Annotated in this window: 58 protein-coding genes and 5 tRNA genes (2 of these 63 cut by a window edge); 35 read left to right on the forward strand and 28 right to left on the reverse strand. The window is 33.5% G+C overall.

Going from position 1 to position 57,671, the window contains the following annotated elements; all coding sequences use genetic code 11:
- Positions 1-361 carry the final stretch of a creatininase family protein gene (locus BM296_RS18880; RefSeq protein ID WP_091905699.1) on the forward strand. It extends 404 nt beyond the left edge of the window, so only the last 361 of its 765 coding nucleotides appear in the window; its start codon lies beyond the left edge, outside the window; it ends in the stop codon at positions 359-361.
- Between the two features lie 20 nt (positions 362-381).
- Here the strand turns inward: BM296_RS18880 and BM296_RS18885 are convergent, their stop codons facing one another.
- Positions 382-840: a hypothetical protein gene (locus BM296_RS18885; protein WP_091905702.1), complete on the reverse strand. Its 459-nt coding sequence runs from the start codon at positions 838-840 to the stop codon at positions 382-384.
- Between the two features lie 17 nt (positions 841-857).
- Complete coding sequence (locus tag BM296_RS18890) at positions 858-1,991, reverse strand: transporter (protein WP_091905788.1); 1,134 nt, start codon at positions 1,989-1,991, stop codon at positions 858-860.
- Positions 1,992-2,234: 243 nt separating this feature from the next.
- Here BM296_RS18890 and BM296_RS18895 point away from each other — a divergent pair, with 243 nt between their 5' ends.
- Entirely contained in the window at positions 2,235-3,506 is a 1,272-nt protein-coding gene (locus BM296_RS18895; protein ID WP_091905705.1) for a sensor histidine kinase, read from the forward strand.
- Positions 3,499-4,194 (forward strand): response regulator transcription factor, encoded by a 696-nt coding sequence (locus tag BM296_RS18900; RefSeq protein WP_091905707.1) that lies wholly within the window; start codon positions 3,499-3,501, stop codon positions 4,192-4,194. The genes BM296_RS18895 and BM296_RS18900 overlap by 8 nt, the downstream gene beginning before the upstream one ends.
- Positions 4,195-4,208: 14 nt before the next feature.
- On the opposite strand, the gene BM296_RS18905 is transcribed toward BM296_RS18900, so the two are convergent.
- From BM296_RS18905 to rsfS, 6 genes are read right to left on the reverse strand one after another with little or no spacing between them, the layout of a single operon-like run.
- Positions 4,209-4,466 carry an acyl-CoA-binding protein gene (locus BM296_RS18905; protein ID WP_027067899.1) on the reverse strand — a complete coding sequence of 86 codons (258 nt, stop codon included), beginning with the start codon at positions 4,464-4,466 and terminating at the stop codon, positions 4,209-4,211.
- A complete protein-coding gene (locus tag BM296_RS18910) occupies positions 4,441-5,124 on the reverse strand; it encodes a phosphatidylserine decarboxylase family protein (RefSeq protein ID WP_027067898.1) in 684 nt (227 codons plus the stop codon). The genes BM296_RS18905 and BM296_RS18910 overlap by 26 nt, the downstream gene beginning before the upstream one ends.
- On the reverse strand, positions 5,114-5,917 hold the full coding sequence (locus tag BM296_RS18915) for a phosphatidate cytidylyltransferase (protein WP_027067897.1): 804 nt from the start codon (positions 5,915-5,917) through the stop codon (positions 5,114-5,116). Before BM296_RS18915 ends, BM296_RS18910 begins: the two co-directional genes overlap by 11 nt.
- A gap of 1 nt (position 5,918) precedes the next feature.
- Positions 5,919-6,530, reverse strand: coding sequence for an LUD domain-containing protein (locus BM296_RS18920; RefSeq protein WP_027067896.1), 612 nt, complete (start codon positions 6,528-6,530; stop codon positions 5,919-5,921).
- A gap of 41 nt (positions 6,531-6,571) precedes the next feature.
- Complete coding sequence (gene ftsH / locus BM296_RS18925; protein ID WP_027067895.1) at positions 6,572-8,578, reverse strand: ATP-dependent zinc metalloprotease FtsH; 2,007 nt, start codon at positions 8,576-8,578, stop codon at positions 6,572-6,574.
- 12 nt (positions 8,579-8,590) lie between these two features.
- Complete coding sequence (gene rsfS / locus BM296_RS18930; protein ID WP_027067894.1) at positions 8,591-8,965, reverse strand: ribosome silencing factor; 375 nt, start codon at positions 8,963-8,965, stop codon at positions 8,591-8,593.
- Positions 8,966-9,058: 93 nt separating this feature from the next.
- On the opposite strand from rsfS, the gene BM296_RS18935 reads away from it, so the two are divergent.
- On the forward strand, positions 9,059-9,790 hold the full coding sequence (locus BM296_RS18935) for a biotin--[acetyl-CoA-carboxylase] ligase (RefSeq protein ID WP_091905710.1): 732 nt from the start codon (positions 9,059-9,061) through the stop codon (positions 9,788-9,790).
- On the opposite strand, the gene BM296_RS18940 is transcribed toward BM296_RS18935, so the two are convergent.
- Both BM296_RS18940 and pyrE read right to left on the reverse strand, forming a co-directional pair.
- The gene (locus BM296_RS18940; protein ID WP_027067892.1) at positions 9,787-10,179 is read right to left on the reverse strand and encodes a hypothetical protein; all 393 of its coding nucleotides are present in this window, start codon (positions 10,177-10,179) and stop codon (positions 9,787-9,789) included. The two genes, BM296_RS18935 and BM296_RS18940, sit on opposite strands and share 4 nt — an antisense overlap.
- A 2-nt stretch (positions 10,180-10,181) precedes the next feature.
- Positions 10,182-10,826, reverse strand: coding sequence for an orotate phosphoribosyltransferase (gene pyrE, locus BM296_RS18945; protein WP_027067891.1), 645 nt, complete (start codon positions 10,824-10,826; stop codon positions 10,182-10,184).
- Between the two features lie 7 nt (positions 10,827-10,833).
- Between pyrE and BM296_RS18950 the strand changes: the two genes are divergently transcribed.
- The gene (locus BM296_RS18950; protein WP_027067890.1) at positions 10,834-11,424 is read left to right on the forward strand and encodes an NUDIX hydrolase; all 591 of its coding nucleotides are present in this window, start codon (positions 10,834-10,836) and stop codon (positions 11,422-11,424) included.
- 2 nt (positions 11,425-11,426) lie between these two features.
- On the opposite strand, the gene BM296_RS18955 is transcribed toward BM296_RS18950, so the two are convergent.
- The 6 genes from BM296_RS18955 to BM296_RS18980 form a co-directional block, all read right to left on the reverse strand.
- Positions 11,427-13,169, reverse strand: a complete 1,743-nt coding sequence (locus BM296_RS18955) for a M14 family metallopeptidase (protein ID WP_091905713.1) — start codon at positions 13,167-13,169, stop codon at positions 11,427-11,429.
- A 65-nt stretch (positions 13,170-13,234) separates the two neighbouring features.
- Complete coding sequence (locus BM296_RS18960) at positions 13,235-13,639, reverse strand: response regulator (RefSeq protein ID WP_027067888.1); 405 nt, start codon at positions 13,637-13,639, stop codon at positions 13,235-13,237.
- Positions 13,626-15,479, reverse strand: a complete 1,854-nt coding sequence (locus BM296_RS18965) for a PAS domain-containing sensor histidine kinase (RefSeq protein WP_091905716.1) — start codon at positions 15,477-15,479, stop codon at positions 13,626-13,628. The genes BM296_RS18960 and BM296_RS18965 overlap by 14 nt, the downstream gene beginning before the upstream one ends.
- 114 nt (positions 15,480-15,593) lie before the next feature.
- Positions 15,594-17,435, reverse strand: coding sequence for a PAS domain-containing sensor histidine kinase (locus BM296_RS18970; RefSeq protein ID WP_177214984.1), 1,842 nt, complete (start codon positions 17,433-17,435; stop codon positions 15,594-15,596).
- Between the two features lie 123 nt (positions 17,436-17,558).
- On the reverse strand, positions 17,559-18,011 hold the full coding sequence (gene coaD / locus BM296_RS18975) for a pantetheine-phosphate adenylyltransferase (protein WP_027067885.1): 453 nt from the start codon (positions 18,009-18,011) through the stop codon (positions 17,559-17,561).
- Positions 18,012-18,042: 31 nt separating this feature from the next.
- Entirely contained in the window at positions 18,043-19,017 is a 975-nt protein-coding gene (locus BM296_RS18980) for a D-alanine--D-alanine ligase (protein ID WP_091905721.1), read from the reverse strand.
- Positions 19,018-19,189: 172 nt separating this feature from the next.
- Between BM296_RS18980 and BM296_RS18985 the strand changes: the two genes are divergently transcribed.
- From BM296_RS18985 to BM296_RS19000, 4 genes are all read left to right on the forward strand, one after another.
- Positions 19,190-19,780, forward strand: a complete 591-nt coding sequence (locus BM296_RS18985; protein WP_091905724.1) for a PASTA domain-containing protein — start codon at positions 19,190-19,192, stop codon at positions 19,778-19,780.
- A complete protein-coding gene (locus tag BM296_RS18990; protein WP_027067882.1) occupies positions 19,781-20,809 on the forward strand; it encodes an RluA family pseudouridine synthase in 1,029 nt (342 codons plus the stop codon). It begins immediately after the preceding gene.
- Between the two features lie 90 nt (positions 20,810-20,899).
- Entirely contained in the window at positions 20,900-21,661 is a 762-nt protein-coding gene (gene yaaA, locus BM296_RS18995) for a peroxide stress protein YaaA (protein WP_091905727.1), read from the forward strand.
- A 47-nt stretch (positions 21,662-21,708) separates the two neighbouring features.
- Positions 21,709-22,071, forward strand: coding sequence for a hypothetical protein (locus tag BM296_RS19000; protein ID WP_027067880.1), 363 nt, complete (start codon positions 21,709-21,711; stop codon positions 22,069-22,071).
- Between the two features lie 5 nt (positions 22,072-22,076).
- Here BM296_RS19000 and BM296_RS19005 read toward each other — a convergent pair whose 3' ends face one another.
- Positions 22,077-22,205 carry a 30S ribosomal protein THX gene (locus BM296_RS19005; RefSeq protein WP_081819477.1) on the reverse strand — a complete coding sequence of 43 codons (129 nt, stop codon included), beginning with the start codon at positions 22,203-22,205 and terminating at the stop codon, positions 22,077-22,079.
- A gap of 83 nt (positions 22,206-22,288) precedes the next feature.
- On the opposite strand from BM296_RS19005, the gene BM296_RS19010 reads away from it, so the two are divergent.
- Positions 22,289-22,957, forward strand: coding sequence for a uracil-DNA glycosylase family protein (locus tag BM296_RS19010; RefSeq protein WP_091905730.1), 669 nt, complete (start codon positions 22,289-22,291; stop codon positions 22,955-22,957).
- 284 nt (positions 22,958-23,241) lie between these two features.
- A complete protein-coding gene (locus tag BM296_RS19015; RefSeq protein WP_091905733.1) occupies positions 23,242-25,788 on the forward strand; it encodes a phosphoenolpyruvate carboxylase in 2,547 nt (848 codons plus the stop codon).
- A gap of 139 nt (positions 25,789-25,927) precedes the next feature.
- Here the strand turns inward: BM296_RS19015 and BM296_RS19020 are convergent, their stop codons facing one another.
- The 11 genes from BM296_RS19020 to BM296_RS19075 form a co-directional block, all read right to left on the reverse strand.
- Positions 25,928-27,436, reverse strand: a complete 1,509-nt coding sequence (locus tag BM296_RS19020; protein ID WP_317041598.1) for a M20/M25/M40 family metallo-hydrolase — start codon at positions 27,434-27,436, stop codon at positions 25,928-25,930.
- Between the two features lie 351 nt (positions 27,437-27,787).
- Complete coding sequence (gene trpA, locus BM296_RS19030) at positions 27,788-28,552, reverse strand: tryptophan synthase subunit alpha (protein ID WP_091905744.1); 765 nt, start codon at positions 28,550-28,552, stop codon at positions 27,788-27,790.
- A gap of 7 nt (positions 28,553-28,559) precedes the next feature.
- Positions 28,560-29,744 (reverse strand): tryptophan synthase subunit beta, encoded by a 1,185-nt coding sequence (gene trpB / locus BM296_RS19035; RefSeq protein WP_091905746.1) that lies wholly within the window; start codon positions 29,742-29,744, stop codon positions 28,560-28,562.
- Positions 29,741-30,346: a phosphoribosylanthranilate isomerase gene (locus tag BM296_RS19040; protein ID WP_455565249.1), complete on the reverse strand. Its 606-nt coding sequence runs from the start codon at positions 30,344-30,346 to the stop codon at positions 29,741-29,743. Before BM296_RS19040 ends, trpB begins: the two co-directional genes overlap by 4 nt.
- Before the next feature lie 20 nt (positions 30,347-30,366).
- Complete coding sequence (gene trpC, locus BM296_RS19045; RefSeq protein WP_091905750.1) at positions 30,367-31,152, reverse strand: indole-3-glycerol phosphate synthase TrpC; 786 nt, start codon at positions 31,150-31,152, stop codon at positions 30,367-30,369.
- A gap of 51 nt (positions 31,153-31,203) precedes the next feature.
- Positions 31,204-32,199: an anthranilate phosphoribosyltransferase gene (trpD, locus tag BM296_RS19050; protein ID WP_091905752.1), complete on the reverse strand. Its 996-nt coding sequence runs from the start codon at positions 32,197-32,199 to the stop codon at positions 31,204-31,206.
- A gap of 52 nt (positions 32,200-32,251) precedes the next feature.
- A complete protein-coding gene (locus tag BM296_RS19055) occupies positions 32,252-32,815 on the reverse strand; it encodes an anthranilate synthase component II (RefSeq protein WP_091905754.1) in 564 nt (187 codons plus the stop codon).
- A 1-nt stretch (position 32,816) separates the two neighbouring features.
- Positions 32,817-34,214 carry an anthranilate synthase component I family protein gene (locus BM296_RS19060; RefSeq protein ID WP_091905756.1) on the reverse strand — a complete coding sequence of 466 codons (1,398 nt, stop codon included), beginning with the start codon at positions 34,212-34,214 and terminating at the stop codon, positions 32,817-32,819.
- A 252-nt stretch (positions 34,215-34,466) separates the two neighbouring features.
- Positions 34,467-35,048 (reverse strand): YceI family protein, encoded by a 582-nt coding sequence (locus BM296_RS19065; protein ID WP_091905758.1) that lies wholly within the window; start codon positions 35,046-35,048, stop codon positions 34,467-34,469.
- Positions 35,049-35,079: 31 nt separating this feature from the next.
- Complete coding sequence (locus BM296_RS19070) at positions 35,080-35,712, reverse strand: NAD(P)H-dependent oxidoreductase (protein ID WP_091905760.1); 633 nt, start codon at positions 35,710-35,712, stop codon at positions 35,080-35,082.
- Between the two features lie 11 nt (positions 35,713-35,723).
- Positions 35,724-36,170 (reverse strand): MarR family winged helix-turn-helix transcriptional regulator, encoded by a 447-nt coding sequence (locus BM296_RS19075; RefSeq protein ID WP_091905763.1) that lies wholly within the window; start codon positions 36,168-36,170, stop codon positions 35,724-35,726.
- 139 nt (positions 36,171-36,309) lie between these two features.
- Here BM296_RS19075 and BM296_RS19080 point away from each other — a divergent pair, with 139 nt between their 5' ends.
- The 24 genes from BM296_RS19080 to rpoC form a co-directional block, all read left to right on the forward strand.
- Complete coding sequence (locus tag BM296_RS19080; protein WP_091905766.1) at positions 36,310-36,618, forward strand: rhodanese-like domain-containing protein; 309 nt, start codon at positions 36,310-36,312, stop codon at positions 36,616-36,618.
- 57 nt (positions 36,619-36,675) lie between these two features.
- Positions 36,676-37,953 carry a DUF2851 family protein gene (locus tag BM296_RS19085; protein ID WP_091905768.1) on the forward strand — a complete coding sequence of 426 codons (1,278 nt, stop codon included), beginning with the start codon at positions 36,676-36,678 and terminating at the stop codon, positions 37,951-37,953.
- A gap of 11 nt (positions 37,954-37,964) precedes the next feature.
- A complete protein-coding gene (locus BM296_RS19090; protein WP_027067864.1) occupies positions 37,965-38,192 on the forward strand; it encodes a PspC domain-containing protein in 228 nt (75 codons plus the stop codon).
- A gap of 3 nt (positions 38,193-38,195) precedes the next feature.
- Positions 38,196-39,203, forward strand: a complete 1,008-nt coding sequence (locus tag BM296_RS19095; protein ID WP_091905771.1) for a potassium channel family protein — start codon at positions 38,196-38,198, stop codon at positions 39,201-39,203.
- Between the two features lie 88 nt (positions 39,204-39,291).
- Complete coding sequence (locus BM296_RS19100) at positions 39,292-40,902, forward strand: alanine/glycine:cation symporter family protein (protein WP_027067862.1); 1,611 nt, start codon at positions 39,292-39,294, stop codon at positions 40,900-40,902.
- 12 nt (positions 40,903-40,914) lie between these two features.
- Positions 40,915-41,793: a ComEA family DNA-binding protein gene (locus BM296_RS19105; protein ID WP_091905774.1), complete on the forward strand. Its 879-nt coding sequence runs from the start codon at positions 40,915-40,917 to the stop codon at positions 41,791-41,793.
- Between the two features lie 10 nt (positions 41,794-41,803).
- Positions 41,804-42,973 carry an acyl-CoA dehydrogenase family protein gene (locus tag BM296_RS19110; RefSeq protein ID WP_091905777.1) on the forward strand — a complete coding sequence of 390 codons (1,170 nt, stop codon included), beginning with the start codon at positions 41,804-41,806 and terminating at the stop codon, positions 42,971-42,973.
- 100 nt (positions 42,974-43,073) lie between these two features.
- The gene (rpsU, locus tag BM296_RS19115) at positions 43,074-43,268 is read left to right on the forward strand and encodes a 30S ribosomal protein S21 (protein ID WP_027067859.1); all 195 of its coding nucleotides are present in this window, start codon (positions 43,074-43,076) and stop codon (positions 43,266-43,268) included.
- Positions 43,269-43,357: 89 nt separating this feature from the next.
- Positions 43,358-44,248 carry a tyrosine-type recombinase/integrase gene (locus BM296_RS19120; protein ID WP_091905779.1) on the forward strand — a complete coding sequence of 297 codons (891 nt, stop codon included), beginning with the start codon at positions 43,358-43,360 and terminating at the stop codon, positions 44,246-44,248.
- Between the two features lie 46 nt (positions 44,249-44,294).
- Positions 44,295-44,597, forward strand: a complete 303-nt coding sequence (hpf, locus tag BM296_RS19125) for a ribosome hibernation-promoting factor, HPF/YfiA family (protein ID WP_027067857.1) — start codon at positions 44,295-44,297, stop codon at positions 44,595-44,597.
- 103 nt (positions 44,598-44,700) lie between these two features.
- Positions 44,701-44,774 (forward strand) — tRNA-Thr (locus BM296_RS19130).
- Positions 44,775-44,801: 27 nt separating this feature from the next.
- Positions 44,802-44,883: transfer RNA gene (locus BM296_RS19135), tRNA-Tyr, on the forward strand.
- 47 nt (positions 44,884-44,930) lie between these two features.
- Positions 44,931-45,003 (forward strand) — tRNA-Gly (locus BM296_RS19140).
- 70 nt (positions 45,004-45,073) lie between these two features.
- Positions 45,074-45,145, forward strand: a tRNA-Thr gene (locus BM296_RS19145).
- 55 nt (positions 45,146-45,200) lie between these two features.
- Positions 45,201-46,388, forward strand: coding sequence for an elongation factor Tu (tuf, locus tag BM296_RS19150; protein ID WP_027067856.1), 1,188 nt, complete (start codon positions 45,201-45,203; stop codon positions 46,386-46,388).
- Positions 46,389-46,486: 98 nt separating this feature from the next.
- Positions 46,487-46,562, forward strand: a tRNA-Trp gene (locus BM296_RS19155).
- A gap of 55 nt (positions 46,563-46,617) precedes the next feature.
- A complete protein-coding gene (gene secE, locus BM296_RS19160) occupies positions 46,618-46,806 on the forward strand; it encodes a preprotein translocase subunit SecE (RefSeq protein ID WP_081819476.1) in 189 nt (62 codons plus the stop codon).
- Between the two features lie 8 nt (positions 46,807-46,814).
- Positions 46,815-47,366 (forward strand): transcription termination/antitermination protein NusG, encoded by a 552-nt coding sequence (nusG, locus tag BM296_RS19165; protein WP_027067855.1) that lies wholly within the window; start codon positions 46,815-46,817, stop codon positions 47,364-47,366.
- Between the two features lie 78 nt (positions 47,367-47,444).
- Positions 47,445-47,882, forward strand: a complete 438-nt coding sequence (gene rplK / locus BM296_RS19170; protein ID WP_027067854.1) for a 50S ribosomal protein L11 — start codon at positions 47,445-47,447, stop codon at positions 47,880-47,882.
- Positions 47,883-47,900: 18 nt separating this feature from the next.
- Positions 47,901-48,590, forward strand: coding sequence for a 50S ribosomal protein L1 (gene rplA / locus BM296_RS19175; RefSeq protein ID WP_027067853.1), 690 nt, complete (start codon positions 47,901-47,903; stop codon positions 48,588-48,590).
- Positions 48,591-48,615: 25 nt separating this feature from the next.
- Entirely contained in the window at positions 48,616-49,131 is a 516-nt protein-coding gene (gene rplJ, locus BM296_RS19180; RefSeq protein WP_027067852.1) for a 50S ribosomal protein L10, read from the forward strand.
- 51 nt (positions 49,132-49,182) lie between these two features.
- Entirely contained in the window at positions 49,183-49,557 is a 375-nt protein-coding gene (gene rplL, locus BM296_RS19185) for a 50S ribosomal protein L7/L12 (protein WP_027067851.1), read from the forward strand.
- Between the two features lie 132 nt (positions 49,558-49,689).
- Positions 49,690-53,499 carry a DNA-directed RNA polymerase subunit beta gene (gene rpoB, locus BM296_RS19190; protein WP_027067850.1) on the forward strand — a complete coding sequence of 1,270 codons (3,810 nt, stop codon included), beginning with the start codon at positions 49,690-49,692 and terminating at the stop codon, positions 53,497-53,499.
- A gap of 62 nt (positions 53,500-53,561) precedes the next feature.
- A protein-coding gene (gene rpoC / locus BM296_RS19195) for a DNA-directed RNA polymerase subunit beta' (protein WP_027067849.1) crosses the window boundary here: on the forward strand, positions 53,562-57,671 show its 5' portion. Its footprint extends 189 nt past the window's final position; 4,110 of the gene's 4,299 nt are visible here — the first part of the coding sequence; it begins with the start codon at positions 53,562-53,564; its stop codon lies beyond the right edge, outside the window.

Raw genomic sequence — 57,671 nt, forward strand, 5'->3', positions numbered from 1 at the left:
AATGTTTATTAGCTTTTGTTTTTTTCCTCCAATGTTCGATAAGTCAAAATACTTTAAGGAAAAAGGCGATCATGCAGACGAAATGGAAACAAGTTTAATGCTTTATTTGAGACCAGATTTAGTTTTACCAAAAGAAAAATGGGGTATTGGTAGTGCTAAGAAGTTTAAGATAAAAGCTTACAATGAAGATTGGGCTTGGGCAGAAAGACAGTGGTCTAAAGTAAGTAGTGATACAGGTATTGGTAATCCTGAATTTGCTACAATAAAAAAAGGCGAACGCTTTTTTAATGATGTTTGTAAGAAATTAGATGAGCTCTTCTGTTCTTTATGTGATGCAGATATTACGGAGTTGTATGAATGAACTTGTTTAAAGCTTCATTTTTAATGGGTTTTAATAATTGGTTGGTTACAAACCTTTTTCTCATCCACTTTAAACTCTTTTGTCAATGATAAAAGTGCTCCTAAAATAATTATATTTTTAAAGATGTATTGACTTAATAAAGTGATTGTAAAATCATTTTTACCAAAAAGAAGTTCCGGTAAAATAAATACCGGGGTAAATGTCATTACTATATGTGCAATGCTAGAATAGATTATATATTTATTTCTAAGGTTTACTAAGAATGCTATTCCTATGAAAGTTTCAAAACTCGCCAAGAGTAATAATCCCATTTGATCAGGAACTAAGTTGAATGTTAGATTAGCTATAGTTTCCTGTACAAGGTCTTCTGCTGGGCTAGTATTGGGAAAAAATTTTAGTAGACCAAAAAAAAGATAGACCATACCAATGGTCCATAGTAGAATTCTGTTATTGAACTGTAGGTTTTGTTTGAAAGTCATAACGTTGCTTTAAAGGGTTATTTCTTGAATTCATCAAGTAATTCTTGGTCAATTTTTACGTTATTATTGTACACTCTATATGTAACTCCAAAATTTATCACGTAATCGGCAAAAGCTGCATCTCCATGTCTTGGAGAACCGGTAGATTGTTCTGTCTGTAGATCGGTAATGCTTTGTGGACGGTCTCTTCGAACAGCAAAAGGAACATTTAAGTTAAAGGAGAAATTACCTTGGTTCAATGCTAGTCCGGGGTCAATTGATAATACATTGCCGGGTCGCCTAAAACCATCATTGCCGCCAATTAAATCTTTTACCGGTACGCAGTCATAACGCGCGCCCAAAGAACTTGAAAGCGTAGGGGTTAGTGTAAAACTTAATCCTGTCCTTATGGAATATTGATCAGGTACCGCCATTATAGCTTCATTTTCAAGAATAGGATTTAAAGTTTCCCTAAAGGTTCTGATACCATTGGTTTCCCTAGGATTAACAAGATAGAAACCGCTGGCATAACCAAAAATACCATTGGATAATTTTTGGTATAATTGCGCATCCAAGGTAAAACCTAGACCCCCATCACCAAGCTGTATGGATTGGTCAACCGGTCTGGTCTGCGGTTCACCACTTGGACCTACATTATAAAAAATATCAGAAGCATTATAATTTCCGGTAGGTAGTTTTAAGCCTAGACCAATTGCAATATTTCCTTCAGGATGTTTTTCAAAGTCCAATAGCCAAAGTCCTACACCTAAACGAATGTCGCCAAGTCCCCTTGAAAATGTCGTATTTCTTTCATTGCGTCCATGCTCATATAAAGATGATCTTGAATTAAAGACGTTAGGTATGGTAATACTGGTGTATAATTTTTTGTTGATGCCATAAGTTAAAAAGAAATCCGTGCTATGGGAGTAATTGACCACCTCGGTATTATTCGTTACACGATCAGGTTCTTCCTCCGTACCCCTAAAATGCCTAAAGGATTTAAAGTATCTGTAATTTAATCCCAATTGAAAGTCCCCTTTGCCTATAATGTTGTTTTCAAGGCTGTTACCTACACAAGAGGAAAAGTGGCGAATGGCAACACAGCCTTGTGCCTTAACATTTAATACAGTTATTAAAAAAATAACCAATAATGGTAGTTGTTTGTGGTTCATAACATTGTAGGTTTGGTCGGTTGATAGAAAATGGTCAACTCCAGAAATTAAGAAGATGACCATAATATGATTTGAAATAACTTAAGTGACTTAAGTTTAATTAATTAACTCACGACCAATTTAATACTATGACCTAAATTTGAGGTTAATAGATGTCCAAAAAAGATTAATGAAAAGTTAATGCACTTAATGAAAGCTTAAGTTTGTTTAATATTAAGAACTAATTGAGTTTCTTTAAGGATTATGTGGAAGAAGAGAAACCTGTATGTAGCCCTTTTGTTTATTTCCTTGTTTGGATTGGCCATTATACAATACCAATATTTAAAGATTGGTCTTAACCTGGCAAAACTCCAGTTCAATACTAATCTAGGAAAGGTAAGTAGTGATGTTTCCTTAGGATTACAATCCAAAAACCAGCTCACCTTTTTATTGGGCAGTGCTCTTAAAAAGGATACTGCATATTTTACGATGAGCGTAGATAGTATACAGGATGCCTCAAGTTTTTTCTTAAATGATTATATCACTGAAAAATTGGTTAATAATGGGATTGATTCAGATTTTAGTTATACCCTTCACACAAAGGATTCTGCATTTTATCTTCAATCGCCCAAACAATTTAAAGTAAAGGATAATGTGGAGTCTTACCCTATTGAGCTTACCGGATATTTATCTCAACTTCTTGGAAAAAGACTAGTGCTAGAATTGCATTTTAGGAACTTGAACGGGTATTTTTTATCCAAGTTAAATGGTTTTACCTTACCGAGTATCCTGTTCATTTTGGGTATTTGTATTGCAATAGTCTGGGTGTTGCGAACATTTTATTGGCAACGGCGTGTAATTACCACAACCAATGAATTTATTAATAATTTAACCCATGAATTAAAAACACCTGTATTCTCAATTGGTTTGGCTACTAAAATTTTGGATGAAACCGCCTTGTCAAATCAAATACCAATTTTAGGAATGATAAGGCAGCAGGTAAAAAGACTATCTGTACATATTGACAAAGTTTTGGAGCTAGGTAGTTTAGAGTCCGAAAGGAATGTATTAAAGTTTGAAAAAGTTGATTTTAGACCATATTTGCTCAATTTGTGCAAAGAATTTGCCACATTGGTGACTATTGAGAAGGCAACCTTTACTTATAATATACAAGAAGGGGAATTTATATTAAGAACCGAAGTTTTTCATTTAGAAAATACTATTAACAATATCTTGGACAATGCAAAGAAATATGCGGATAACCCGGTCATTCAACTCAATGCTTTTAAAAAGGATAATTGGTTGGTCATTGAGATAGGGGATAACGGTCAAGGAATATCCTTAAATGATCAGAAAAAGATATTTTTAAAGTATTATAGAGTTACGGGTAAAGAGCGTACTATGGTAAAAGGTTACGGACTTGGATTAAGTTACGTAAAGAATATTGTGGGAAAACATAAAGGAAAAGTTGAAGTGAAAAGTGAGGTTGGCAAGGGAACGCAAATATCTCTTTTAATACCCCTGTGTAATGAATAATGATAAACATAATATACTCTTAGTGGAGGACAGTACGGATCTTGGGTATTTATTATCGGAATACCTTAGGATGAAAAATTTCAAAATAAGTTGGTTTGCCGATGGGGAAAGTGCACTTAAAAATTTGGAAACCGTAAAATATGATTTGGCAATATTGGATATTACAATGCCAGGTATGGATGGCTTTGCCCTTGCCGAACAAATTAAAGAGCGTTTTCCAGAGCTTCCTTTTTTGTTTTTGACAGCACGTTCCCTTAAAGTAGACGTGTTAAAAGGTTTTTATATAGGTGCAGTAGATTATTTGAAAAAACCTATTGATGAAGAAGAACTGGTCATTAGAATAGAAAATTTATTGTCCAGAATGGTCGTAAGAACCACAGCTGGGGAAAAAGCTACCATTTTTAAAATTGGTAGGTATACATTTAATGTAATTAATCAAGAATTGATGTTCGAAAATGAAGCACTTCACCTGACCACCAAAGAAAGTGAGCTGTTACATTATTTGGTGGTGAGAAAGAATAAATTGTGTAGTCATAAGGATATTTTGATAAAATTATGGGGTGCAAACGACTACTTTAACAAGAAAAGCTTGAACGTATTTATTACACGTTTACGGAAGTATTTGGAGATGGATGATAATTTGAGTATAGATAATATTCATGGTCAAGGTTTTATATTGCGGCAATAAGCCAAAATATTGGCTTATTTTAATTCTTTATTAGCCAATTCAATATAGGCACGCATAGCCTTTTTTTTGCTCATATTCTTAGCTTGAAATAGCGCGTTTGCCTTAAAGGCATTAATTAGAGGGGTTTTACTGCCTGGGTTATCAAAATTTGAATTCGCTATTTTATAATAAGCGTACAATTTTAAAAGTATATCTGCAGGAATTGGCTCGGTATAATTATTTACCAAAGTAACAGTTTCCTCAAATTCAATATGTAAGTTCGTCTTTTTCATTTGGGTCAACAAAAGTAGCTATGCATGTTTCGGCACCTTTTACCTTTTGGTTCAGTTTTACATTAATTTGACAATCTAAAGGTAAGAACAAGTCTACTCTAGAACCAAATTTTATAAAACCTGCATCATCACCCTGTTGTACACTTTCTCCTTTTTCAGCATAATTTACAATACGCCTTGCTAAAGCACCAGCAATCTGTCTGTAAAGTATTTCACCAAATTTAGGAGTTTTTATAACTACCGTAGTTCTTTCATTTTCTTCACTAGACTTTGGGTGCCAAGCAACTAAGTATTTACCCGGATGGTATTTTGAGAAAGTAATGCTACCACTAGCAGGATATCTAGTAACGTGTACATTTACAGGTGACATGAATATGGAAACTTGTTTTCTCTTGTCTTTAAAATATTCTTTTTCAAAAACTTCTTCTATTACGACTACTTTACCGTCAACGGGAGCCAAAATTTCATTAAAAGTTTTTAGCGCTACTCTCTTAGGGTTTCTAAAAAATTGTAGAATAATTATTAAAACAATTAAGCCCAATAATTGAACAACTAATTTTAGCCACGCTATATCAATGAAAAAATGAGCTAGAAGAACACTAGCGCCAATAATTACAAAAGAAAACAATATTATTTTTTGTCCCTCCCTATGAAACATAACTGAAAATATTTAAAGTTAAATAAGCAAACGGTGCTGCAAATACTAAACTATCTAAACGGTCTAACATACCACCATGTCCTGGTAATATGGCGCCACTATCTTTAACACCTGCCGCTCTTTTTAATTTTGATTCTATTAAATCGCCTAAACTTCCTGCAACTACAATAACTGTTGCAAGTATCATCCATTGTATTGGACTAATCAAGGCTTCAAAGGTAGCCATTAAATACGCAGCTGCCAGTGCAAATATAAAACCTCCTAAGGTTCCTTCAATTGTTTTTTTAGGAGAAACAGAAGGAAATAATTTAGTGCGTCCAATGCTTTTGCCTACTAAATATGCAAATGAATCATTTACCCAAATTAGAATAAAGATTCCCATAATTAATAATTTTGCGAAAGCATCATTTTTATAAGGAATCATAGTAAGGAAAATACATCCTCCACCAATATAAAATAGACCTACAATAAATTTTTGTGCGGTATTAAATTTTATTGGTTTCTTGCTAAAGAGATTAACAAGGAGGTAGATGTCGACAACTATGGTTATCAACATTAATATATTTATTAGTTGTTGATCTTTTACTAAATAAATGAAAGCCCACCATATGGCTAAATATGCAGCGAAAATGTGATATCCTTTTAAATGTACAAGCTTTTTATATTCATATAGACAAGCAAGTCCAAAAGTCATGAATAAGAAATCGAACGCATCAGAACTTAAGAATACTGCGGACAATAATAAAATTATGTAGACAGCCCCTGTTAATGACCTTCGTAAAATTTCTTTCATACTATAAATCTTCCAGAAGTAAAAGATAAAGATTTTTAGTACTACTACCATACGTTAGAAAATCATCTGAATTTTCTGCGGTAGCTTTAAAGTGTTTTAAGGTAGTTATGTTGGCCGGTATTTTTTGGCCATATTTTTTCTTGATGGTCTTCAAACCCTCGCCTATTGATTCTACCAGTTGACTAGTTGTAGCGAATACAACAACATTGCTTGGTAGTTCATTTACTTTTTTCTCGTGCAATTGATTAGAACAAACTAGGATACTTCCGTTTTGCGCAATTAAATGCTCACAAGTAGTAAAGAATACTTCGCTCTGTCTGGCATTATTGGTAAAAGTAATTGGTTCTTTAGAAAATTTTTGGGCTAGCCTTTCATTTAAGACAAAGAAAGGCTCACTCTCCCAATTATTTTCGGTAACAATATTTTCTATTGCCCTTGAAACTTCTACATCAGAATCACAGTAAATAAATTTACCTCCATTTTGTTTAAAATGAATTGTAAATTTTTCATCAACGGGAATATTTAAATCTGGCATATGATCGCCTCGCGTTTCCGCAGTTTCTTTCGAAACCTTCTTTTTGCCACCACCAAATAAAATATCTAAAAACCCCATTTACGTTGTTGAAATAATTGCTAATCTAATGTACTGTAATTTTAGTTATTCTCTGTAATTTCTTCTTCTTCCGATTTTGAATCTGAATCTTTTAACTTTTCAAGATTTTTCTTGTTTTCTAAGGCTAGGATATCTTTTTCAAAATTTCTTACACCAAATATTTTTTCTAAATCTTCTTTAAAGATAACTTCTTTCTCTAACAATCGTTCGGCCAATGTCGTTAATTTGTCCTTGTTATCTGTAAGAACTTTGATAGCTCTTTGGTATTGCTCTTCTATAATCTTAGATATTTCAGCATCTATTTTGCGAGCGGTATCTTCACTATATGGTTTAGAAAAACCATAAGAATCTTGCCCAGCAGAATCATAATAGGTGATATTTCCTATTTCATCATTAAGACCATAGATGGTTACCATTGCACGAGCTTGTTTAGTTACTTTTTCTAAATCACTTAATGCACCTGTAGATATTTTATTGAAAATAACTTTCTCAGCAGCTCTACCACCCATTGTTGCACACATTTCGTCCAACATTTGTTCTGGCCTAACAATTAAACGCTCTTCTGGTAAATACCATGCAGCACCTAAAGACTGTCCTCTCGGTACTATAGTTACCTTAACTAATGGAGCAGCATGTTCTAACATCCAACTAGTAGTTGCATGACCAGCTTCATGATAAGCTATAGTTTCTTTCTCACCAGGAGTTATAATTTTGTTTTTCTTTTCAAGACCACCAACTATTCTATCAACAGCATCTAAGAAATCTTGTTTAGAAACAGCTTTTTTCTCTTTTCTAGCTGCTATTAAGGCCGCTTCATTACAAACATTGGCAATGTCTGCACCAGAGAAACCGGGCGTTTGTCTTGCCAAAAATTCAAGGTCTAATGCCTCAGATGTTTTAATAGGTCTTAGGTGAACTTCAAAAATTTCTTTACGTTCACGTATGTCTGGTAAATCAACATATATCTGTCTATCAAATCTACCTGCACGCATTAAAGCTTTATCCAATACATCTGCACGGTTAGTTGCTGCTAATACTATAACATTGGTATTAGTTCCAAAACCATCCATCTCAGTTAATAACTGGTTCAATGTATTTTCACGCTCATCGTTAGAACCTGTAAAGTTATTTTTACCTCTAGCTCTACCAATTGCATCAATTTCATCAATGAATATAATAGCAGGAGATTTATCCTTTGCTTGTTTAAACAAGTCACGTACTCTAGAAGCACCTACACCAACGAACATTTCTACGAAATCTGATCCAGATAATGAAAAGAAAGGTACTTTAGCTTCACCTGCAACGGCTTTTGCTAAAAGTGTCTTACCTGTTCCTGGAGGTCCTACTAGTAATGCACCTTTAGGAATTTTACCACCTAAAGAGGTATATTTATCTGGGTTTCTTAAGAAATCTACAATCTCTTCAACTTCTTCTTTTGCACCTTCTAAACCGGCAACATCTTTAAATGATGTTCTAGTATCTGTTTTTTCGTCAAATAATTTGGCTTTAGATTTGCCTATATTAAATATTTGACCACCAGCGCCACCGCCACCGCCGCCAGACATTCTACGCATAAGGTATATCCAGATACCAATAATTAAAACAAATGGTAATAAGGATAGTAAGAAATCTAAAATGGCTGTAGATTCTTTACCAAATTCAATAATGGTATCTAAATTATTTTCTTTTTTAATCTCTGTTATTTCATTTTGAAATATTTGAAGATCACCATAATCTAAGGTGTACTGTGGTACATTGCCAGAAGCTGGAAGAAATGATTTCTCGTTAACGTCTTTATGAACTTCTTTTGCAATGGCTTCATCAGTTAAAAAAACCTTTGCTTGATTTGTATTGGTAATGATTAAAACTTTTTTAACATCACCGTTTCTCAAATACTGCTGTAATTCTGAAGTAGTCGTTTTTTGGGTGCTAGCTAAATCATCACTATTGAATAATTGAAATCCAATAAGTAATACTGCTACTAATCCATAAATCCACCAAGAACTAAACTTTGGTTTCTTCGGATTTGTCTTGTTTTCTTTTGCCATTATATTTTTTTATTAATTTACGCTACTTTCTATTGTTGTGAATTTTGCATCTCCCCATAACCCTTCAATGTCGTAAAATTCTCGAACTTGCTTTTGGAATATATGAACTACTACATTTACATAGTCCATTAATACCCATTCGGCATTGTCCTCGCCCTCTACGTGCCAAGGTTTGTCTTGAATCGCTTTACTTACTGTTTTTTGGATAGAACCTACGATCGCATTTACATGCGTATTGGAAGTACCGTTACAAACTATGAAGTAATCGCAAACGGTATTCTCAATTTCTCTTAAGTCTAAAAGATTGATATTGTGACCTTTTACTTCGTCAATTCCCTGTATTATTAATGCAATTAACTCATCGTTGCTAAATTTACTTTCCTGCATTCAAAAATTTTAATTTTTACAAAGTTATTATTTTTTTGTTCTTTTAGGTCTAGTTTTTAACAATACATTAAAGATTCACAATAAGTACTGTAAATGCAAATAATCAAACTTGATGCCACGGGGTCTACAAATACTCATTTAAAAGAATTATTACAGCAAAAAGAATTAGAGGACTTTACTATTGTTACTACTCAAAATCAGACCTTAGGTAGAGGTCAATTAAATGCTAAGTGGGAATCTGAGCCTTATAAAAATCTAGCAATCAGTTTGTTGAAAAAGGATTTGGACGTTCCTGTTAATAAGTTGTTTTTGGTAAGTATGACTGTTTCTTTAGCTATAATTGATTGTTTAAGTAACCTAGGAGTACCTGATTTGTCTATAAAATGGCCAAACGACATTCTGTCAGGTAAATCTAAAATAGGCGGTATATTAATTGAAAATATTATTTCAGGCTCACAAATTAAAAGAAGTATTATTGGTTTTGGGCTAAATGTAAACCAAACTGTTTTTAAAAATGCTCCACATGCATCTTCCTTAAAATTAATTATTGGTCGCGATTTTGATTTGGATATGGTATTTTATTCTTTGGTTGAAAAATTACATGAACAACTAAATCAACCAATGGCTTCTTTAGAAAAAGAACTATTTGATCAGTATCATTCTAAAATGTTTAAAAAAGGTGTGTATTGTAATTTTAAGTTGCCTAATGAAGAACTGATTTCAGGCGTAATAGTTGGTGTTACCATCAACGGCATGTTGATGGTAACACTAGAAGATAATAAAATTCATGAATTTGGCTTAAAAGATATACAACTTCTGTATTAGATTTTTTCCAAATTTGTAGAAAGTGTGTTAACGAAATTCGTGATCGGCTTTTTTATCATCATTGCCATCATTGCATTGAATTCACCTGTAAAACTTAGAACTACTTCACTTTTAGCACTTTCAATTTCCTCTATATTTGCAGTTAGTGTAAAAGGTAATTTTTCACTTGCGGCACCTAAAACAAGTTGATTAAACGGAGTTTGGTCTTTTTTCTCCAATACTATTTCTGGCATACCTTTTAAAGCAAAAAGAAATCTATTCTCGTTTAAAACTTCAAATTTGTCAATATTTTCAGGCATTAATTGTCTAAAGTTAGATAGGTCATTTAAAAAATTAAATGTTTCCTCTTTACTTTTTGATACTTGTGCTTTTGGCGTTTCTATAAGCATAACTATTTATTTGTCCATTGAGATGGATCTTTTCTCCACTCCATTAATGTTAATAATTGCTCTTCTTTTACATAGCCGGTATCTGAAGCTTGTTCAATTAAATACTCATAACTACTTAAGGTGTGCAATTCTGTATTTTTTTCTTTAAAATTTTTGGTTGCAGTTTCAAAACCATAGGTAAATACTGCCAACATGCCTTTTACATTGGCATCGATTGCTCTTAAAGCATCAACTGCATTTAAACTACTTTTTCCAGTGCTTATCAAATCTTCAATAACAACCACTGTTTGGTTTGCTTCAAGATGACCTTCTATTTGATTTTGTCGACCATGAGATTTAGGTTCGGGTCTAACATAAACAAATGGTAGATTAAGTTTATCGGCGACCAAAGCGCCTATTCCTATTGCTCCTGTAGCCACACCAACAATGCAATCTGGCTTGCCATATAATTGTTCTACCTGCTTTGCCATTTCATCTCGAATGTAGTTTCTAATGATAGGATAAGAAAGTAAAATTCTGTTATCGCAATATATTGGAGATTTCCAACCGGAAGCCCATGTAAAAGGATTTTCCGGTTTCAATTTTATTGCATTAATTTGCAGGAGAAGCTCTGCTGTTTTTTTTGCAGTGTTTTTGTCTAAAACCATGACGCAAATGTATAAAGTTTTTGTTAATGAATTGCCTTTGATTTTAACAAATAAACTCTCTGATACTACAAACGGTGAGTATTTTTCGCTAAAAAAGGAATCTGTACAAGAGGCAATAAGTTCTTTGAAGAAGGGGAAGTTGGAAGAAGCGTTCATTTACCACCCAAACGGCAGCGAGATTTTAGATAAGTTTACTAAAGAAATTCCTTTGGTTAGTGCCGCTGGAGGTGTGGTAACCAATAAAGAAGGAAAAGTCCTTTTTATTTATAGAAATGACAAATGGGATTTACCTAAGGGGAAGCTAGATAAAGGCGAAACTATAGAGGAATGTGCTATGCGTGAGGTTGAGGAAGAAACGGGAGTAACGGGTCTTAAAATCGATAATTATCTGCAAACTACTTATCATGTTTTTAAGCATAACGGTATTAATAAACTTAAGCAAGTTCATTGGTATGCAATGAGTACCGAATTTGATGGCAAATTAAAACCAGAAAAGAAAGAAGGCATTTTCAAAGTTAAATGGAAAGGTCCTGCTAAGATTAAGAAAGCCCTTCAAAATTCATATATAAATATTAAGATATTGTTTCACGAAGCATAGTCTTAATTCATGATTCTAAAGACTGGGTATTGCAAATGAGCTTCTTCGTATAGCGAACTTCGTTTAAAAAGCCAGTCTAACTGTTGATACCAGTTATCATTAAAATCTGAATTCAGTTTCCTTTCATTTTCAAATTCTTTTTTTAAAATAGAATCGTTTTTCAGCATTTCAAGAGCTGTGTCTTCAAAAACATAAGGGGAAAAACCTTCTTTTTGTTGAAGAATCGTGTCAAAGAAATTCCAGTTAAAAAACGAATCTACTGCCGCTGGTTCTAAAGATTCTAAGAGATATCTAAATCCAGGTTGGTTTACAGGTATTATAATATCACCAGCCTTGAACTCCTTTGTAATGTTTTTTGCATTTACGGTAGTATTGTAATGAGGGTAGTGCCCTTCGTAAGGTGAGCTATACGTTTGGTAATTATCTATTTTATAGGATTCTATATTGAATACGGAGTCTTTTTTAAGCGTAGTATAAGTGATCTTGTTTATATCAAGTTTGTTAATTATATTTTCCCACTGCTTACCAATAACGTATGCTTTTGGAACTTTAACAGAATCTGACGGGGTATAAAAATCTTTATATGCTACTTCTGTTTCTATTGGTATCTCTCGGTTATATTTTAAGCGGGTAAGACCTGTTACTTCACTAGTTATAGTATCTGCTTTATATCCTTTAAATAGATAATTAGTAGCCTTGGTAGAATCTATTTTCCAAGCTGTAGTATAATATTCTTTAGCGTTTACAGATGCAAAAGCAGTATCTCGCATAGTTCTAATTTCATTTCCATCTTTTTCGGCAATTGCAATCATTTTATGCAGGAGCTCGTAAGTACCTTCAACACGTTTATCATAAGGTTTTAGCATATGTGTTTCTACCATCATCCCAACAGTATTCCACAATGTGGTGTAACCAGTAGAATATCTAGGGTGATCCATAAATTGCTGAAAACCATTTTCAGGAGGGGAGTTGAATACATTTACATAAGGTGTAATATCCCAACCAGAATTGAAGAGTGAATCATGTAGTTGAGGCATTAATGCTTCATGAACATATTCTCCTAATTCTCCACCTAGTTTATTGTGTTGTGTAAAAAGGTGTGTTAGCGTATACTGGTAATCGGCACCATTACTAACATGGTTGTCAATAAATACATCGGGATTTATGAGATGAAAAATTTCAGCAAAGGTTACAGCGTTTTTGGTATCGGTTTTAATGAAATCCCTGTTAAGATCATAATTTTTAGCATTACCTCTAAAACCATATTCGAGAGGTCCATTTTGGTTAGCTCTAGAAGTACTATTTCTGTTTAAAGCGCCACCAATATTGTATATGGGTATAGTAGAAATTATGGTTTCATTGGGTGAGTCTATTTCATTGCTTGCTAAATCACGAAAAAGCAACATGGTAGCATCTATTCCATCACTTTCTCCAGGATGAATACCGTTGTTGATCAACATCATGGTATTATCCTTGCCTAATTTTTTAAAATCAAAATCACCTTTTGCGCTATAGGTTACCACATGAAGTGGTTTGCCGCTGTCTGTGGATCCAATGGTTTGAATATTAATCGTAGAAAATTCTTTGGACAGTTTTATGTAAAAGTCAATTACTTGATCGTAAGTGGCGGTTTCTGTTTTGTTGGATATTTCAAAAGGAGTGGGGAAATCGGTTTTAGTATTTTCAACTTTATCTTGACATGATATTAATAGAAGTACCGATAATAACAGGAATGGCGTTTTCATTTACAAACAATTATGGTGGCTATTGTTGCCAGAATTGATTGTAAAAATAATGATTACTTCAAAGCTTACGCTACTTTAGTAATTTCTGTTATTGTATTTCTATCAATAGGTTTCTGATTGAAGGTTATTAAGTGATGACTTTTGCTTTTAAAATATTCCCATTGTTTTTGATCACGAGGGTCAATAGAAGAGGTTACTATATTTATTCTAATCTTTTCTGTAATTGGAAGTTCAAGAAATGCCTCTAAAAATTCCCACCCATCCATAATTGGCATATTAATATCCAAAAATATAATTTGTGGTATTTGATGATCATTGTTATAGAAATCTGTTAGTGCATCTATGGCAATTTTGCCATTAGCATAAGCTTCAATTGAGTTACACTCAATACTAGAAGATATTAATTTACGTAGACCAAACACTGTAATAGCATCGTCATCAATTATAGTGATGTCACTAATTTTTTTCATTAAAGAAAATTTTAAATTCTGTTCCTTTTCCTATTTCACTGGTTACTTCAACCTTACCGTTCATGGCATCAATTTGATTTTTAGTAAGATATAAACCAATACCTCTTGCATCTTTATGGTCATGAAAGGTTTTATACATGCCAAATAATTTTTCACCATATTTCTCTAGGTCTATGCCAAGACCATTATCCGTAATGGTTAATATAGAATAATCACCTTTCTTTTCGGCACTAAGTACTACTAATGATTCCCGTTCAGGATCTCTATACTTTACAGCGTTAGTAATAAAGTTCGTTAAAATACTGTCTAAATATGCAGGAACGGACTTTACGCTGAAATCTACCGGAATGTTGTTCTTAACTTTTGCTTTACTGTTAGAAATAAAGGCTGATAGGTTTTTAGTTGCATCAACTACTTTATCATTTAAATTAATCTCTTTAATTTCTATGTTTGTGTTGGTATTGATAGATACCACTTCATTTAAATTATCTAATGTTTCTAATAAGTTATTTGAAGCTTGAGTTAGCATACCTATAATATTCTTCTTTTCATTTTCATCCTTTTCACTTTCTAAAAAGTTTAAAAGCATAGAAAAATTTGCGGAATGTGAACGTAGATTGTGAGAAACAATATGGGCAAAGTTCAAAAGTTTTTTGTTTTGAACCGATGCAATATTTATAATATTTCTAAGCTCTTTTTCTTTTTCCTTTAATTTAGAAATATCTAAACTTATACCGACTAGGCCATATGCAATGCCTTTATTGTTTAGTAAAGGTATTTTAGAGCTAAGAAAAGAGGTTTCTTTACCGTTTAATCTAGTATTAACTGTTTCTTTTCCTATTACTGGTTTTAAAGTGGTCATTACCCTTAAATCTTCAGCTCTAGATTTTTCGGCAGATTCGTATGGGTAAAGTTCAAAGTCGGTTTTACCTATTATTTCTTTTGGATCTTTAACACCCAAATATTCACACTCGGCTTTGTTTATAAGAACCTTTCTAGATTCTGTATCTTTTATATATACATTAACTGGTAAATTATCAATTAACGTTCTTAATAGTTTTTCGTTATCAACGGTTTTAATACTGGCTTCTACTTGCTCATGTATATCTTGAAAGGTACCAATTAAACCAACCATTTCCCCTTTATTGTATATAGGTTTACCCCCGGCCATTACCCATTTTTCTTTACCGGTATCTGTAATTATTTGCAACTTTAAGTTGCTATAGGCCTTTCCATTATTTTGAGCTTCAAAAAGTGCCATGGATATTGCATTTCTGCTATGCCCTTCCTTAAAATAATAGATGGCATTTTCAATATCTGGAGAAAAATGTTCAGGCACTTCATGAATAGCCTTTGTTGTTGAACACCAAAAAAGTTGGTTGTCAACTATATTATATTCCCATCTACCAATTTTGGTAATTTCAGTCTGCTGTTGAAGCAGTAAATTTTTCTTATTAAGTTCTAATTCATTATTAACGGCATCGGTAATATTGCTTAATTGTATAATAGCCCCAATGATGTTCTCATTAGTGTCATACCATGGTGCATTTGTCCATTCAAACCAAAGCTCTTGACCCTTTGTATCAATAACTTGGTGTATGCCCATAGGTTGTGGATTGCCGTTAAAACAATTATCTAATACCATTTTCCATTTATGGCTTAATTTTGGAAAAACAGCAAATAAACTTTTAGATTTATAACTCTCGCCATTTTTATTAAAAATACTCGTCCAAGTGTCAGATGTCTGAACAATATTATGATCAGTATCTATAAAAGCCGTTGGTGTTGGCAATTGTCTAATTATGTACGAGGTATTGGATACTAGGGGAACTTTTATCATACCGATGTAATTTCTTACGAATTTAGCGGGATTGCTGTATTTTACTACAAAATTGTTGTGAATGTTATCATTTACGTTGTAAAAGATTCAAAAAGCTACTTTATCAATTATTTTCTACTTCTTATTGAAATGAAACCTGAAAGTAGTTCCTTGGTTAGGTGTGCTTTCTACTGTAATTTTACCCTTCATAGCATCCATCTGGTTTTTAGTAATGTAAAGACCAATTCCTCTAGAATCTTTATGTCTATGAAAAGTTTTATAAAGACCAAAAAGCTGCTTGCCAAATCTATCTAAATCAATACCTAAACCATTATCTTCTATACTTAATATGGTGTAGTTCTTATCTTCTTCCACACTTAAAATGATAATTGGCTTTTTATCTTCGCTTCTGTATTTAATTGAATTGGTAATGCAATTTGTTAAGATGCTATTTAGATAGGCGGGTAATGCTTTTACTACTGTCGTATCGGGAATTTCGTTTATAATTTTTCCGTTCGTTTCCTTTAGAAGTCCGGCAATATTTTGTTCAACAACAAATAAACTTTCATTTAAAGAAAGTGGTTTCTTTTCTTCGTTAATACTAGATTTTACAGCAACAATTTCTCTTAAACCTTTTATAGTTTCAGATAAATTATCTGAGGCACTGAACAACATGCTCATGAATTTATTTCGCTGTACTTTACCCGTTTCGTCATTTAAGAAGTTAAGTAATAGCGAAAAATTGGTTGCATGTGTTTTTAGATTGTGAGAAACCATATGTGCAAAATTTAATAGTTGCTCATTTTGCTCTCTTGATGATGATATAGTGTCTTTCAAGTTTCGCTCTAACTTAGCTTGTGTCGTAATATTCTCTACGGTGCATAAAAGACCTTTAACACCATCTTTATTTTCAATTAAAGTACCTGTTATTTTAATATTTAAATTATGATTTTTCTGATTTGTATAAGTACATTTTATAGGTTTAAAAGAACCATGTTCTGTTAATTGCGCTTTTAAATCAGCAATTTTATTTTTGATTTGACCATTAATAAATTTTTTATAATTATGTCCTAAAAAATGCTCTTTATTATAACATGTAAGCTTACTGAAGTTTTGGTTGACATCTAAAAATTTACCTGTGGTCATATCTATAATTGCCATACCTAATGGCACTTTTTCAAATAATGGATACTCAGATGAAATCTCGTTTACATTATTCTCTTTCTTTAATCTACTTTCATTAATGTTTTGAATTGTGCCAATAATTCTAGTGCATTTACTTCCTTTAAATTTTGGTCTACCAATGGTATTTACCCATATAACCTCTCCATCAGATTTTTTTAACTGTAATTTTTCATTCCAAGGTTTGCCATAATTTATTGCTTCGGAAACTAGTTTTTTGATAATTTCTTGAGATTCTTCTACATAGAAATTAATAGAATTTTCTAGTGTAGGTTTAAAATCTGAAGACAGCCCATAAATTTTGTTAACGATCGGTGTCCAATTTAAAGTTTCATTTTGCACATCATAATCCCAACTTCCAATTTTTGCGACAGAACTTTTTTGATTTAGTATAAGTTTTGTTTTATGAAGTTCAATTTCAAGTTCTTGAGTTTTAGAAATAGGTTCTACTTTAATAATGACTCCTATAATATTTCCGTAACCATCTTTCCATGGGTTTAAATGCCAGATAGAATCTTTAGAAGAATATTGACAGTTTTTTGCATTGTATTTGAACTTAATATCTCGTAATCCGTCTAAACTATATTTTAAACGGGCTTGTAAATCTTGTGATAATTCAGGGAACAAATCAATGAAATTCTTACCTTCTATATCATTTAATTCAAGTCGATAATTAGCCTGCCATCTTGGAGATGCACTAATTAGATTAAAATTTGTATCAATAATTACAATAGATGATGGAATTTGATTAATCCAATCTAATGAAAAAGACGAGTTATTTTGTGATTTAAACATAGGTAGACAGAATTTTCCTACGAATTTATAGGAATATTCCATCTTACGTATACAAATTGTTGTGATTTTGCGAAAATGTGTTGTTGAAATGGCCAAAGTTGTTGTGTGGCCGATGAACTACATCTATTTTCTTACAGAATCTGGTACTAAGCCCGTATAATCACCGCCATTGCGAATTACGTCTCTTACAATAGAGGAACTTATATATGATTTACCCGATGAGGTCAATAAAAACACGGTTTCTATCTCAGATAATTTTCTATTTGTATGGGCAATTGCCTTCTCAAATTCAAAATCTCCTGGGTTTCTTAATCCTCTTAAAATAAAGTTTGCGTCTACTTTCTTACAAAAATCCACTGTAAGGCCTTCATATGACTTTACAGATATGGAAGGGACATCTTTAAAAGACTCTTCTATAAAAGCAATACGCTTTTCAAGACTGAACATGTATTTTTTGTCGGCATTTTTACCTATTGCAATAATTATTTCATCGAACAGCGTTATACCACGCATAATAATATCATGATGACCTAAGGTTAAAGGATCAAAAGAACCTGGAAATATTGCACGTCTCATAGATGGGTTTTACTTTTTAAATATAGGTATTTTAAGACAATGCCTCTGTAATTGCATGCTCAAATAACATACTTAGCTCAATGCCAGCTTCTTTAGCTTGTTGTGGTAATATACTCGCTGTAGTTAAACCAGGTGTTGTATTCATTTCTAATAAGAAAGGCTCATCGCCAATAAATATAAATTCGCTTCTAGAAAAGCCGGTCATCTTTAGTACATCGTATATTTTTTTAGCTGCGATGGTGACGTTCTTTAATTGAATAGGGTTTATTCTAGCGGGAGTTATTTCTTGAGATTTTCCTTCATATTTAGCTTCGTAATCAAAGAAGTCGTTTTCGGTAACTATTTCTGTAATAGGTAAAACAGTAGTGATTCCTTTTAATTTTAAAACACCAACAGAAACTTCGGTTCCTTCGAGAAAGCCTTCAATTATAATTTCATCATCTTCTTTATAAGCGGTTTCAATGGCACCCTTTAGTTCAGAAGACTTATATACTTTAGTGATACCATAGCTGCTTCCAGATTTGTTTGCTTTAACGAAACAGGGGAGTTTTACTTTATCTATAATTTCTATTTCATTGATAGTATCACCCAAATTTAGATAGTAAGATGGTGCAGCTTTAATTCCGTAAGGTTTTAAAACACTTAGTAAATCTCTTTTATTGAAAGTTAGCGCTGCTTGGTAGAAATTACAAGTAGTATGCTTTATTCCTAATAATTCAAAATAAGCTTGCATTAGTCCATCTTCACCGGGAGAACCATGTATGGCATTAAAAACACAATCAAATGTTATTGAATTACCATCTTTAAGTATTGAGAAATCGTTTCGATCTATAGGGGTTTCAATATCTGCATCATCAACATAAACCCATTTGTTTTTGAAAATATGTATTCTATATAGATTAAATTTTTCTTTGTTCAGGTAATTATAGACCACATTACCACTTTTAAGCGATATTTTATATTCACTAGAATAACCGCCCATTATAATTGCTATATTTTTTTTCATTTATGGTCTATTAAGAATGTAAAAGCAAAGATGAAGCATTGAAATAAAATAAAAAAGAAAACAATCAGCATTAATACAAATAGAATTAATTTTTAAGGATGAAGTAACTATAAACCGAAGCCGTAGAATGGTATGGGGGCATTTACTATATTTGTCGGGTCAAATAATAAGTATGAAGAATTTTTTCAATTTTTTAAAAAGTAAAACCTTTTTTATTCAATTAGGTCTTGCGTTGTTGGTGTTGATTATTGTGATTTTTGTCACATTAAGATACCTAAACAATACCACCAACCACGGTGAGTTCGTAGAAGTACCAGATTTTTCAAAAAAATCGGTTATGGATATGAGAAAATCAATTGAAGAAGCCGGCTTAAGATATGAAGTATTGGATTCTGCGAATTATAACCCAGACTACCCAAGATTTTCTATTATTGAACAAAACCCTTCTGCAGGATCAAAAGTAAAAGAAAATAGAAAAATATATTTTACGGTTAATCCATCCGGATATAAAAAAGTTACCGTTCCAAAAATCATTCAGGTTACCAAGCGTAATGCCTCTTCAATGTTAAAAGCTGTAGGTTTAGATGTGCAAAGGGTAACCTATGTAGATGAATTAGGAAAGGATATGGTATACCAAATAAAATATAAAGGCAAGTATATTAAGCCTGGCGATAAATTACCTAAAACATCCAAAATAGAATTGATCTGTGGTAATGGTAGTATTACGGAAAGAGCAGTAATTAAATCGGAATCTGAAGATTAGATGGAGAATATTGAGCAGCCAGAGAATGAAGATGGAGAGCTTTTTGAGCATCATAAAATAGTAGCATCAAAAGGTCAAGAACCGTTAAGGGTAGATAAATTTTTAATGAATTTCATTGAAAATGCCACTCGAAATAAAATACAACAATCTGCAAAAAACGGACATGTTTGGGTCAATGATCAGATTGTAAAATCTAATTATAAGGTAAAAGCAGGTGATGAGGTTAAGGTGTTATTTGAACATCCGCCACATGAATTTTTATTAGTACCAGAAGATATTCCTTTAGATATAGTCTATGAAGACGATGTTTTATTAATTGTGAATAAACCCGCTGGGATGGTAGTACACCCTGGTCATGGAAATTATTCTGGGACATTGATAAACGCACTTATTTTTCATACCGATAATTTACCATCTAATAGTAATGAGAGACCAGGTTTGGTTCATCGTATAGATAAGGATACTTCAGGCCTTTTAGTAGTGGCAAAGACAGAAGCCGCTATGACGCATTTGGCAAAGCAATTTTTTGATAAAACTTCTGAGCGTGAATATATAGCTCTGGTTTGGGGAAATATTGAAGAAGACGAAGGTACAGTTGTAGGTAATGTGGGTAGAAACCCAAAGAACCGTCTGCAAATGCATGTTTTTCCAGATGGTGAAGAAGGTAAAGAAGCAGTTACACATTTTAAGGTTTTGGAAAGGTTGGGTTATGTTACACTAGTGTCTTGTAAATTAGAAACAGGTAGAACCCACCAAATTCGTGTGCATATGAAATACATAGGGCATACGTTGTTTAACGATGAGCGTTATGGGGGTGAAAAAATCTTAAAAGGAACAACATTTACAAAATACAAGCAATTTGTAGATAATACCTTTAAGTTACTGCCAAGACAAGCATTACACGCCAAGACATTGGGCTTTATACACCCTGTAACCGGAGAGCATATGAGTTTTGATTCAGAAGTGCCAGAAGACATGACAAATGCTATTGAAAAATGGCGTAGTTATAGTAAAAATAGCACAGAATAAGATTTCTCAATACCGCTATTTAAACTCTTTTTTATCTTTTGTAGGTCTTCCAATTTATCCTTTTTATTTTTGGGCTATTAAAATTGCACTATGAAAATTGTTATTTCTCCGGCTAAGTCATTGAATTATGAAGCTGAGCTTCCTACAGCAACATATACCTCCCCAAAATTTATAGAGGATGCGGAAAAACTGAATAAGATATTAAAGAAAAAGAAGCCTAAAGCTCTTTCAGAATTAATGTCCATCTCAGATAATCTTGCACAATTGAACTGGCAAAGAAATCAAGATTTTAGTATTCCGTTTACACCGAAAAATTCAAGACCTGCAATTTTTGCGTTTAGCGGAGATGTGTATCAAGGTCTAGATGCCTATACGTTATCTGAGAATAAAATTGAAAAACTTCAACAAACGCTACGTATTTTATCCGGTCAATATGGTATTTTAAAACCGTTGGATTTAATGCAGCCCTATCGTTTGGAAATGGGCACTTCCTTAAAAATTGGTAGAAATAAAAACCTATATGAATATTGGGGCAGTAGGCTTACCGATCATTTAAATAATGAAATGGTTGAGGGTGAGTTGTTGGTTAATTTAGCAAGTAATGAATACTATAGTGCTTTGCAGCCAAAGAATATCAAAGCAGAAATTATTACACCAATTTTTAAAGATTGGAAGAATGATAAATTAAAGATAATCAGCTTTTTTGCAAAAAAAGCTAGAGGAGCTATGGTAAGGTATATTATTGACGCCGATGCAAAAACACTGTCAGATATAAAAGGGTTTAATTTAGATGATTATGAATTTAGTCAAGAGCATACCCTAAAAGAAAATCAACCCGTCTTTATAAGATAAAATATTATCTACTCTTTTTCGTTCTTAAGTATATATAAAATACGTTTATGAAAAGGGTTCTTTTACTTGCAGTTATTTGTGTTGTAACGTTATTATCTTGTACAGATAGAGATGATGAATTTAACTTTGTAAATATTCGCATTCAGAATAGTACAGAGCTCTTATTCACAGAAGTGCGTATTGCGCAGAAAGATACTGTTTTTGAAAATGTTGAGGCAGGTAAATTCTCTGAATATATGGAATTTGAAACTGCATCTTCAAATATGGCAATAAGTATTCAGACAGATTCTACCAGCTTAAATTATGTTCCAACTGAAGTTGCTTATGACTCATTGCCAATGGGTTTTTATACTTATGAAATTTCTTTAGATGAAGAAAATCAAGTAGACGTCATTTTTAGGATTGACTAAAATGATTATTTCTTTTTATTAATTTTTATTTTTTCTTCAATTGTAGGTCTTTTTTTGATTTTACGAGGTCTTCTTGCTCCGTAAGAATTGTTTGATATTTTCCCTTTTTTCGATTTCTTATCTCCCTTACCCATATCTCTATTTCTTTACTTTCTTTTAAAGTTAGTAATTTAGTAACGATTTGTCTACTGAATGGGCTCAAGAGAATTAAACTATAATGCAAAACGTTTTTGAACACACTCACCCATACACTCCATTTATTGATGACACTACATTAAAGCTTATTGTTGGCACATTACCACCGCCACGTTTTACAACAGGAGAATTGAAGGATGGCGATGTTAATTTTTGTTATGGTAGTAGAGATGGGCAGTTGTGGCCAATTTTAGATAAGATTTTCAATTTAAATCTTAAGTATGAAACAACAGCAAGCGCAATAGAGCAGCGCAAAGCTTTTTTAAAATCTAGACGTATAGGTGTCTGTGATATTGTAGCTTCGGCAGAACGCCATAAAATAGACGCATCTGATATTGGAATGCAGAATGTAGTTTTAAGAAATGTATTATGTTATTTAGAAAAATACCCTAATGTAAATACACTTCTTTTTACAGGAGGAAACAGCAAGAACGGACCTGAGTATTTTTTTAGAAAACACTTGAAGGAAAATTCTGTTACACTAAAGAGCGTTTCTAATGTTGTACCTAGAATTCATGAATTTACTCATCCTTCTACAGATAAAATAATAAAAACAGTATCTTTAATAGCACCTTCAGGTGCGGCAAATAGAGCAGTGGGTAGTCTAGAAAGTTATAAGAAAATGAAAAAAGAAGATCCTACTTTTAACACGGTAGATTTCAGGGTACTTCAGTATAGCGCTTATTTCTAGTCTTTAAAACCTTTATAAACTAAAAAGAGTCTTGTTTTTAAACAAGACTCTTTAACGAGAACACTATATGAAAATGAAAAAATTTATTATTTACTAACATTGTAAATGTAGATAGCTTTAGGTGTTTTGCGGAATATTTGTTGCCAATACAGAGAATTTTGTGGTATACTTCGTTGAATATGATATTTCACAAAAATGATTCTCTAAGTTCCCTAGGATTAGCGATATTTATGTTCGAATTTTATCGAGTTAACCATAAAGGTACGCTCAAAAGTTTTTGATATATGCAACAACAAGAAAGATTGGCGGAGTTTAAGAAATCTGTCCAAAATAAATTTAATGTCTATAACAGTCTATTTCTTAATCTTCCCTACGAGAACATTGAAAATGTAGGCATGTTAATTCCATTATTGCTTAATCAATCTGAAAAGGGATTGAGCAACGGTCTTAACCCAAAGGAGATTCTTGAGAATTTTTTCGAGAATTTTGTAGAAATAAAATCTGAAAAGGAACAAATAGATTTTATGTTCCGTATCATACAATACGTAGAGCGCCAAGTAGTTCTTTATGATAGTGTAGAAGATGCGGCATTTCCAAAATTGCACAAACATTCTAGTTCATTGTCTTTGAAAGATTATTTTCAATTAGTTGAAAAGAATAATTCATGGGATACAATTTGGGATAAGCTAAGCAACTTTAGTGCAAGGATAGTTTTAACCGCACACCCAACACAATTCTACACACCAGCTGTTTTAGATATTATTACGAACTTAAGAACATTGATTCTAGAAGATAAGATTGATGAAATTGATGTAGGGTTACAGCAGTTGGGGTTAACATCTTTAGTCAATGCAAAAAAACCTACACCATTAGATGAAGCTAAGAATATCATCTACACACTAAGACATGTGTATTATGACGCTATTGGCGAGATGTATGCATATATTAAGGGCAGCGTAGGTTCTAAGCAGTTTGAAAACCATGATATTGTAAAGTTAGGATTTTGGCCTGGCGGTGATCGTGATGGAAACCCATTTGTAACTGCCGATATTACTAGAGATGTAATGAACGAGTTACGTTTAACTTTAATGAAATGTTATTATAATGACCTTAAAGGTCTTGTGCATAAACTGACTTTTAAAGACGTACAAGAACCGTTGCAAAAATTGCGCTCAAACTTGTATACGGCTATGTTTGATAGTTCTAAGGATATTGGATATGAAGATTTAATCTTACCGTTAGAGGAGATTAGGCTAATACTTATTGAAAAATATCAAGGACTTTACTTAAAAGACTTAGAGAAATTTATTGATAAAGTAAAGATTTTTAAAGTCCATTTTGCTACCATAGATATAAGACAAGACCATAGTATGCACACTAAGGTAATGGTAGAGGTTTTGAAAAAGAACTCTTTAATAAAAGAAGACCTAAGTGAATTAACCGAAAAGCGATTAATTGATATTCTTTTACATGAGAATTTACAGTTAAATGCAAATGATTATGAAGAGGAAATTGTAAAGGATACTATCAAGAATATTCTTCAATTACAGACTATACAGGATAAAAATGGTGAAGAAGGTTGTAATAGGTATATCATTAGTAATTCAGAAGATATATTTTCTATCCTCTTTGTTTACGCATTGTTTAGATGGTGTGGTTGGGCAGATAAAGAAATAACCTTTGACATTGTACCATTGTTTGAAACCATGAACGGAATGGATAATGCGCAGGCTACAATGCAATTCTTATTTAATTTACCAGAATATAAAGCACATTTAGAAAGCAGAAATAAAAAACAGACCATTATGCTAGGTTTTTCTGACGGAACCAAAGATGGTGGCTATTTAAAAGCAAACTGGTCTATTTTGAAAACCAAAGAAGAATTATCAGAGGTTTGTGATGAACATGATATTGCAGCTGTGTTCTTTGACGGTAGAGGAGGGCCACCAGCAAGAGGAGGTGGTAAAACACACCGTTTTTATGCAGCTCAGACTAATAAGGTTGCAAATAATGAAATTCAATTAACAATACAAGGTCAGACCATTACCAGTACCTACGGAACAAAAGAGCAGTTCATTTATAATAGTGAACAGTTGTTAACGGCAGGTTTGTCTAATACTATTTTAGATAAGGAAATTGTTATTTCTGATTCGGATAGAGATTTAATAGAAGAATTATCTGAATTAAGTTTTAAGAAGTATGATGATTTAAAACATCATGATAAGTTTATGCCGTACTTAGAAAATATGAGTACGCTAAAGTATTACACTAAAGCCAATATTGGTAGTAGACCAGGTAAGAGAGGTAATAAGGCTAAATTAGAATTATCAGATTTAAGGGCAATTTCTTTTGTAGGTTCTTGGAGTCAATTGAAGCAAAATGTGCCAGGTTATTATGGTATAGGTACTGCTTTAAAGAAAATGGAAGATGACGGGCGTTTTGCAGAGGCACAACGATTGTATGGGGAAGTACCATTTTTTCAAGCTTTAATGATGAATAGTATGATGAGTCTTTCTAAATGTTATTTTGAACTGACAAGTTATATGAAAGAGAACGAAGAGTATGGTGCTTTTTGGGAAATTCTACATGCAGAATACAAGCTGTCAACCGCAATGCTTTTGAAGTTATCAGGAATGGAGTTTTTAATGCAGAAAGAAGCTATCTCTAGAGAGTCTATTAAAATTCGTGAGAACATTGTGTTGCCATTATTGGTGATTCAACAATACGCACTTCAAAGAATAGGAGAAGGTACCGAGTATAAAGAGTTGTATGAGAAAATTGTAACAAGGTCTCTTTATGGTAATATTAATGCAAGTAGAAATTCTGCTTAATAGTTAATGATTTTAATGTAAAATGGCTCTGTAAATTATTTACAGAGCCATTTTCTATTTTAGGGTTTATTTTTTGCCTTATGTGGAATAACTAGCAAGAACATTAATTCTATATCTTATCCATGTTGTTTTGGCTAGTTTATTCTTGTGAGGTACTTAAAATGGCATAAAATGTTTCAATACCATAAGCTATTTGCCCAATTTTTAAATTTTCATTAGGGCTATGTTGATTGTTGTCAGGGTTAACCATAGGAACAATAAATGCCGGAATTTTCAATTCATTGATGAAAGGAGATATAGGAACTGTACCACCCATAATTCTAATTTGAACAGGCTTTTCTCCAAATTTATTTTCCATAGTTTTTACAATACTATTTCCAAAAGGGTTATTTAAATCTGTGCGGAAAGCATTGGTAACAGAACCTTCTTTAATAGTAACAATTCTGTCATATTTTAAACGGTCTTCTTTGGTAGGCTCAGTAGCCATAACATGATAACCTTGATTTTTAATATGGTCTTTTACTAAGTTTTTAAGTCTGGTACCATCAGATTCTGGTACTAATCTTAAATCTAATTCTGCAGTAGCCGTTGCCGGTACTATTGTTCTTGCTTTCTCGCCAATCCATGCAGATCCTAATCCCCTAATGTTTAAGGAAGGATACTGTAAAGCTTCTTGATAAAAGCTACCTACTTTCTCAGGATTGGCAATTGCTAGGTTGGTGTTGATTTCTTCCACATTGTCTGGTACACTTTTTAATATTTCTAGTGTAGCTTCATCTAAAGTAATACCGTCATAATATCCTTTAACTAAAACTCTACCATCAGCATCTTTCATGGTGGCTAGTAATTGAGCTAATTGAAAACCAGGGTTTGGTGCATAGTTGCCATAATGACCACTGTGCTGAGGTTTTATTGGACCGTAAGTAGTTATGGATAATGTTGTGATACCTCTACAGCCATACACGATAGTCGGTTTCCCAGACACATGTACAGGTCCGTCATTAATAACTAGAAAATCTGCCTTAAGTAAATCTTTATAGGTACGCACAGCTTTTGGTAATGGTGCGCTACTCTTTTCTTCTTCACTATCTAAAATAACTTTTACATTATAAGGTAAGTCTACTTTGTCTTTTTTAAGCGCATCTATTGCATTTAGGAACATCACAATTGGTCCTTTATCATCAGAAGTAGATCTGCCAAATAGTCTCCAATCATAATTAATGTCATCGGTTAAATCTGAAAAGGATTCTTTTTTCCAACCATCTTCGGTTTTAGATTTCAATTCTATTTTGTATGGATCTGATTGGTCCCATTTTGTAACATCTACAGATTGCCCATCTAAATGCATATAAAATAATATCGTTGGTTTATTGTCATCTATTGGTAAGTTGGCAAAAAATAGAGGTAAACCTTCGGTTTCAAGAATGGTGCTATTGAATCCTCTCTCAGTAAACTTTTTTCTAAGCCAATATAAGTTTGTGTCTATATCATCTGCATTTAAAGCATCATTTGGTATGGCTACAAATTCTCTTAGTTCAGTTATTGCATTTGCAACCTTAGATTTTATAAGAACTGAATCTTGTGAGTGGGCAGAATAAAGTGATAGGAATAATAGAAGGGTAAGAAATTTTTTCATTTTCGTTCTCATAGTTATATTCTTTAAATGTAGGCAAAATGCAGGGAATACGTGTTAGAGTGGAAGGTCGCAAATGTTAAGGTTTTTCAAATAATCAAGAAAATCAATAATATATCTGATTAATCGAATAGTCAGAACTTATTCCTTGTTTTAAAAAATTTCGAAAATAACAGTCTACCTAATAGTATAAAAGGTAAACCATGCAGTAAAACATCGAACCAATCCATAAATTGCATACCGATTGCACCCCCTAAAATCCATTTTAATTTTCCATAAATATGTGGTTCGGGAAAAAAGGGAGCCAAACCTAATGTAAGGCACAATAAGACTATTAGTTTCCAATTATTTAGAATCTCCATGAATTTATCGAATTGTCTTAACAAACTCAGCAACAGAGTTAGCTCCATTAGCCGTCAAATGCTTAATAAAGGCAGATCCTATTATAGCGCCTTTCGCAGTTTTTGTAGCTTGTTGAAATGTTTCTTCGTCTTTAATACCAAAGCCTACAATTTGCGGGTTTTTTAAATTCATGGCTGAAATACGCTCAAAATAGTTTTCTTGTTCTTGACCAAAACCAGATTTAGAACCTGTAACACTTGCTGAACTAACCATGTAGATAAATCCGTCTGAAGCACTGTCGATTTGATTAATACGTTCATCACTAGTTTGTGGTGTAATCAAGAATACGTTTATGAGTCCGTATTTTTTAAATGTGGCTTCGTAATCTTCTTGATAAACATCTAGTGGAAGATCAGGTAAAATGAGTCCATCAATACCAATTTCTTGACATTTTTTACAGAATGCCTCAACACCATACTGTAGAACAGGATTAAAGTATCCCATAATAATTAAAGGGATAGAAACAGATTTACGAATATCTTTTATTTGATTGAATAGTATTTCTGTAGTCATTCCATTTTTCAGTGCAGCTGTAGAGCTTTCTTGAATAGTTGGTCCGTCGGCTAATGGGTCACTAAATGGTAAACCTATTTCAATCATATCAACCCCATTCTTTTCCAAATCTTGAATAATTTGTACAGTGTCGTTCAGTGAAGGGTAACCGGCGGTAAAATATATAGAAAGAAGTTTTTTATCCTCTTTTAATTTCAATGTAATTCTATTGCTCATAATAAGGTTATGCTAACTTAAAGTAATCAATATAAGTGTTCAAATCTTTATCTCCACGACCAGAAAGACTAATAACGACAACATCGTCTTTTTTGAATTTCTTATGTTCAAAAATGGCAAATGCATGTCCTGTTTCTATAGCCGGAATAATACCTTCTAGTTGAGAAAGCTCTAATCCTGCAGCCATAGCTTCATCATCTGTTGCCGAATAAAACTCTGCACGACCAGATTTAAATAAATGGGAGTGCATTGGTCCTACGCCGGGGTAATCTAACCCTGCAGAAATAGAATATGGTTCTGTAATTTGACCATCAGTAGTTTGCATCAACATGGTTTTACAACCGTGAATAATACCTACTTTTCCAAGAGCGGAGGTAGCTGCACTTTCTCCAGAATTAACACCTTTACCTGCAGCTTCAACAGCAATAATGCCAACTTCAGCCTCGTGTAGAAAATGGTAGTATGTACCGGCGGCATTACTGCCACCACCAATACAAGCTACTACATAATCAGGATTTTCGCGACCTTCCTTCTCTTTTAATTGCCATTTTATTTCCTCGGAAATAACAGATTGAAAACGAGTAACCATATCAGGGTAGGGATGTGGTCCAATAGCTGAACCAATAATATAATGTGTGTCTACCGGATTGTTGATCCAATCTCTAATTGCTTCGTTTGTAGCATCTTTTAAAGTTCTGCTACCAGATTTAGCAGGGCGTACTTCGGCACCTAGCATTTTCATACGAGCTACATTTGGAGCCTGGCGGGCAATGTCAATTTCACCCATGTAAACGATGCATTCCATTCCCATTAATGCACAAACAGTAGCAGTGGCAACACCATGCTGACCTGCACCTGTTTCGGCAATAATTCTAGTCTTGCCTAATTTTTGAGCCATTAGAATTTGACCTATTGTGTTGTTTACCTTGTGCGCACCAGTATGGTTGAGATCTTCTCTTTTTAGATAAATTTTACATCCGTGCTTTTCAGAAAGGCGTTTAGCAAAATATAGGGGAGAAGGTCTGCCTACATAATCTTTTAAAAGCTGATTAAATTCTTTCTGGAAAGAATCTTCATACATCAACTTTAAATAATTTTGTCGTAGTTCCTCAACGTTTGGGTACAACATTTCAGGTATAAAGGCACCACCGAATTCACCGTAGTATCCTTTTTCATCAGCATTATAGTTCATAGCGCTTCTTTAAACTTTTGTAGTTCATCAATATTTTTTAATCCTGGTTCCAATTCAAACTGGCTATTTACATCAATAGCATAACAATATTTAGATTCAGGCAACTTCATGAATTCAGTAATCTTATCAAGATTGTTTAATCCAATACCTCCGCTTAAAAAATAAGGTTTGGTAGAAGGGTAATTTTTTAAAACGGACCAATCAAAAGTATAGCCATTGCCACCAGGTAATTTCCCTTTAGTGTCAAAAAGGAAGTAATTGCAAACACCTTCATAAGGTTTTAAAATTCCGAAATCAAATTCCTCTTTAATAGAGAAAACTTTTATGATATCAACTTTCTGATTTTCTTTCTTAAGGTCTAAAGCAATCATAGTACAGTATTCTGGACTTTCGTGACCGTGTAATTGTAATCCCTGCAATTGATGCTGTTTTACCATCTCAACAACATAAGTAGGGTCAGCATCAACAAATACTCCTACTTTACTAATTGTATGTGGAAGGTTTGGCATTTCACCTTCAAAAAATCTTGAAGAATGTTCCCAAAATATAAAGCCTAAATAGTCTGGTCGCAATTGTGCAACTTCAGTCGTATTCAGTTTCATTCCACAAATTTTAAGCTTCATTAGTTCTTTAGGTTTTTAATGAATTCAATCGCACTCTCACCAGGGTTGTCCGTTTTCATAAAATTCTCCCCAATTAAAAAGCCTTCATAACCATATGGTTTTAATTCTTTAATAGCCTCTACAGAACTAATACCACTTTCAGAAACTTTGACGAAATCATTGGGAATCAGTTTTGATAACTTTTTACTAGTATCTAAACTAACCTCAAAAGTCTTTAGATTTCTATTGTTTACACCAAGCATATCTAAACTGGGCATAATAGATTTATGAAGTTCATCTTCGTTATGTACTTCTAACAATACATCTAAACCTAAACTTTTAGCAAGCTCTGAAAAGGTTTTTATTTCTTGTTTTGTTAAAATAGCGGCAATTAATAAAATTACGTCAGCACCATATGCTTTAGCTTCAATTATTTGATATTCACTAACAATAAATTCTTTTCGTAATAATGGTAACTGTACAGATGCTCTAGCTAATATTAAATCTTCAATAGAGCCACCAAAATATTTAATGTCGGTTAAAACACTCATGCCACATACACCAGCTTTCTCATAACCTTTAGCCACCTGACCTACGTTTGCATTTTGGTTGATGCTTTCTTTGGACGGAGACCTACGTTTAAATTCAGAAATAATTCCCGTATCACTATTTCTTAGTGCCTGAGCTAAAGAAAAAGTATCCCTTTCAAAAAGTATAGAATGCTCAAATTGAGAAGGAGGAAAAATCAATTTTTTTAAATCGACTTCCTTACGTTTATCGGCTACTATTTTATCTAGAATATTCATATACTATATGTTCTTTATAATCTCGTTATAGCGAGATACGAAGCATTCTCTTTAATTTTTACTTAGTTCCTGTATTTTCTTCAATGCAATCAATCCTTTTCCACTTAGCAAAGATTCTTTAGCTCTTTCAAAACCTTGAAGTGGTGTCAAATCTTCTACCGTTGCAATAGCAATACCTGCATTGGCACATACCACATTATTTTGGGCTTCGCTACCTTTGCCTTGTAAGACGTTTAAGAAAATTTGAGCAGAAGTATCAATAGAATCTCCTCCAACAATATCACTTTGCTTAATTAGTTTCACACCAAAATCTGATGGTTTTAGCATACTCTCTGTATGGTTGGAAATAGTTTTGGTATTTCCTGTCAAAGAAATTTCATCATAACCATCTAATGCATGAAGTACAGTGAAATTTTTATCGGTCTTTTGATATAAGTATCCGTACATACGTGCCAGTTCTAAGTTGAAAACACCAACCATTTGGTTCTTTGGAAATGCAGGATTAACCATAGGACCTAACATATTAAAGAATGTTTTAACCCCTAAATCTTTTCTGATCGGAGCAACATTTTTCATGGCAGGATGAAATAAGGGAGCATGTAAAACACATATACCAGCTTCATCAATGCATTTTTCTAAAAAGCCAGCATCATTACTGAATTTTATTCCAAGAAACTCCATTACGTTGCTACTACCACATTTAGAAGAAACTCCGTAATTACCATGTTTAGTAACTTTTACGCCTGCACCTGCAGTGACAAATGATGCTAGTGTAGAAATATTAAAAGTATCTTTACCATCACCACCAGTACCACAAAGGTCAATAGGATTGTAGGCAGATAGATCTACCGCCAAACATAAATCTAGCAAAGCATCTCTAAAACCTTCTAATTCTTCAATGGTAATACTACGCATCATATATACGGTTAAAAAGGCCGCTATTTGACTAGTGTTGTATTCACCTTTTGCAATATTCACGAGAATACGTTTTGCATCTTCCTTTGAAAGTATTTCGTGATTTATAAGTTTATTTAGTGTCTCTTTCATTCTCTAAGTTGTATTACATAAAACCTTAAGGCTTATTATATGATAATTAAGCTTAAGCGTTTAACCAATTTTCTAACATCTTTTTCCCTTGTGGTGTTAGAACAGATTCTGGGTGAAATTGAACAGCTCGAACATCATAAGTTTTATGACGAAGCGACATTATTTGTCCGTTTTCATCTAAAGAAGTAGCTTCTAATACTTCTGGCAAATCAGGATTCACCACCCAAGAATGGTACCTACCTACTTCAATCTCTTTAGGCAGGCCTTCAAAAATAGTATCATCTATTATAATTTGTATTTTGGTTGCAATACCATGATACACTTCATCTAAGTTTATTAGTGAACCACCAAAAACTTCGGCAATAGCTTGTTGTCCCAAACAAACACCGAATATACTTTTGGTAGGTGCATATTTTTCGATAATCTGTTTTAATAATCCAGCTTCATCAGGAATACCAGGACCTGGAGAAAGTACAATTTTATCAAAAGCATCAACCTCTTCTAGAGTAAGTTGGTCATTACGTTTTACAATAACCTCGCAACCTAATTCCTCTAAATAATGCACTAGGTTATAAGTGAAACTATCGTAATTATCTATAACTAATATTTTCTTCATCTTATATTTCTTCAGCTATTTCTAATGCCTTGGTCAAAGCGCCCAATTTATTAAATGTCTCTTGTAATTCACTTTCTGGATCAGATGCAGCAACTAAGCCGGCACCCGCTTGGTAATGTAATTTGTGATTTTTACTTAAAAAAGTTCTAATCATTATGGCATGGTTAAAGTTTCCTGTAAAATCCATGAAACCAATAGCGCCACCGTAATAACCGCGACTTGTTTTTTCATATTTTTCAATAAGCTGCATGGCCATATGTTTTGGTGCACCACTTAATGTACCTGCGGGGAAAGTATCTGCTACCACTTTCATAGTAGGGATATCACTTTTCTTCATTCCCGTAACCTTAGAAACTAGGTGAATAACATGCGAGAAAAACTGCACTTCTCTATAGTTTTCAACTTGTACAACACTACCATTTCTACTAAGGTCGTTACGTGCAAGATCTACCAACATAACATGCTCGCTATTTTCTTTATCGTCTGTTTTTAATTCTTTTGCCAGTTGCGCGTCTTGTTCGTCATTACCCGTTCTTTTGAATGTACCTGCAATAGGATGTATTTCTGCTTTACCATCACTGACAATTAATTGTGCTTCTGGAGAACTACCGAATATTTTAAAATCGCCATAGTCAAAATAGAATAAATAAGGAGAAGGGTTTACTGAACGTAAAGCTCTATATACATTAAACTCGTCGCCTTTAAAACCTTGAGAAAAACGTCTACTTAGCACAAGTTGAAATACATCTCCGCGTTGGCAATGTTTTTTAGCTAGAGCAACATGCTCTCTATATTCTTCATCCTCTAAATTAGACTCTCTTTCACCATCAATTTTAAAATTGTAAGTGGCAAAATTTCTAATATTTAATAGCTGTTCTAATTCTGGAATATTGTTTTCAGTTTCATAACAATGAGCAAAAAGATATGCTTCATTTTTGAAATGATTTATGGCTATAATGTTTTGATATACCGCATAGTAAATATCTGGAATTTGAATAGAATCATCTTTTACAGATAATTTTACATCCTCAAAATAACGAACGGCGTCATACGTCATGTACCCGAACAACCCGTTGTTAATAAATTTATAGTCATTGTCATCAGCTTTAAAAGCCTTGCTGAAAGAATCTATAATGTCAACAACGTTTGTTTGTGGGGTAATTTGTATTTCTTCAGTAACACCATCTGGAAATTGCTTGGTAATAACTTCGTTTTCTACTTTAATTGACGCAATAGGGTTGCAGCAGATATATGAAAAGCTATTATTGTTGGCGTGATAGTCACTACTTTCTAATAAAATACTGTTTGGAAAACGGTCTCTTATTTTTAAATAAACACTTACCGGCGTAACAGTGTCGGCAAGAATTTTTTTATGATATGTCTTAAATTGATAGGTCATAGGTACTTTTATAAAATAAAGAAGGCTTGTCGTGATGACAAGCCTTTATATAGTTTTACTACAATGATGCTATGCTCACGATGTTTTTCGTAAGTTGTTCCACCACCAAGTATTTACATTTAAATTTTTCATTGAGCTCAAATATAAAAAGGAAATTTAAACTATCAAACTTTACCTTGTCAAAAATAAAAATCCCCTTGTATTTATATCAAAGGGATTTTAAATTGTTGTAATATGAATGTTTTAAAACAATTATAGTGCTAAATCAACCACTAAGTCAAAATCATCATAGATTGCTTTATCTCCAAGATTGTCAAAAAAGCTTCCAGAACCATATTTAATATCAAATTTAGTTCTATCTACTTTCATAGTTGCTGAAGCTTTGTTTTCAAACATAGATACTACCAATGTAACTGGTTTTGTAATTCCTTTTATAGTTAAATCTCCAGTAACAGTGTATGAGTTGTTGTTCATTGCCTTAACAGAAGTAAAAACCAATTTAGAAGTTGGGTTACTTTCTACGCCAAAGAAATCAGCAGATTTCAAATGACCCTCAAGTTTTTCTTTTCCTTTTCCTGCTTCTAGATCATTACACGTAATTGATGTCATATCTATAACAAATTCACCACCTGTTAATTTCTTGCCGTTCATTTCTAAATGACCAGATTTTAGATTAATGTTACCATTGTGTTCTCCTGTTACCTTGTAACCTTTCCAAGTAACTGTGCTTTCGCTAACTTTTATTTGTTTTTTTTCTCCATCAATTGGTGTAGATGCTGTTGCACTAAAACCGAATATAGCTACGAATGCTAAACTTAATAATGACTTCTTCATGTTCTTTAATTTTAAAATGATTGTGTTTAATTTATATATGGGTAATAATTTGTTCTTTAGAATATCTAACCTTAGGGTAGTGCTGTGTTGTGTCGTCAGCAGATCTATAACCAACTGCCAAAACTACGGCAGCATTTAAATCTTTGTCGGTAAGACCTAAAATTTCATTGTATTTAGCTTTATCGAAACCTTCCATTGGGCAGGTGTCAATTTTCATTTCAGAAGCTACGGTCATTAAATTCCCTAAAACAATGTACGCTTGGTTAGATGTCCAAGTATTCTTATATGCATCGGGTAAATCTAATAATGTAGATTTCATAGTTTGAGAAAAGCCTTCAAGGTCTTCTTTTGAAACTCCACGTATAGCCATAATATTAGCTATGTAATCGTCGATCATAGTTTCATTAAAAGTTGGTTTATTTGCAAGTACTATTAAATAAGATGCATCTGTTATTTGAGGCTGGTCATAAGAAGCTTCTCTTAGTTTTTGTCGTACATCTGTATCTTCAATAACATAAATTTCATATGGTTGTAAACCATAAGAAGAGGCAGTTAATCTAGCAGCTTCTAAAAGAGTTTCTAAATCTTTTTCGCTTACCTTTTTTGAGCTATCAAATTTTTTGGTGGCATAACGCCAATTCAATTTATCTACTATTGAGTTCATTTATTTTTAACTTAAAATTTATTTAATAATTCATTTAGTTCATGTAATTCTGCATCGCTAAAGTTTTTAAGTATTTTCTTCTCAGCTTCAAAAAGTATTCCATCAATTTCATTTAGAAAATTTAAGCCAGCTTCAGTGATGACAATTTCAACCTTTCTTCTGTTTTTTAAACAGATTGTCCTGTTGACGAAATTTTTTAAAATTAGTTTATCGACTAATCGTGTAGTGTTGCTCATTTTGGTAACCATTCTATCATTTATGGTAGACAGGTTGGCAGGTTTACCATTTTGACCCCTTAAAATTCTTAAAACATTAAACTGTTGTATAGAAATATCAAAAGGTTTAAGAACCGCAGATACTTCCTCATCTAGTTTATTGGCAACTAATGCCACATGTATTAATGTCCGTTTTACCAACGGCATTTTTTTATTTGTTTTAATAACTTCCTCTACATTCATGTTGATACAATAATTGTATATACAAATGTATGTTTAATACATGGTTTAAAATTATCTTTAAGATTAATTATTTGTTAAAATTATCGGAGACCAACAATTACAGAAAAATCAATTATTTTTACCATATATAATTTATACTATGGCAGATTTATCACAACAAGATTGGGAAGAGCAGTTAGCGAAAGATTCTAATGCGATCATACTCGATGTAAGAACAGAAGAAGAAATAGAAGAAGGTATCATTCCAAATTCTATTAACATTGATATTTATAAGGGTCAAGAGTTTGTAGAAGAACTTGAGAAATTGGACAAAACTAAAAATTATTACGTTTACTGTAGGTCAGGTAATAGAAGTGGACAAGCTTGTGCAATAATGAAAAACCTAGGGTTTGATACTGCATATAATCTTCAAGGAGGTTTTATGAACTGGGAAGGAGAAACAGCTTAATTTTTATTTATTTCAGAAAATATGCCCGCTTTACAGCGGGTTTTTTATTTTTATAAAATGAAGGAAGACTTGCTTCATTTTATCTGGAAGTTTAAAAAATACCCCATTAATGGGCTTGTGACCACATCTGGCGAAGCTATTAACGTGGTATCTACAGGAATACATAATCATTTAAGTGGACCGGATTTTTTTAATGCTCAATTAGAATTGAATCAACAATTATGGGCTGGAAATGTTGAGATTCATATAAAATCTTCTGACTGGTATGCTCATAATCATCAAGAAGATTCAAATTATGATAATGTAATACTGCATGTTGTCTGGGAAGATGATTTATCGGTCTTCAGAAGAGATGGTAGTCAAATACCTACATTAGCTTTAAAAGAATATATTCCATTAAAAATTTTAGATACCTATCAAAATCTCTTTGACGCCAGAAACTATAAATTCATTAATTGTGAAAATGAGTTTATTAAAGTAGATGAATTTATTAAGGATAATTGGATGGATCGGTTGTTTGTAGAACGGTTAGAACAAAAGAACGTCATAATAAATAAGTTGCTCGAAGAAACAAATAATAACTGGGAACATGTTTTGTTTCTAATGCTATTGAAAACCTTTGGCTCTAAAATTAATGGAGAAACTTTCATGGAAATAGGAAAATCTATTAATTTTTCAATCATTAGAAAGTTATATAACAAACCACTAGAAATGGAAAGTTTGCTTTTTGGGCAAGCCAATTTGTTAAATGGCGCAGATGAAGGTGACAAGTATTTTAATGATTTAAAAAAAGAGTATGCATATTTGAAGCATAAGTATAATTTAAACTCGGTTTTTAAGTCTCCAGAATTTTTTAGACTAAGACCTTCAAATTTTCCTACCATTCGTATTGCGCAACTAAGTGCCTTTTATGTTAAGAATAATAATTTGTTTCATTTATTAATAGAGAAAGATGAGCCTAATGTTTCTGGGGTATTAAATGCAGAAATAAGCGAGTATTGGGAAGACCATTTCAATTTTGGTAAAACTTCTAAAAAAAGTAAAAAGAGAGTTACTGATTCTTTTTTAGATTTACTTATGATTAATACCATAATACCTTTAAAATTTGCCTTTCAACGTTATAAGGGCAGTGTAGATAATGATGCATTGTTAAAATTAATGACAGATATTAAAAAGGAGGAAAATAATTTAATATCTAAATTTGGAAAATTAGGCGTGACAGTTAAAAGCGCTAAAGATTCTCAAACATATTTACAATTGTATAATAATTACTGTAGTAAAGACAAATGTTTAGATTGTGCTATTGGGGCATCTTTAATGAATATAAAAGTCTAATTTTATACCAAATGAATGTATTCTATAAATTATTACTCTATTTTCAGAAAAGAGGGTTTGAGGTTTGTGGTAGAATTGCCGAACGTTTGGGTATAAGGGCTAGGGTGGTTAGAACCTCTTTTATTTACCTCACTTTTGTTACTGTTGGTTTTGGATTTGCATTATATCTATTTTTAGCATTCTGGCTTAGAATAAAAGATTTAATTTATACAAAACGGAATTCTGTTTTTGATTTATAAAGTATGATACAATTATTTAAATCTAAAATTTATTTAGCATTGACGTTAATGCTAATGGTTTTAGCTTTTGGTGTGCTTGGGTATCGATTTGTTGCAGATTATTCGTGGGTTGATGCTCTTTATATGACCATTATTACGGTCACCACTGTTGGCTTTTCTGAAGTAAGACCAATGGGTCCCGAAGGGAAAATATTTACAATTATCCTTATAGTTACTAGCGTATTTATAGTTGGTTTTGCCATATCTATAGTTACGGAATACCTACTCTCCAGAAATTCAGTAGAACTGCTAAAAAAGAAGAAGATGAAGAATGCAATTGAAAATTTAAATCAACATGTTGTTGTTTGTGGCTTTGGACGTAATGGTATGCAGGCAGCAGAAAAATTGAAAGCATACAAGCGCCCATTTGTAGTTATTGAAAAAGAAAAAGAAGTAATAGAGAGATTTAGTGAAGATATTTTGTTTGTTGAAGGCGATGCTAACGACGATGATGTATTGGTAGAAGCAGGTATTGAAAGAGCACAATACCTTATTGCTACTTTGCCAGATGATGCAGCAAACTTGTTTGTGGTTTTATCTGCTAGGCAAATGAAAAAAAATCTATTTATAATAAGTAGGGCATCTTTGGTTAACTCTCAAAAAAAGTTGTTTTTAGCCGGTGCCAATAAAGTTATTATGCCAGATAAAATTGGAGGTGATCATATGGCTTCATTAGTGGTGATGCCAGACCTGATTACTTTTATGGATAAGCTCTCGATGGAAGGTGAGAATACCACAAACTTGGAAGAGGTAGCTATAGAGGATTTTGCAAATCAAATTGATTGTAATTCGTTGAGAGATTTAGATTTACGAAGAAAAACAGGTTGTACCATAATAGGGTATATCTCTCCAGATGGTGATTATACCATAAACCCCGAAGCAGATATGAAACTACAGCCAAAAAGTAAGGTTATAGTTTTGGGTAGACCAGAACAAATAAAGAAATTAAATGAAATGTTCAATATAGAATAATCATCTTTCTGTCATATATATTTGATTGCATCCATTATTTTTAGGATATTGCTAGATTAACTAACTAATTCAAAAAAAATTTAAACTTATGAAGTATAAACTTCTAACTCTATTAACACTGTTAATACCGTTTTTAACCATTGCTCAAGAAAAAGGTTTGGATGAAATAGTAAATGATGCTTTTATGCCCTTTGCAACTTGGTGGGAAGCAACTGTTTTGACATCCGTTCCAATAGCTGGTTACAACATTCCAATAGTTTTAATATTGTTGATAGCAGGAGCAACTTTCTTTACCATTTATTTCAAATTCCCTGGTATTACTAAATTTCCTTTGGCTATTAATGTAGTTAGGGGTAAATATGAGGAAATTGAAAAGTACGGACTTGAAAAAGTTCAGTTACACATGACCGATGATGGAGATATTCCTGATACAATTAGAGATGAGAGTGAAGAAGGAGAAGTAAGTCACTTCCAAGCTTTGGCTACAGCCGTTTCAGGTACAGTTGGTTTAGGTAATATAGCAGGTGTTGCAGTAGCTATTGCATTAGGTGGTCCTGGGGCAACCTTTTGGATGATTGTATGTGGATTAATTGGTATGTCAACAAAGTTTGTTGAATGTACGTTAGGTGTAAAATATAGAGATGTAGGTCCTGATGGAACAGTATACGGTGGACCAATGTATTACCTGTCAAGAGGTCTAAGTGAGAGTAATTTTAAAATTTTAGGAAAAATTCTTGCAGGTGTTTTTGCTGTTCTTTGCGTAGGGGCATCATTCGGTGGTGGTAATGCATTTCAATCTAACCAAGCTGCTGTTCAGTTAACTTCTATGTTCAATTTAGAAGGCGGTGCTACTGGAGTTATAATAGGTGTTATTCTTGCGATTCTAGTAGGGATTGTTATTATTGGTGGAATTAAAAAAATTGCAAGTGTTACAGAAAAGATAGTTCCGTTTATGGCGGGTATTTATGTTTTAGCTTCTTTAGTTATCATTTTTGCTAATATTAAATATATAGGTGATGCCTTCGGTATGATTTTTTCTGGTGCATTTTCACCAGATGCTGCTCTTGGTGGTGTTATTGGTGTTATAATTGTTGGTTTCCAAAGAGCTGCATTCTCTAATGAGGCTGGTGCTGGATCTGCTGCAATTGCGCACTCGGCAGTAAAAACAAGATACCCTGCAAGTGAAGGTATCGTAGCATTACTTGAGCCTTTTATTGATACTGTTGTTATTTGTACTATGACAGCCTTGGTTATTATATTCTTTAATATGGATGCAGGCGCTTTTGAGTATGGTAATGGTGTTGGTAGTACCGTAATGTTAAATGAAACTGGTGCTTATATTGGTGGTGTAGATTTAACTTCTATGGCATATGATTCTGTAATACCTGGTTTTAGATATGTATTAACAATTGCAATTATATTGTTTGCTTTTTCTACAATGATTTCTTGGTCTTATTACGGACTTCAATCTTGGAAATATTTATTTGGTAGAGGTAAAACTGCAGATATCGCTTACAAAGTATTGTTTTTAATGTTTGTTGTAATTGGTGCGGCAGCTACGTTAGATGCTGTTATTAAATTTTCAGATGCGATGATTTTAGCATTGGTATTTCCAAACATGATAGGTCTTCTAATTCTTTTTCCTAAAGTGAAGAAAAGTTTGGTTAGATACTTAAATGCTATTAAAGAGGTATACTAATAACTTTAGATTTTGATAAATTTTAAATCCCACTTCAAGTTCAATAAGCAAGAACGAAGTGGGATTTTCTTTTTATTATTTTTTATCATAATTATTCAGTTAGGGTATTATTTATATGAATCTAATGTTGTTAGTCAGCCATATCCTTTAGTGGTTGATAGTGATGAGCAAATCAAAATTGATTCATTAAAGAACATTGCTGCTACAAAAGATACGGTAGCTTTCTATCCGTTCAACCCTAATTTCATTACAGATTATAAAGGCTATACTCTAGGGATGTCAGTAGATGAGATAGATAGGTTGCATAGCTTTAGAGATGAAAATAAATATGTGAATTCTGCTAAAGAATTTCAAAATGTAACTAATGTTTCAGATTCGTTATTAAATGCGATTTCTCCAAATTTTAAGTTTCCGGCTTGGACTCAAAACAAAGAGAAAAATTCATCTAAAAAAACAAACACATATGTAGTTAAACCTGAGTACAGTAAAATCGTCTACAAAGATTTAAATACAACTACGGCAGAAGAATTACAAGAGATTAATGGAATTGGAGAGAAATTATCTGCTAGAATTATAAAATTTCGAGATAGGTTAGGGGGCTTTGTAATAGATGATCAATTATTTGATGTCTATGGTCTTGAAAAAGAAGTTGTAAATAAGACTTTGAGGAAATTTAAAGTGATTTCTAAACCAGAAATTATAAAAATTAATGTAAATACAGCAACTGCTGCAGAATTGTCTAAATTGATATATCTTCAAAAACACGTAGCTGAGAGCATAGTAAATTATCGTAATCTCAACGGAAGTATCAATTCTTTGAACGAATTATTAAAAGTAGAGGATTTTCCGGCAGAACGTATTAATAGAATTACTTTATATTTGTCATTATAAAAAAAACGCTATGCAAAGTATGTACTTCACTGAAGAACATCAATTATTTAGGGCCAGCCTAAAGGATTTTTTACAAAAAGAAGTTGTTCCTCATATAGATAAATGGGAGGAAACTGGAACAATTGAAAGATTCATATGGAAGAAATTTGGAGATATGGGTTATTTCGGTTTGTTAACTCCAGAAGAAGATGGTGGTCTTGGTCTTGATCTTTTTTATACGATTATTCTACTAGAAGAATTACAAAAAGTTAATTCTGGCGGATTTGCAGCTGCAATTTGGGCACATGCCTATTTGGCTATGACGCATTTAAATAAGGAAGCAGATTCATTTCTAAAAGAAAAGTATTTGAGACCTAGTGTTGATGGCGATAAAATTGGTTGTCTTTGTATATCAGAACCTTTTGGTGGAAGTGATGTGGCCGCAATGAGAACAACTGCAGGTAAGCAAGGTGACCATTATATTTTGAATGGTTCGAAGACCTTTATTACAAATGGAGTATATGCTGATTATATGATCGTAGCGGCAAAAACTAAACCTGAGCTAGGTAATAAGGGTATTAGCATTTTTGCTGTTGATAGAAAGAGTGAAGGCGTCACGGCTAGTAAATTAAATAAATTAGGTTGGAGAGCTTCAGATACCGCAGAATTGGCATTTGATAATGTAAAAATACCTGTGGAAAATTTAATGGGTGAAGAAAACATGGGCTTTTCATATATAATGGAGCACTTTTCATTGGAAAGATTGATAATGGGAGTTAATGCTCATGCACGATCAGAGCATATTTTAGATTATGCTTTAAATTACATGTCAGAAAGAGAAGCTTTTGGGAAGTCAATCAACCAGTTTCAGGCTTTGAGGCATAGAATTGTTGATCTTCATGCAGATATAGATATGTGTAAAGAGTATAACTATTCTGTTGCTTATCGTTTAGATAAGGGGCAGTACGTGGTTAAAGAAGCTACGATCTCTAAATTAAAATCAACAAAGGTTGCAGACGAGGTTGCTTATGAGTGTTTACAATTTTTAGGGGGCTACGGGTATATAGAAGATTATCCTATGGCACGTAACTTTAGAGATAGTAGATTGGGGCCTATTGGTGGAGGAACGTCAGAAATATTAAGAGAAATAATTTCTAAAATTATTATTGATAAGAAAGAATATAAGCCGGCTACAGTATAGTTTGGAATATAAAAAGTTTTAAAAACACATTATAGGTTGCCTATTTAAATATAGTTAGTATATTTGCAGCCTTAATCACAAAAGAGAGGAGGTTTAGCCCATGTTAATAATACCAGTAAAAGAAGGAGAAAACATCGATAGAGCTTTAAAGCGTTTCAAACGTAAGTTCGATAAGACAGGTACAATGAGACAGTTACGTAAGCGTCAACAGTTTAATAAGCCGTCGGTTGTTCGTAGAGCACAGATACAAAAAGCAGAATATATTCAAGGTCTTAGAGATCAAGAAGAAATCTAAACTTTGTTTTGATAAATTTAAAATCCCGCTATTTGCGGGATTTTTTTTGCTCAAATTTCAACTAGTTTTAAACTTTAATATCTTAGTGTATGTTTTTAACTGAATTTATATCATATCTAGCTTTAGAGAAAAATTATTCTGCGCACACAATAAAAGCGTATGAAAATGATGTTTTAGAGTTTAGCGGATTTTGTAAATCTAATTATGATATTGAAAGTATTGATAGTGTAGAGTACAGTGTTGTGAGGTTATGGGTGGTAGATTTGTCTGAAAGACAAATAAATAATCGTTCTATTAATAGAAAAATATCTTCTTTAAAAGCTTATTTTAAATTCCTACAGAAAATAGGTGTGTCCCAAATTAATCCATTGGTAAAACATAAAGCGTTAAAAACCGCAAAAAAAATTGAAATACCATTTTCAGAATTAGAAATGGAAAATGTATTGTCTAAAATTGAATATGCAAGTGATTTTGAGGGTGTTAGAGATGAGTTGCTAATTCATGTGTTGTATGTTACGGGTATAAGAAGGGCAGAGTTGATTGAGTTAAAACTTTTAGATGTGGATTTTGAGAACATGACTTTAAAAGTATTGGGAAAGAGAAACAAGGAGAGGGTTATACCTATGTTGGCTGAAACTAAAGAAAAATTTAATAGATATCTCCGCTTTAGAGAAGGGCTACCTGAAATAATAGATGAAAAAAATTTATTCTTAACAAAGTCTGGGAATAAATTATATGAAACACTTGTTTATAGATTAATAAAAAAGTACTTTAGAGAGGTTTCCTCAAAGGTAAAGACGAGTCCTCATATTTTAAGGCACACCTTTGCCACGCATCTTCTAAATAAGGGTGCAGATTTAAATGCGGTCAAAGAGTTGCTTGGTCATTCTAGTTTAGCTTCTACGCAAGTATATACGCATAATAGTATAGCGGAGTTAAAAAAGGTTCATGCAAAGGCTCATCCAAGAGGAGGAAAATAATAATTGTATAATCTGGCTAAGTAAATAAGCCATAAATTTTCTGACTATGAAGGTAAATACACAATCGGTGAATTTTAATGCGAATAGTAAATTGATTAATTTTCTTCAGAATAGACTTGATAAGGTGGAAACCTTTTATTCTAAGGTAATTAGCTCTGATGTTTATATGAAGGTTGAGAATACAAGTGCAAAAGAAAATAAGATAGTTGAAATAAAAATTACGATACCTAAAGATAAATTTGTTGTTAAAAAACAATGTAAATCATTTGAAGAGGCTGTGGATTCAGCCTGTAGTTCGCTGGAACGTAGGCTAATAAAGCAAAAAGAGAAATTAAGATTACAAGCTTGATTAAAAATTTTTAAAAATTTGTTTTGAATAAACAAAAAATACTATACATTTGCAGTCCGTTAGAAATAGCGGGCTTTTTTATGACAGAAAAGTCGTGAAATAAGCCGATGTAGCTCAGCTGGCTAGAGCAGCTGATTTGTAATCAGCAGGTCGTGGGTTCGAGTCCCTCCATCGGCTCTTAAGTTCTTTAAAATATTAGTTTGAGGGGAGATACTCAAGCGGCCAACGAGGGCAGACTGTAAATCTGCTGACTACGTCTTCGCAGGTTCGAATCCTGCTCTCCCCACAAAACTATTTAGAAAAGAATTTTATTGAAATATTGTAATATTATAAGCGGGAGTAGCTCAGTTGGTAGAGCGTCAGCCTTCCAAGCTGAATGTCGCCGGTTCGAACCCGGTCTCCCGCTCTATAAATTTGACAGAAATGTCATTCCTGCGAAGGCAGGAATCTATCCTTGGGTAGATTCAACACTTTACGCCGGTGTAGCTCAGGGGTAGAGCGTTTCCTTGGTAAGGAAGAGGTCACGAGTTCAATTCTCGTCATTGGCTCAATTAAGGTATAAATTTGTACACTAATATAAACTAAGAATAAAATACATTAAACATGGCAAAGGAAACTTTCGATCGTTCCAAACCGCACTTAAATATAGGTACTATTGGACACGTGGATCACGGTAAAACTACATTGACTGCTGCTATTACTACTGTTTTGGCAAATGCAGGTCTTTCTGAATTGAGAAGTTTCGATTCTATCGATAACGCTCCTGAGGAAAAAGAAAGAGGTATTACAATTAACACTTCACACGTAGAGTATTCTACAGCTAATCGTCACTACGCACACGTTGACTGTCCTGGTCACGCGGATTACGTAAAGAACATGGTTACTGGTGCTGCTCAAATGGATGGTGCTATATTAGTTGTTGCTGCTACAGATGGTCCTATGCCACAAACTCGTGAGCATATCCTTTTAGGTCGTCAGGTTGGTATTCCAAGAATAGTTGTATTCATGAATAAAGTGGATATGGTTGATGATGAGGAATTGATCGAGCTTGTTGAAATGGAAGTAAGAGAGTTGCTTTCTTTCTATGAGTATGATGGTGATAATGGTCCTGTAATCGCTGGTTCTGCTTTAGGTGCATTGAACGGTGAGCAAAAATGGGTTGATACTGTTATGGAGTTGATGGATGCTGTTGATGCGTGGATCGAACTACCTAAAAGAGATGTTGAGAAGGATTTCTTGATGCCTGTTGAAGATGTATTTACTATTACAGGTCGTGGTACTGTTGCAACTGGTCGTATAGAAACTGGTATTGCAAATACAGGTGATCCAGTTGAGATCATTGGTATGGGTGCTGAAAAATTAAACTCTACTATTACTGGGGTTGAAATGTTCCGTAAGATTTTGGATAGAGGTGAGGCTGGTGATAACGTAGGTATCTTGTTGAGAGGTATTGAAAAATCTCAAATTAGCCGTGGAATGGTAATCTGTAAGCCAGGTTCTGTTAAGCCACACGCTAAATTTGAAGCTGAGGTTTATGTGTTGAAAAAAGAAGAAGGTGGTCGTCATACGCCATTCCATAATAACTATCGTCCTCAGTTCTATGTAAGAACAACTGACGTAACAGGTAACATTGCACTTCCTTCAGGAGTTGAAATGGTTATGCCTGGTGATAACCTTACTATTACAGTTGAGTTGATTCAGCCAATCGCATTAAGTGTAGGTCTTCGTTTCGCTATCCGTGAAGGTGGTAGAACAGTAGGTGCTGGTCAGGTAACTAAGATTATAGATTAATTTCAATCTAATAAGAGTATTGTGTTTAAGGGTGTCTTGCTCAAGCGGGACACCTTTACATGCAAAAAATAGAATTGGTGATTAAATTCATCGTTCATACGGGTGTAGCTCAGTTGGTAGAGCACTGGTCTCCAAAACCAGGTGTCGGGAGTTCGAGTCTCTCCTCCCGTGCCATAATAGAATTTGGATTAATTATCCTACTTTGTTGAAATTGTAAAATAGAATTTAAATGTTCACATATATAAAAGAATCCGTTGAAGAGTTAAGGAATAATGTTACTCTTCCTTCACGTGCAGAGTCATCTAATTTGATGGTTATTGTAGCTGTGTTTTCTATCCTTTTCGCTTTAGCGACATGGGGTGTGGATACGGTCTTTAGTAAAGTGATTAAATCATATTTCAACTACGTTTTAAACTAATAAGGACTATGTCAGAGGTATTGGAAAAGAAATGGTACGTTGTCAGAGCTGTCAGTGGTCAGGAGAATAAAATCAAGGGATACATAGAGAGTGAGGTAGAGCGTCATGGTTTTTCAGACTATTTAGAAGATGTTCTTGTTCCTACCGAGAAGGTTGTTCAAATCAGAAATGGAAAGAAAATAAACAAAGAAAGAGTTTATTTTCCTGGTTATATTATGATTAAAGCCAATTTAGGTGGTGAAATGGTTCACATTGTTAGGTCTATAACTAATGTTATAGGATTTTTAGGGGAAACTAAAGGGGGTGACCCGGTTCCTTTAAGAAAAAATGAAGTGAATAGAATGCTAGGTAAAGTAGATGAACTAGCTGTTAATACGGATAGTGTAGCAATTCCATTTGTATTTGGTGAAACGGTTAAAGTTATTGATGGTCCTTTTAATGGCTTCAATGGTACTGTTGAGAAGATTAATGAAGAAAAGCGTAAGCTTGAAGTTATGGTTAAAATTTTCGGAAGAAAAACTCCGTTAGAGCTTAGCTATATGCAAGTAGAAAAAGTATAAGTATTATAATAAGTGTTACATACATATAATTAAAGTAGTGTTGCTTCCGTAAACACACTTTCAATTTAATTTTAAACAATGGCAAAAGAAATAGGTAAAGTAGTTAAACTACAAGTTAAGGGAGGTGCAGCGAATCCATCGCCACCGGTTGGACCTGCCTTAGGTGCTGCTGGTGTTAACATAATGGAGTTCTGTAAGCAGTTCAATGCTCGTACACAGGATAAACCAGGTAAGATATTACCAGTTGTTATCACCGTTTACAAAGATAAGTCTTTCGACTTCGTTGTAAAAACACCACCGGCGGCAATTCAGCTATTGGAAGCGGCTAAGATTAAGAAAGGATCTGGCGAACCTAACAGAGTAAAATTAGGTAGTGTTACTTGGGACCAAATCAAGGCTATAGCCGAAGATAAAATGGTTGACCTTAATGCGTTTACAGTAGAATCAGCTATGAGTATGATAGCGGGTACTGCACGTTCTATGGGTATGAAGGTAGCAGGAAAGAAACCTTTTTAAAATCTTAAAAGTAATTAAATGGCAAAGTTAACTAAGAAGCAAAAGGAAGCGCATTCTAAAATAGAGAAAGATAAATTATACTCTGTTACAGAAGCTTCAGCTTTAATAAAAGAGATAACCAATACAAAATTCGATGCATCTGTTGATTTAGCAGTTCGTTTGGGTGTAGATCCAAGAAAAGCTAATCAAATGGTTCGTGGTGTGGTAACATTACCTCATGGAACTGGTAAAGATGTTAAAGTTTTGGCTTTGGTAACACCAGACAAGGAAGCAGAAGCTCAAGAAGCGGGTGCTGACTATGTTGGTTTAGATGAGTATTTGGAAAAAATTAAAAACGGTTGGACGGATGTTGATGTTATCATCACTATGCCAAGTGTAATGGGTAAATTAGGTCCTTTAGGTCGAGTATTGGGACCAAGAGGTTTAATGCCGAATCCAAAGACAGGAACTGTAACTATGGATGTAGCTAAGGCTGTATCTGAAGTTAAGGCAGGTAAAATAGATTTCAAAGTTGATAAAACAGGTATCGTACATGCTGCGATAGGTAAAGCTTCTTTTTCTGCAGATAAAATTGCAGATAATGCTAAGGAGTTGTTGGATACTTTGAATAAGATGAAGCCAACTGCGGCAAAAGGTGTTTACATGAAATCAATTTTCATGTCTAGTACTATGAGTCCTAGTTTGCAATTAGATCCAAAGTCAGTTTAACAGCTGGTAGTTAAAAATTAAAAGTATGACAAGAGAAGAAAAAGCAACGGTTATAAAAGATTTGACTACGCAGTTGGCAGATAGTACCACTATTTATGTGGCAGATATCTCAGGTTTAGATGCAGGTACAACTTCTGATTTAAGAAGAGCTTGCTTTAAAGCTAATATAAGACTGGCTGTAGTTAAGAATACTTTGCTTGCAAAAGCAATGGAAGCTTCGGAAAAAGAATTTGGCGAATTACCAGAAACATTGAAAGGGAATACTTCTCTTATGTTTTCGGATGTTGCCAATGCTCCTGCAAAATTAATAAAGAATTTTAGAAAAAAATCTAATAAGCCTTTATTGAAAGGAGCTTTTGTAGAAGAAGCAATTTACATAGGTGATGAAAATTTAGATGCTTTAGTTAGCATTAAGTCTAAAGAAGAAATGATTGGTGAAATTATTGGATTGTTACAATCTCCAGCCAAGAATGTTATTTCTGGACTTAAATCTGGTGGTGGTAAACTAGCAGGTATTCTAAAAACATTATCTGAAAGATAAGTACGCACAATTAACTAAGTATATTTTAAAAATTTTATTAAACGATAGAAAATGGCAGATTTAAAAGATTTCGCAGAGCAATTGGTTAACCTTACTGTAAAAGAAGTAAATGAGTTAGCTGATATATTAAAAGATGAGTACGGTATCGAGCCTGCAGCAGCAGCAGTTGCAGTAGCAGCTGGTGGTGGTGAAGCTGGTGAAGCAGTTGAAGAGAAAACTGAATTCGATGTAATTTTGAAAGCAGCAGGTGCTTCTAAATTAGCTGTAGTTAAATTAGTAAAAGAATTAACTGGTTTAGGTTTGAAAGATGCGAAAGATATCGTTGATAGCGCGCCAAAAGCTGTTAAAGAAGCAGTTTCTAAAGACGAAGCTGAAGGTATTAAAAAATCATTGGAAGAAGCTGGAGCAGAAGTTGAGCTTAAATAATAGCAACAACCATATTACTTTTGGTTTAGGTCTTTTCGCTTTTGGCGGTTAGACCTAAGCCATTTTATAGATTTAGGTATATTAAGATGTATACTACTCATTTAGTACTCACGATCAAAACACTGTCCGTAGATGTTCACAAATAATACTGAAAGAATAAGCTTCGCTTCCGCAAGAAACACACCGGATTACCCGGATTTCTTAGATATTCAGATTAAATCTTTCCAAGACTTTTTTCAACTAGAGACTAAATCAGATGAAAGAGGTAATGAAGGTCTTTATAATACCTTCATGGAAAATTTCCCAATTACTGATACAAGAAATCAGTTTGTATTGGAATTCCTTGATTATTTTATAGACCCACCAAGATATTCTATACAAGAATGTATTGAACGTGGTCTTACCTATAGCGTTCCTTTAAAAGCACGTTTAAAATTATATTGTACTGATCCAGAACATGAAGATTTTGAAACGATTGTACAGGATGTGTATTTAGGTACAATTCCATATATGACTCCAAGTGGTACTTTTGTGATCAATGGTGCAGAGAGAGTTGTGGTTTCTCAGTTGCATAGATCTCCAGGGGTTTTCTTTGGTCAATCTTTCCATGCAAACGGAACAAAATTATATTCTGCTAGGGTAATTCCTTTTAAAGGTTCTTGGATAGAATTTGCTACCGATATCAATGGCGTTATGTATGCTTATATCGATAGAAAGAAAAAATTACCGGTTACAACTTTATTCAGAGCTATTGGTTTTGAACGTGATAAGGATATTTTAGAAATTTTCGATCTTTCTGAAGAGGTGAAAGTTTCTAATGCCGGATTAAAAAAAGTTCTTGGTCGTAAATTAGCGGCAAGAGTATTGAACACTTGGCATGAGGATTTTGTTGATGAGGATACTGGTGAAGTTGTATCAATAGAACGTAATGAGATTGTTTTAGATAGGGATACTATTCTTGAAAAAGATCATATTACTGAAATTATAGATGCTGATGTAAAAACTATTCTTTTACATAAAGAAAATAATGCGCAATCTGATTACGCTATTATTCATAATACATTACAAAAGGATCCAACGAACTCTGAAAAAGAAGCCGTTGAACATATCTATCGTCAATTACGTAATGCTGAGCCGCCAGATGAGGAAACAGCACGTGGTATTATTGATAAATTATTCTTTTCTGATCAACGTTACAACTTAGGTGAAGTTGGTCGTTATAGAATGAATAAGAAATTACAGTTGGATATTGGAATGGATAAGCAGGTCTTAACCAAAGAAGATATCATAACTATAATAAAATATTTAATTGAGTTAATTAACTCTAAAGCAGAGATTGATGATATTGACCACTTATCTAACCGTCGTGTTAGAACAGTAGGGGAGCAGTTATCATCTCAGTTTGGTGTTGGTCTTGCTCGTATGGCAAGAACAATTCGTGAACGTATGAATGTTCGTGATAATGAAGTATTTACACCTATAGATTTAATTAATGCGAAGACATTGTCTTCTGTTATTAATTCTTTCTTCGGAACAAATCAGTTATCTCAGTTTATGGATCAAACGAATCCATTAGCTGAAATTACGCACAAAAGAAGATTGTCTGCATTAGGGCCAGGTGGTTTATCAAGAGAGCGTGCTGGTTTCGAAGTACGTGATGTTCACTATACACACTATGGTCGTTTATGTCCTATTGAAACTCCAGAAGGTCCAAACATTGGTTTGATTTCTTCATTATCTGTGTTTGCGAAAGTAAATCCAATGGGGTTCTTAGAAACACCATATAGAAAGGTTACTAATTCTGTTGTTGATTATAAAAATTTCACTTATTTAAGTGCTGAAGAAGAAGAAGGAATGAAAATTGCGCAAGCAAACATTCCAATGAAAGAAGATGGTACTATTGATGCTGAAAAGGTTATTGCTAGAGAAGAAGGTGATTTCCCAGTTGTAGATCCATCAGAAATTCAGTATACGGATGTAGCTCCTAATCAAATTGCATCTATTTCTGCATCTTTGATTCCATTCTTGGAACATGATGATGCGAACAGGGCTTTGATGGGATCTAACATGATGCGTCAGGCTGTTCCTTTATTGAAACCACAATCACCGATTGTAGGAACAGGTTTAGAGCGTCAAGTGGCTTCTGATTCTAGAGTATTGATAAATGCTGAAGGTGATGGTGTTATTGAATATGTAGATGCTCAAAAAGTAACTATCAAATATGATAGAACTGATGAGGAGAGATTAATTAGTTTCGAGGAGGATAGTAAAACATATTTCTTAGTTAAGTTCAGAAAAACGAATCAAGGAACAAATATTAACCTTAAACCAATTGTACAAGTTGGTGATAGAGTTAAGAAAGGACAAGTTCTTTGTGAAGGTTATGCAACTGAAAAAGGGGAATTAGCATTAGGTAGAAACTTAACAGTGGCATTTATGCCGTGGAAGGGTTATAACTTTGAAGATGCAATTGTAATTTCTGAAAAGGTTGTTCGTGAAGATATTTTTACGTCTATTCATGTTGATGAATATTCTTTAGAAGTAAGAGATACAAAATTAGGTGCAGAAGAGCTTACTCATGACATACCTAACGTTTCAGAAGAGGCTACAAAAGACTTGGATGAAAATGGTATGATAAGAATTGGTGCCGAGGTTAAGCCTGGTGATATTCTTATTGGTAAGATTACACCAAAAGGTGAGTCTGATCCTACACCTGAAGAAAAATTATTACGTGCCATTTTTGGAGATAAAGCGGGTGATGTAAAAGATGCTTCTTTAAAAGCTTCACCTTCTCTTAGAGGTGTTGTAATTGAAAAGAAATTATTCTCAAGATCTGTAAAGGATAAGAGAAAACGTTCTGAAGATAAAGAAGAGCTTTCTAAGTTAGAATTGGAATACGAAGTAAAATTCCAAGAATTAAAAGATGTACTTGTAGAGAAATTATTTACAATAGTAAATGGTAAAACTTCTCAAGGTGTGCTTAATGATTTAGGAGAAGAAGTTTTACCTAAGGGTAAAAAGTATACCATGAAAATGTTAAACTCTGTTGATGATTTTGCACACCTAGTAGGTGGTAGCTGGACAACAGATAACGATACTAATGGATTGGTTGCTGATTTACTTCATAACTATAAAATTAAACTTAACGATTTACAAGGAAACTTGAGAAGAGATAAGTTTACAATTTCTGTAGGTGATGAATTACCTGCAGGTATTATGAAATTAGCTAAAGTTTATATTGCTAAGAAGCGTAAGCTGAAAGTTGGTGATAAAATGGCAGGTAGACACGGTAATAAAGGTATTGTATCTAGAATAGTACGTCATGAAGATATGCCGTTCTTGGAAGATGGAACTCCTGTTGATATCGTACTTAACCCACTGGGTGTACCATCGCGTATGAACATTGGACAGATTTATGAAACTGTATTAGGTTGGGCAGGTCTTAAACTTGGTAGAAAGTATGCAACACCAATTTTTGATGGTGCTACATTAGATCAAATTAATGCTTATACTGACGAAGCAGGTATTCCAAGATTTGGACATACATACTTATATGATGGTGGAACAGGTCAGCGTTTTGATCAACCTGCAACAGTAGGGGTGATTTATATGTTGAAACTTGGTCACATGGTAGATGATAAAATGCACGCACGTTCTATAGGACCATATTCATTAATTACACAACAACCTTTGGGTGGTAAAGCTCAATTTGGTGGTCAAAGATTTGGTGAGATGGAAGTTTGGGCACTTGAAGCATATGGTGCATCTGCAACTTTACGTGAGATTTTAACGGTTAAGTCTGATGATGTTATCGGAAGAGCTAAAACCTATGAATCAATTGTTAAAGGCGAAACAATGCCAGAACCTGGTTTACCAGAATCTTTCAACGTTTTAATGCACGAACTTAAGGGATTAGGTTTGGATATTAGACTTGAGGAATAGTTCAATATTTTATATTGAAGACTATTAAGTAAAACAAATTAAAACATTATCAGCACGCTATTATGGCTAGAATAAAAGATAATAACCCAATAAAAAGGTTCGATAAAATTTCAATAGGATTAGCTTCGCCAGAATCTATTTTGGCAGAGTCTAGAGGTGAAGTTTTAAAGCCCGAAACAATTAACTATAGAACTCACAAACCAGAACGTGATGGTTTGTTCTGTGAGCGTATTTTCGGTCCTGTAAAAGATTATGAATGTGCTTGTGGTAAATATAAGCGTATTCGTTACCGTGGTATCGTATGTGACCGTTGTGGAGTAGAAGTAACGGAGAAAAAAGTACGTAGAGACCGCGTAGGTCATATTAATTTGGTAGTACCAGTTGCTCATATATGGTATTTCCGTTCTTTACCTAACAAAATAGGTTACCTATTAGGTTTGCCGTCCAAGAAATTGGATATGATTATTTACTATGAACGTTATGTAGTAATTCAACCTGGTATAGCTAAAGGTCCTGAAGGTGAAGAAATCCAAAAAATGGATTTCTTAACTGAGGAAGAGTATTTGAATATTTTAGATACTATTCCACAAGAAAATCAATATTTAGAAGATTCTGACCCAAATAAGTTTATTGCTAAAATGGGAGCGGAGTGTTTAATTGATTTATTAGGTAGAATAAATCTTAAAGAACTTTCTTTTGAGCTTAGACATAAAGCAAATACAGAAACTTCAAAGCAACGTAAAACGGAAGCTTTAAAGCGTTTACAAGTTGTTGAAGCTTTAAGAGAATCTCAAGAAAATAGAGAAAATGAGCCGGAGTGGATGATAATGAAAGTAATTCCGGTTATACCACCAGAATTACGTCCATTAGTACCATTAGATGGTGGTCGATTTGCAACATCTGATTTAAATGATCTTTACAGAAGAGTAATTATTCGTAATAACCGTCTTAAAAGATTGGTAGAGATTAAAGCTCCAGAAGTTATTTTACGTAATGAAAAACGTATGCTTCAGGAAGCTGTTGATTCTTTATTCGATAACACGAGAAAAGCGTCAGCTGTAAAAACAGAATCTAACAGACCTTTGAAATCTCTTTCTGATTCATTGAAAGGTAAGCAAGGTCGTTTCCGTCAAAACTTACTTGGAAAGCGTGTTGATTATTCTGCACGTTCGGTAATTGTTGTTGGACCAGAATTGAATTTATTTGAATGTGGGCTTCCAAAAGACATGGCAGCTGAATTGTACAAACCATTTGTTATCAGAAAACTGATTGAAAGAGGTATTGTAAAAACAGTAAAGTCTGCTAAGAAGATTATAGATAAAAAAGAGCCTGTAGTTTGGGATATTTTGGAAAATGTATTGAAAGGTCACCCAGTATTATTGAACAGGGCACCTACTTTGCACCGTTTAGGTATCCAAGCATTCCAACCTAAATTAATAGAAGGTAAAGCGATTCGTCTTCACCCATTAGCATGTACTGCATTTAATGCGGATTTTGATGGGGATCAAATGGCGGTTCACTTACCATTAGGACCAGAGGCAATTTTAGAAGCTCAGTTATTAATGCTTGCTTCTCAAAACATATTAAACCCTGCGAATGGCTCACCTATTACGGTACCATCACAGGATATGGTCTTGGGTCTGTATTACATGACCAAAGAGCGTAAATCAACACCAGAAGTTCCGGTGATTGGTGAAGGTTTAACTTTTTATTCGGCTGAAGAGGTAGAAATTGCTTTCAATGAAGGCATGGTAAATCTTAATGCAGGTATAAAAGTTAGAGCAAAAGATTTCAATGAAGAAGGTGAGTTGGTTTATAAAATTATACCTACTACCGTTGGACGTGTATTATTTAATAATCACGTGCCAGAAGCTGCAGGTTATATTAACCAAGTTCTTAATAAGAAAGCCTTAAGAAATATCATTGGTGATATTTTAGCAGTTACAAGTGTTCCAGTAACGGCTGCTTTCTTGGATAAGATTAAAACCATGGGTTATGATTTTGCCTTTAAGGGCGGATTGTCATTCAGTTTAGGTGATATTATTATACCTGCTGAAAAAATGGATATGATTGGTGAGGCCAATGGTCAAGTTGATGGTATTATGGCTAACTACAACATGGGTCTTATTACCAATAACGAGAGATATAATCAGGTTATTGATGTTTGGACATCAACTAACGCTCAATTGACAGAGTTGGCTATGAAACGTATCCGTGAGGATCAGCAAGGTTTCAACTCAGTGTATATGATGCTTGATTCTGGTGCAAGGGGTTCTAAAGAGCAAATTCGTCAGTTAACTGGTATGCGTGGTTTGATGGCTAAGCCTAAAAAATCTACTGCTGGTGGTGGTGAAATTATTGAAAACCCAATTCTTTCTAACTTTAAGGAAGGTCTTTCTATCTTGGAATATTTTATTTCAACACACGGTGCTCGTAAGGGTCTTGCAGATACCGCTTTGAAAACAGCAGATGCTGGGTATTTAACAAGAAGATTGGTTGATGTGTCTCAAGATGTTATAATTAACACTGAGGATTGTGAAACTCTTAGAGGAGTTGAAGTACAGGCGCTTAAGAAGAATGAAGAGATTGTTGAAAGTTTAGGGGAAAGAATTTTAGGTCGTGTATCATTACATGATGTATATAACCCTATGACAGAAGAATTAGTTCTTCAGGCTGGTCAGCAAATCATGGAAGTTGATGTGAAGAGAGTTGAAGCTTCTCCGATAGAAAAAATCGAAGTACGTTCAGCACTTACATGTGAGGCGGATAAAGGAATATGTGCTAAATGTTATGGAAGAAACCTTTCTACCAATAAAATGGTACAAAGAGGTGAGGCTGTGGGTGTTGTTGCTGCGCAATCAATTGGTGAACCAGGTACACAACTTACATTAAGAACATTCCACGTAGGTGGAATTGCAGGTAACATTTCTGAAGATAATAAGTTAGAGGTAAGATTCTCAGGTATAGCTGAAATTGAAGATTTAAGAACAGTAACAGGAGAAGGTTCAGATGGTAAACCAGCTGAAATTGTAATCTCTAGAACAAGTGAGATAAAAGTTGTTGATGGTAAAACAGGTATAACTTTAAGTACTAGTAACATACCTTACGGTTCTCAGTTATTTGTTGAGAATGGTGCTAAAGTTACTAAAGGAGATGTTATTTGTTCTTGGGATCCATATAACGGTGTAATTGTATCTGAATTCCCTGGTAAGATTGCTTATGAAAATATAGAGCAAGGTGTAACTTATCAAGTTGAAATAGATGAACAGACAGGTTTCCAAGAAAAAGTAATTTCTGAATCTAGAAACAAGAAGTTGATTCCAACTTTATTGATTCAAGATGCAAAAGGAGAAACTTTGCGTTCTTACAACTTACCCGTAGGTTCACACATTATGGTAGATGATGGTGACAAGATTAAGGAAGGTAAAATTTTAGTTAAGATTCCACGTAAGTCTGCTAAAGCAGGTGATATTACTGGTGGTCTTCCTAGAGTTACAGAATTATTCGAAGCAAGAAACCCATCTAATCCAGCTGTTGTTTCTGAAATTGACGGTGTTGTTTCTTTCGGTAAAATCAAAAGAGGAAATAGAGAAATCATCATTGAGTCTAAATTAGGTGAGGTGAAGAAATATCTTGTAAAGCTTTCTAATCAGATTTTAGTACAAGAAAATGATTATGTTAGAGCTGGTATGCCATTATCAGATGGTTCAATTACTCCAGAAGATATTTTGGCAATTAAAGGTCCGTCTGCTGTACAACAGTATTTGGTGAACGAAGTTCAAGAAGTTTATAGACTACAAGGTGTGAAAATTAATGATAAGCACTTCGAAGTAGTTGTTAGACAGATGATGCGTAAAGTAAGAATTCAAGATCCGGGTGATACCATCTTCCTAGAGAATCAATTGATTCACAAAGATGATTTCATTAAAGAGAATGATGAAATATTTGGTAAGAAAGTAGTAATGGAAGCTGGTGATTCTGATAACCTAAAACCTGGTCAAATTGTAACTCCTCGTGAGTTAAGGGATGAGAATTCTTTGTTGAGACGTGGTGATAAGGCATTGGTTGAAGCAAGAGATGCTGTATCAGCGACTGCAACTCCAATACTTCAGGGTATAACTAGAGCATCATTACAGACGAAATCATTTATTTCTGCTGCATCTTTCCAAGAA

The organism is Maribacter stanieri (assembly GCF_900112245.1).
In the GTDB taxonomy this organism is placed as follows: Bacteria; Bacteroidota; Bacteroidia; order Flavobacteriales; family Flavobacteriaceae; genus Maribacter; species Maribacter stanieri.

Bases quoted from the DNA above. Each gene is read 5' to 3' on its own strand.
- BM296_RS18960 (WP_027067888.1), bottom strand. From the start codon at position 13,639: ATGAAAAAAATTAGTGACATCACTATAATTGATGACGATGCTATTACA.
- rplK (WP_027067854.1), top strand. From the start codon at position 47,445: ATGGCAAAAGAAATAGGTAAAGTAGTTAAACTACAAGTTAAGGGAGGT.
- BM296_RS19015 (WP_091905733.1), top strand. From the start codon at position 23,242: ATGCAACAACAAGAAAGATTGGCGGAGTTTAAGAAATCTGTCCAAAAT.
- BM296_RS19080 (WP_091905766.1), top strand. From the start codon at position 36,310: ATGGCAGATTTATCACAACAAGATTGGGAAGAGCAGTTAGCGAAAGAT.
- BM296_RS19120 (WP_091905779.1), top strand. From the start codon at position 43,358: ATGTTTTTAACTGAATTTATATCATATCTAGCTTTAGAGAAAAATTAT.
- tuf (WP_027067856.1), top strand. From the start codon at position 45,201: ATGGCAAAGGAAACTTTCGATCGTTCCAAACCGCACTTAAATATAGGT.
- BM296_RS18910 (WP_027067898.1), bottom strand. From the start codon at position 5,124: ATGTTTCATAGGGAGGGACAAAAAATAATATTGTTTTCTTTTGTAATT.
- trpD (WP_091905752.1), bottom strand. From the start codon at position 32,199: ATGAAAGAGACACTAAATAAACTTATAAATCACGAAATACTTTCAAAG.
- BM296_RS19000 (WP_027067880.1), top strand. From the start codon at position 21,709: ATGAAAAGGGTTCTTTTACTTGCAGTTATTTGTGTTGTAACGTTATTA.
- yaaA (WP_091905727.1), top strand. From the start codon at position 20,900: ATGAAAATTGTTATTTCTCCGGCTAAGTCATTGAATTATGAAGCTGAG.
- BM296_RS19065 (WP_091905758.1), bottom strand. From the start codon at position 35,048: ATGAAGAAGTCATTATTAAGTTTAGCATTCGTAGCTATATTCGGTTTT.
- BM296_RS18990 (WP_027067882.1), top strand. From the start codon at position 19,781: ATGGAGAATATTGAGCAGCCAGAGAATGAAGATGGAGAGCTTTTTGAG.
- nusG (WP_027067855.1), top strand. From the start codon at position 46,815: ATGTCAGAGGTATTGGAAAAGAAATGGTACGTTGTCAGAGCTGTCAGT.
- BM296_RS19090 (WP_027067864.1), top strand. From the start codon at position 37,965: ATGAATGTATTCTATAAATTATTACTCTATTTTCAGAAAAGAGGGTTT.
- BM296_RS19085 (WP_091905768.1), top strand. From the start codon at position 36,676: ATGAAGGAAGACTTGCTTCATTTTATCTGGAAGTTTAAAAAATACCCC.
- rplL (WP_027067851.1), top strand. From the start codon at position 49,183: ATGGCAGATTTAAAAGATTTCGCAGAGCAATTGGTTAACCTTACTGTA.
- BM296_RS19075 (WP_091905763.1), bottom strand. From the start codon at position 36,170: ATGAATGTAGAGGAAGTTATTAAAACAAATAAAAAAATGCCGTTGGTA.
- BM296_RS19060 (WP_091905756.1), bottom strand. From the start codon at position 34,214: ATGACCTATCAATTTAAGACATATCATAAAAAAATTCTTGCCGACACT.
- hpf (WP_027067857.1), top strand. From the start codon at position 44,295: ATGAAGGTAAATACACAATCGGTGAATTTTAATGCGAATAGTAAATTG.
- BM296_RS18920 (WP_027067896.1), bottom strand. From the start codon at position 6,530: ATGGGGTTTTTAGATATTTTATTTGGTGGTGGCAAAAAGAAGGTTTCG.
- rsfS (WP_027067894.1), bottom strand. From the start codon at position 8,965: ATGCAGGAAAGTAAATTTAGCAACGATGAGTTAATTGCATTAATAATA.
- BM296_RS19100 (WP_027067862.1), top strand. From the start codon at position 39,292: ATGAAGTATAAACTTCTAACTCTATTAACACTGTTAATACCGTTTTTA.
- BM296_RS19010 (WP_091905730.1), top strand. From the start codon at position 22,289: ATGCAAAACGTTTTTGAACACACTCACCCATACACTCCATTTATTGAT.
- BM296_RS18895 (WP_091905705.1), top strand. From the start codon at position 2,235: ATGTGGAAGAAGAGAAACCTGTATGTAGCCCTTTTGTTTATTTCCTTG.
- rplA (WP_027067853.1), top strand. From the start codon at position 47,901: ATGGCAAAGTTAACTAAGAAGCAAAAGGAAGCGCATTCTAAAATAGAG.
- BM296_RS18885 (WP_091905702.1), bottom strand. From the start codon at position 840: ATGACTTTCAAACAAAACCTACAGTTCAATAACAGAATTCTACTATGG.
- trpC (WP_091905750.1), bottom strand. From the start codon at position 31,152: ATGAATATTCTAGATAAAATAGTAGCCGATAAACGTAAGGAAGTCGAT.
- secE (WP_081819476.1), top strand. From the start codon at position 46,618: ATGTTCACATATATAAAAGAATCCGTTGAAGAGTTAAGGAATAATGTT.
- trpB (WP_091905746.1), bottom strand. From the start codon at position 29,744: ATGAACTATAATGCTGATGAAAAAGGATACTACGGTGAATTCGGTGGT.
- BM296_RS18905 (WP_027067899.1), bottom strand. From the start codon at position 4,466: ATGAAAAAGACGAACTTACATATTGAATTTGAGGAAACTGTTACTTTG.
- BM296_RS18985 (WP_091905724.1), top strand. From the start codon at position 19,190: ATGAAGAATTTTTTCAATTTTTTAAAAAGTAAAACCTTTTTTATTCAA.
- BM296_RS18915 (WP_027067897.1), bottom strand. From the start codon at position 5,917: ATGAAAGAAATTTTACGAAGGTCATTAACAGGGGCTGTCTACATAATT.
- trpA (WP_091905744.1), bottom strand. From the start codon at position 28,552: ATGAGCAATAGAATTACATTGAAATTAAAAGAGGATAAAAAACTTCTT.
- BM296_RS18935 (WP_091905710.1), top strand. From the start codon at position 9,059: ATGCAAATAATCAAACTTGATGCCACGGGGTCTACAAATACTCATTTA.
- pyrE (WP_027067891.1), bottom strand. From the start codon at position 10,826: ATGGTTTTAGACAAAAACACTGCAAAAAAAACAGCAGAGCTTCTCCTG.
- rpoB (WP_027067850.1), top strand. From the start codon at position 49,690: ATGTTCACAAATAATACTGAAAGAATAAGCTTCGCTTCCGCAAGAAAC.
- ftsH (WP_027067895.1), bottom strand. From the start codon at position 8,578: ATGGCAAAAGAAAACAAGACAAATCCGAAGAAACCAAAGTTTAGTTCT.
- BM296_RS18955 (WP_091905713.1), bottom strand. From the start codon at position 13,169: ATGAAAACGCCATTCCTGTTATTATCGGTACTTCTATTAATATCATGT.
- BM296_RS18940 (WP_027067892.1), bottom strand. From the start codon at position 10,179: ATGCTTATAGAAACGCCAAAAGCACAAGTATCAAAAAGTAAAGAGGAA.
- BM296_RS19005 (WP_081819477.1), bottom strand. From the start codon at position 22,205: ATGGGTAAGGGAGATAAGAAATCGAAAAAAGGGAAAATATCAAACAAT.
- BM296_RS19110 (WP_091905777.1), top strand. From the start codon at position 41,804: ATGCAAAGTATGTACTTCACTGAAGAACATCAATTATTTAGGGCCAGC.
- BM296_RS19040 (WP_455565249.1), bottom strand. From the start codon at position 30,346: ATGAAACTGAATACGACTGAAGTTGCACAATTGCGACCAGACTATTTA.
- BM296_RS18890 (WP_091905788.1), bottom strand. From the start codon at position 1,991: ATGAACCACAAACAACTACCATTATTGGTTATTTTTTTAATAACTGTA.
- BM296_RS19070 (WP_091905760.1), bottom strand. From the start codon at position 35,712: ATGAACTCAATAGTAGATAAATTGAATTGGCGTTATGCCACCAAAAAA.
- BM296_RS19055 (WP_091905754.1), bottom strand. From the start codon at position 32,815: ATGAAGAAAATATTAGTTATAGATAATTACGATAGTTTCACTTATAAC.
- BM296_RS18980 (WP_091905721.1), bottom strand. From the start codon at position 19,017: ATGAAAAAAAATATAGCAATTATAATGGGCGGTTATTCTAGTGAATAT.
- rpsU (WP_027067859.1), top strand. From the start codon at position 43,074: ATGTTAATAATACCAGTAAAAGAAGGAGAAAACATCGATAGAGCTTTA.
- BM296_RS18900 (WP_091905707.1), top strand. From the start codon at position 3,499: ATGAATAATGATAAACATAATATACTCTTAGTGGAGGACAGTACGGAT.
- BM296_RS19020 (WP_317041598.1), bottom strand. From the start codon at position 27,436: ATGAGAACGAAAATGAAAAAATTTCTTACCCTTCTATTATTCCTATCA.
- BM296_RS18970 (WP_177214984.1), bottom strand. From the start codon at position 17,435: ATGTTTAAATCACAAAATAACTCGTCTTTTTCATTAGATTGGATTAAT.
- coaD (WP_027067885.1), bottom strand. From the start codon at position 18,011: ATGAGACGTGCAATATTTCCAGGTTCTTTTGATCCTTTAACCTTAGGT.
- rplJ (WP_027067852.1), top strand. From the start codon at position 48,616: ATGACAAGAGAAGAAAAAGCAACGGTTATAAAAGATTTGACTACGCAG.
- BM296_RS19095 (WP_091905771.1), top strand. From the start codon at position 38,196: ATGATACAATTATTTAAATCTAAAATTTATTTAGCATTGACGTTAATG.
- BM296_RS18965 (WP_091905716.1), bottom strand. From the start codon at position 15,479: ATGATAAAAGTTCCCCTAGTATCCAATACCTCGTACATAATTAGACAA.
- BM296_RS18950 (WP_027067890.1), top strand. From the start codon at position 10,834: ATGTATAAAGTTTTTGTTAATGAATTGCCTTTGATTTTAACAAATAAA.